The sequence below is a fragment of the Variovorax robiniae genome (assembly GCF_037889955.1).
GTDB classification, from domain to species: Bacteria; Pseudomonadota; Gammaproteobacteria; order Burkholderiales; family Burkholderiaceae_C; genus Variovorax; species Variovorax robiniae.
In genome coordinates, this window is the sequence record NZ_JBBKZS010000015.1 from 1 (window position 1) to 57671 (window position 57671).

Here is a 57671-nt window from a genome sequence, read left to right on the forward strand (position 1 = left end):
GCCGTTCATGGTCATGGAGACGCTCACCTTGTCCAGCGGGATCTGGTCGAACAGGATCTTCATGTCCTCCACGCTGTCGATGGCCACGCCGGCCTTGCCGACGTCGCCGGTGACGCGTGGATGGTCGCTGTCGTAGCCGCGGTGGGTGGCCAGGTCGAAGGCGACGCTCACGCCCTGCCCGCCTGCTGCGAGCGCCTTGCGATAGAAGGCGTTCGATTCCTCGGCGGTCGAGAACCCGGCGTACTGGCGGATGGTCCAGGGGCGCACGGCGTACATGGTGGCCTGCGGGCCGCGCAGGTAGGGCTCGAAGCCGGGCAGCGTGTCGGTGTACTTCAGGCCCTGCAGGTCGGCCGCGGTGTAGAGCGGCTTGACGGTGATGCCGTCGGGGGTCAGCCAGTTGAGCGCGTTCAGGTCGCCACCGGGTGCGGACTTGGCCGCGGCCTGGGTCCAGGCGTCGAGGGTGGAGGACTTGAAAGTGGGTTCTGAAGGTGTGCTCATGTACGCCGCCTGGCTGGAATTCAAGAAGGTGGCCGCGAGTATACCCGAGCCGTAATTATTAATTCATAACCCAGTTTTGCGGTACATTTCGCGCATGTCTGCCGCAACCCTCACTCCCCGCGCCCTTTATGAAGAGGTGGCAGAACTGCTGCGCCAGCGCATCTTTCGCCGTGAACTGGAGCCCGGCAGCTGGATCGACGAACTCAAGCTGGCCGAGGAATACGGTATCAGCCGCACCCCACTACGGGAAGCCCTGAAGGTGCTGGCCGCGGAGGGCCTGGTGACGATGAAGGTGCGCCGCGGCGCCTACGTGACCGAGGTGTCGGAGAAGGACCTGGCGGACGTCTACCACCTGTTGAGCCTGCTGGAGAGCGATGCCGCCGGCGTCGTGGCACAACGCGCAACCGACGCGCAGGTCGAGGAGCTGAAGGCGCTTCATGCCGAACTCGAAGCCGCGGCCCGACCGGGCCACGTCGACCGCGAGCGCTTCTTCGCCATCAACGAGCGCTTTCACATGCGCCTGCTCGCCATGGCCGACAACCGCTGGCGCGACCAGATGGTGGCCGACCTGCGCAAGGTGATGAAGCTGAATCGCCACAACTCACTGCTGAAGTCGGGGCGCATCGGCGAGTCGCTGAGCGAGCACCGCGCGATCATGGCGGCGCTGGTCGACCGTGACGCGGAGGCAGCCATGGCCCGCATGCGGGAGCACTTCAACAGCGGGCTTGAAGCTGCAGCCTGATACCGCTTTGCATCCAAGCGCAGAACAGGGCGGAGCGCCGCAGACAGTGCCGTGGCACGGCAAGCCGATCCAACGCAGTGATGCGGTTGAAGGCGAAGTCGTATGCAGAATTGCGCGTTCCGCAGGGGACATGCTCGTGGCCTCCCCGAGGCGAAGCCCTGACTTTTGCTTGCACAATAGTCGCTTCGTTTGATCCTGCGGCGGCGCGATGCCGTGCGCATATTGAAAGCAATCTGAATGAGTAGCGTGGTCGTGACCGGAGCGGGCTCCGGCATAGGGGCGGCGACCTGCAGGCGCTTGGCGGCGCAAGGCATCGACCTTGTGATCCACACCGGAAGCCAGCGCGAGGGCGCGGAGGCCGTCGCGGCGCAGTGCCAGGGCGTGCGCAGCCGTATCGTGGTCGGCGACATGGCGGCGCCCGACACGGTCGTCGCCTTGCTTGACGCGGCCAAGGAACTGGGCGGACTGCGCGGCGTGGTTGCCAATGCCGGTTTTGCCGATCGCCGCACGCTGGCGGAACTCGACGACGACATCGTCAGCCGCTCGCTGCAGACCATGGTCGTATCGCTCGCGCACCTCTTGCGCAGAAGCCTGCCGATGTTGCAGGAAGCCGGCGGGCTCGGGCGCTTCGTAGCGGTGAGTTCATTCGTCGCCCACCGCTTCACGCTCGCTGCATCCACCTTCCCCGCGACCGCAGCGGCCAAGGCGGGCATCGAAGCGCTGGTCAAGGCCGCCGCCGCGGAATCCGCAGGCATGGGCGTGACGGTCAACGCGGTCGCACCCGGCTACGTCCGCAAGGACCGCCCCAAGTCCGGCGCCCTGAGCGACGCCCAGTGGCAGCAGGCCCTGCAGCGCGTGCCCGCGGGCCGGCTGGCCACGCCGGACGACATCGCCGCACCCATCGCCTTCCTGCTGAGCCCCGAGGCCGGCTACATCACCGGGCAGGTGATCCATGTCGATGGCGGCATGACGCTCTGAATTTTTTGACCCCAACCTCGATGGAGAACTACGCATGACAAACCGTCGCCAATTCATGACCCACGTTGCCATGGCCAGCGCCGCCACGGCCTGGAGCCACAACGTGTTCGCGCAGCAGCCCGACGCCACTGAGAGCGCCTGGGCGCGCATCAACCGCACCAAGGTGATCCGCATGGGCGCGGTCGCGGGCGCGGCGCCCTACTATCACAAGGACCTGGCTTCGGGCGAGTGGAAGGGCTTCATGATCGACTTCGGCAAGGGCCTGGCCGACAGCATGAAGGCCAAGCTGGAGATCAACGAGACAACCTGGGGCAACTCGGTGCTCGACCTGCAGTCGAACAAGATCGACGTGTTCTTCGGCCTGAACCCGACGCCGGCGCGCGCCCTGGTGGTCGACTTCTCCGACCCGCTGTTCAACAACGCCTTCGTGCTGTTGGCACGCAAGGACTTCAACCCGAAGACCTGGGAAGAGATCAACAAGCCCGAGGTCAAGATCGCGGTGGACATCGGCTCCTCGCACGACCAGATGATCTCCAAGGTCTGCCCAAACGCTTCGATCATCCGCCTGGAAAAGGCCGCCGATGCCACGCTGGCCGTGCAGACCGGCCGCGCCGATTGCCAGGTGCTGGCCGTGGTGCTCGCGCTCACCGTCATCAGCAAGAACCCGACGATCGGCCACCTCGTGCTGCCGACGCCGACGCAGGCCACCACCACCAACCTCGGCTTCCGCAAGGAGGCCGATCACCAGTGGAAGGACTACGTCAACAAGTGGATCGCACAGACGCGCGCGAGCGGCAAGGTCAAGGACGTGGTGCTGTCGAACATGCAGGCGCTGTCCGGCGTGAAGCCGGATCAGATTCCGCCGACCATCAGCTTCTGACGCCGAGAGACCGCCGTGTACCAATGGGACTTTGGATTTCTCTGGGGCTTTCGTGACCTGCTCCTGACAGGCCTGCTCTACACGGCGGGCTACACCGTGATCTGCACGGCGCTGGGCCTGTTGATCGGGCTGGTGGTGGCGATGGGGCGGCTGGCCAAGCCGGTCTGGGTGCGCGGCCCGTTGCGCGCCTATGTGGAAGTGTTCCGCTGCACGCCGGTGCTGGTGCAGTTGGTGTGGTTCTACTACGCGCTGCCGGTGCTGACCGGCATCCAGATCTCGCCGGCGCTGGCGGCCATCCTGGCGCTGTCGCTCTACGGCGGCTCCTTCTATTCAGAGATCATCCGCGGCGGCATCATCTCGATCGACCCGGGCCAGAGCGAAGCCGCGCGCGCCATCGGCATGCGCCGTGCGCAGGTGATGCGGCGCGTGGTGTTGCCACAGGCCTTCCGGCGCATGGTGCCGCCGCTGCTGAACCAATCGATCATGCAGTTGAAGAACACCTCGCTGCTGTCGGTGCTCGCGCTGCCGGACCTGCTGTACCAGGGCCAGAGCATCGCCCACGAGACGTATCGCCCGCTCGAGACCTACACCATCGTCGCCCTCGCCTACTTCCTGGTGCTGCTGCCGGCCACGATCCTGGTCAAGCGCGCCGAGACGCGACTCTCCTCCACGGCCCACGCATGATGACGACTTCGACCACATCCATGATCGAGGTGAGCCACCTCGGCAAGCGCTTCGGCAGCAACCAGGTGCTGCGCGACGTGTCCCTGTCCGTCGAGAAGGGCCAGGCCGTGGCGCTGATCGGCCCCTCGGGCTCCGGCAAGTCGACGCTGCTGCGCTGCCTCAACCTGCTGACCGTGCCGGACGAAGGCACGGTGCGCATCGGGGAACAGTCGCTGACCTTTACCGGGGCGGCCACCAGGCTGCCGAAGGACGCGGTGCTGGCGGGCTTCCGCGCGCGTACCGGCATGGTGTTCCAGCACTTCAACTTGTTTCCGCACATGACGGTGCTTGGCAACGTCATGGAGGGGCCGGTGACCGTGTTGCAGCAGCCCAAGGCGCAGGCGGCCGAGAAGGCGCGTGCGCTGCTGGCCAAGGTGGGCATGGAACACAAGGCCGATGCCTGGCCGGATCAGTTGTCCGGCGGCCAGAAGCAGCGCGTGGCGATTGCGCGTGCGCTGGCGATGGAGCCGAAGGTGATGCTGTTCGACGAAGTCACCTCCGCGCTCGACCCCGAACTGGTCGGCGAAGTGCTGCGCGTGATCCAGTCGCTGGCCGAGGAAGGCATGACGATGCTGCTGGTGACGCACGAGATGGCCTTTGCGCGTGACGTCGCGCACCGTGTGGCCTTCATGCGGGACGGCGTGATCGTCGAGTACGGGCCGGCAAGGCAGGTGATCGAGGCGCCGCGGGAGGCGGCGACGCAGGCCTTTTTAGCGCGCTTCCACGAAGGCCGGCCGGCGCGCTGAAGGTCAGGCTCCCGCCTTCAATTCACCGCCTCGCGCACAGCCTCACCGGCGTGCGCCAGCGCCATGACCTCGTGCGGCGATGTGCCCTTGAGCTTGTGGTCGCTCCAGACCTGGCGCCAGCGGCGGGCGCCGGGGAGGCCATTGCGCAGGCCCAGCATGTGACGGGCGATGTTGGACCAGGGGGTGCCGTATTCGGCGGACTCTCGGGCCATGTAGTCGCACATCTGCCGCTCGACTTCTTCGCGCGTGAGCTCGCGTTCCGTTTCGCCGAAGAAGCCTGCGTCCCATTCGGCCAGCCACCAGGGGTTGTGATAGGCCTCACGACCGATCATCACACCGTCCAGCAGGCGCAGTTGCGAATGGACTTCGGCGTTGTCGGCGATGCCGCCATTGATGGAAATGCGCAGGTCGGGGAAATCGTGCTTGAGGCGGTGCACCAGGGCGTAGCGCAGGGGCGGCACCTCGCGGTTCTGCTTGGGTGACAGGCCCTTGAGCCAGGCATTGCGGGCGTGGACGATGAAGGTGTTGCAGCCGGCTTCGCGCACCGTGCCGACGAAGTCGCGCACGAAGGCGTAGCTCTCGGTCTTGTCGATGCCGATGCGGTGCTTGACCGTGACCGGCACGTCGACCACGTCGACCATGGCTTTCACGCAATCGGCCACCAGTTGCGGCTCCTGCATCAGGCAGGCACCGAAGGCGCCGCGCTGCACGCGCTCGCTGGGGCAACCGCAGTTGAGGTTGATCTCGTCGTAGCCCCACTCCTCGCCCAGCTTGGCGCAATGGGCCAGGTCGGCGGGTTCGCTGCCGCCCAGTTGCAGGGCGACCGGGTGCTCCTCGGCGTTGAAGCGCAGGTGGCGCGGCACGTCGCCATGCACCAGGGCGCCGGTGGTCACCATCTCGGTGTAGAGCAAGGTGCGGCGGCTCAGCAGGCGGTGGAGGAAGCGGCAGTGACGGTCGGTCCAATCCATCATCGGGGCGACACTGACCCTCATCGAATCAAGCTGTTGATTGGATTGGCTTTTTTCAGGCATTGGCGGTCACGGGATCGATGGTGTGCGAAGACGGGTGCACACGAGGTGCACACGCAGGCCTCCATTCTCCCAGCTACCCGGCAGGACGGCGCCGCGCCGGGCCGAACGTCAGCGTCGGCGGTTGCTGCGGATCAGCAGGGCGCCCTGCACCGGATCGAGCAGGTCGATGGCGCCGACGACACAGAGCACGCCGTTGCGGCCGAGCAGGTTGACGTCATGGCGCTTCGGCGTGTCGAGGATGAAAACGAAGGCGTTGAGCGAGGCCATCATGGCCTTCTGGTCGGTGGGCAATAGCACCTCGTGCGCGCCAAGCGCGAGTGCGTCCTCGGCCTTCGACGGCGATGTGGTGATGACGGTGACCTGTGCGCCCAGTGCGACGGCGAGCTTCACGCCCATGTGGCCGAGGCCGCCGAGGTCCGACCTCGATGCCGGCCCGGTGACCGTGACCCTGCCCGATGCGGGCCAACGCTTCATGTCGATGCAGTCCTTCAACGAGGACCATGACCCGCCCGCCGTGGTCTATCGCACGGGGGACTACACCCTGAGCCGCCAATCGGTCGGTACACGCTATGTGCTGGTCGGCATCCGCACGCTGGTGGATCCGACCGATCCTGAAGACATGCGCCAGGCCCATGCGTTGCAGGATGCCATTGTGGTACGCCAGGCCGCGGCAGGAAGCTTCGACATCCCGCGCTGGGACCCGGTGAGCCAGAAGAAGGTGCGCGACGCGCTGCTCGTGCTCGGCTCGACCGTGCCGGACCTCAAGCGTTCCTTCGGCCTGCCCGGCCAATTCGACCCGGTGCGCCACCTGATTGCCTCGGCCACGGCATGGGCGGCAACCCGGAGCGGGATGCCACCTACCTCTCCGTCACGCCGGCGCGCAACGATGGCCGCACGGTCCATAGCGCTTGTCGATGCGTTTCGTGTCAGGGCGAGGCGCGGACCACAGCAATACCGCTCACCCGGGATGGCCCGAATCTGTCATGTTCCAAACAGACACACGCACGCCTCGCTTCCAGACTACTGGCCATGCGCTTACGCCCCACTTGAACCTGGCCCCGATGCGCCTTGCCCCAGAAAGTCCTCATGCCCACTCCTGCCGCCCTGCGCAAGCTGTCCCTGCCCGTCATCGGCTCGCCGCTCTTCATCATCAGCAACCCGGAGCTTGTCATCGAGCAATGCAAGGCCGGCATCATCGGATCCATGCCGGCTCTCAATGCGCGGCCGGCGTCCCAGCTCGACGAATGGCTGGCCCAGATCACCGAGGCCCTGACCGCCCACAACCGGGCTCATCCGGAAGGGCCCGCCGCGCCGTTTGCCATCAACCAGATCGTGCACAAGAGCAACGACCGGCTCGAACACGACATGGCGCTGTGCGCGAAGTACAAGGTCCCCGTGGTGATCACCTCGCTTGGCGCCCGCAGCGACGTCAACGATGCGGTGCACGGGTGGGGCGGCATCGTGCTGCACGACGTCGTCAGCGACAGGTTTGCCCGCAAGGCGATCGAGAAGGGGGCTGACGGCCTGATCGCCGTGGCGGCCGGTGCGGGAGGACACGCCGGCACCACCAGTCCCTTCGCGCTGGTACAGGAGATCCGCGAATGGTTCGATGGACCCCTCGCCTTGAGCGGCTCCATCGCAAGCGGTCGCGCGATCCTCGCGGCGCAGGCGCTCGGCGCGGACTTCGCCTACATCGGCTCGGCCTTCATCGCCACGGAAGAAGCGCGTGCAGACAACAGCTACAAGCGGATGATCGTCGAGAGCAGCAGCCAGGAGATCGTCTACTCCAACCTCTTCACCGGCGTGCATGGCAACTACCTGCGCGGCTCCATCGTGAATGCTGGCATGGACCCGGACAAGTTGGCCGGGAGCGACCCCAGTGCCATGGACTTCGGCAGTGGCAGCAAGGCATGGAAGGACATCTGGGGCTCGGGGCAAGGCATCGGCACGGTCAAGGAAGTGCTGCCGGCGCGCGCATTGGTGAAGCGCCTGCGCAGGGAGTACATCGAGGCCCGGCAGCAGATCGTGGCCGAATGCGCGACGGCGGACCGGAGCGCCGCGACGCTCTGACGCGGCTGCGTTAACGAGGGCGCCGTGCGGCGTCAGCTGTCGTCGGCCAGCCTGCGCAAGGCGGCAGGCTCCACGATCACGAAGTGCGAGTAGGTCATGCGGATGAGCCCCTGGGCCTCGAGCTGCTTGAGTTCGCGATTGATCACCGGCCGCGAGCAACCGACCATGTCCGCGAATTCATCCTGTGACAGCTTCAGTGAAATCTCCAGCCCGCCGTCGCGCGGCAGGCCATAGGGCGCGGCCAGGTGCAGCAGGGCACTGGCGCAACGCTGCGTGAGCGGCTTCAGCGTGTTCTGCGACAACTCGAGGAAGGTGAGCCGCGCGCGCAAGCACAGCAGGCGCATCAGCGCCATGGCCAGGCCGGGCTCGGTCTGCAGGGCTTCGTGGATCTGCGCCCGTCGCATCATCAGCAACAAGGTCGGCACGTGCGCGGCGGCGTCGTGCAGGGCCAACTGCTCATCCAGCACGGGAACTAGGTGCATCAGTTGACCCGGCTCCAGGTAGCGCACGATGTGCCGCTTGCCAGTGCTCGTCGTGGTGCTGACGGTCAGCGTTCCATCGACAACCAATGACAAGTGCTCGACCGGGTCGCCGGCAAGATTCAGCACTTCACCCTTCTGCAGCAGGCGCAGCTGGCCATGCGCCAGCAGGGACTCGCGCGTCTCGGGCCGGCAGCCGCCGAACCAGGCATTGCGCTCCAGCATCGCCGCAGCCAATGCACGTTGTCCCTCGCTCGGGATGCTCGCATCTAGTGCGTTCTTCGCTGATTTGCCCATGTGGACTCCGGGACCGAGACACGTACTTATACATGGACCAACCGTTGCGTTCGGAATCTGTTGCCTCCCTGACAGATTTGTTCGCGATGGATTTCTAGACTCCCCTGCAGCGCTTCGAACCAAGGCTCCCGCGAAGCAAGCGGGCACCGCCACGTGCGCCGAGCGCCCCCTCTACCGACTACGAGACAACGCCCATGAACATGCCCTCCGCTCCCTCGCCCTTGATGGTCCCCAACCCGCCCGGCGGACCCAGCGCCAGCGCTTTGCTGAAGTCGCTGCAGGACGCCGGCGTCACCCACGCCGTCACCGTGCCGGACTTCGTGCAGTTCGCCCTGCACGACAAGATCTTCGCCGCCGACTCGGGCATCGCCAGCGTGCTGGCCTGCGCCGAGGACCAGGCCCTGACGACGGCCACCGGCCTGCACATCGGCGGCGCCGTGCCGGTGGTGATGGTGCAGAACCAGGGGATGTTCAAGGTGGCCAACACGCTGCGCGCCACCTGCATCGACGCCGGCATCCCCATGGTCTTCTTCGTGGGTCAGTTCGGCCGCGAGGCCGGCAACGTCGGCAAGCCGATGAGCGAATCGGGCCGCAGCATGGTCCGCCTGCTCGAACCCACGATGCAGGCCATGGGCGTTCGCTGCTTCGTGGTCGACGACGACGCCGACATCCCGCAAGTGGCCGAGGCCTTCGCCCACGCGAAGAGTGCCGAGACCGCCGCCGTCGTGGTGATCGGCCGCCACGTCACCTGGAACTGATGCACGAAGCGAGACGCACGATGAACACCTCCACCCTCCCGTTCACCCTTGGCAGCGCCAGCGCGGCCCTCATCAACGCCCGCCACGCCTGCGCGCCCGATGCGGTGCTGGTCTCCACCATGTCCGCCATGTTCGCCCTCGACATGCTCGGCGAAACACGTCGCCGCATCGACTCGGTGCCGCTCATGGGCGGTGCTGGCGGCATCGGCCTGGGCCTGTCGCTGGCCCGCCCCGACGTGCCCGTCGTCGTCATGGACGGCGACGCCAGCCTGCTGATGGAACTGGGCACCCTGGCCACCGTGGCCCACAACGGCCCGCGCCGCTACCTGCATGTGGTGGTGAACAACGGCGTGCAGTTCAACGGCGCCACCAACTTCCCGTCCGTCAATGCGCAGCCCGGCGTGGACTTCGCCGCCATGGCGCTGGCCGCCGGCTATGCACGCGCCCGCCGCATCGACAACCATGCGGATTGGGTCGCGGCGCTGCCGGAGTTGCTGGCCGCCGAGGGTCCGAGCTTCGTCGACCTCGTCGTCGCGGCCGAGCGCCCGATGGTGGGCGCGCAACGTCCGCAACCCATCCTGCCCGATGTGCAGTTCGTGCGCATGCGCATGGGATCGCGCCGCCTGGCCGCCGAACTCGCCGCTTGAGGAGGACACCATGAACACCGATACCTACGACTACATCGTGGTGGGCGCCGGCTCCGGCGGTGCCGCGGCCGCGGCCCGCCTGTCCGAATCCGGCAAGCACAGCGTGCTGCTGCTCGAAGCCGGTCCGCCCGACAAGAACATCTGGACGCGCATCCCGCTCGGCGTGGCCAAGGTGCTGGAACAGGCCAAGGTGACGCGCAGCTTCTTCACCGAGCCCGATCCCAACATGGACAACCGCAAGATCTACTGGCCGCGCGGCTGGGTGGTCGGCGGCTCGTCCACGGTGAACGGCATGATCTGGGTGCACGGCACGCCGCGCGAATACGACCTCTGGGCCGAGGACGGCTGCCCCGGCTGGGCCTACAAGGACCTGCAGCCCTGGTTCAAGAAGATCGAGAGCTTCCAGGGCGGCGACGACGCGACGCGCGGCCGCAAGGGCCCTGTGACGATCACCGAGTACAAGCCCGTCGACGGCATGCCCGATGCCTTCCTCGATTCGATCCAGCAGGCCGGCATCGCGCCACGCGTGAAGGACTACAACGCGCGTGGCTTCGGCGGCAGCTACTTGCAGTTCAACACCCGCAACGGCGTGCGCTGCAACACGCGCATGGCCTACCTGGACGAGGCCACCCAACGCCCTAACCTGACGCTGCTGACCGGCGCCATGGTGGGCCGCGTAGTGATCGAGAACAAGCGCGCCGTCGGCGTGGCGGCCAAGGTCGACGGCAAGGACGTGCAGTTCAAGGCGCGCAGGGAAGTGATCCTGAGCGGCGGCGCGTTCAACTCGCCGCAATTGCTTGAGTTGTCGGGGATCGGCCGCCGCGACGTGCTCGCCGCTGCCGGCGTGCCCTTGCTGCACGAGTTGCAAATGGTCGGCGAGAACCTGAGCGAGCACGTCTACAGCCCGCTCATGTACCGCTCCAGGGCAGAGGTCAGCTGGAACTCCGGCCTCGGCTCGCCAATGGGCCAGGCCAAGCTGGGCCTGCAGTGGCTGACCACCCGCAAGGGGCCGATGGCCACCTCGTCCATCACCGCCCAGGCCTTCGTGCCGCTGACGCCCGATCGCAAGGACGCCGAGATCAAGCTGCAGGTGCAGCAGCTCTCCATCTCCAACAACCGCGGCGCCGGCAAGCTCAAGCCGGACACCTTCCCCGGCGTCACGCTGGCCTCGTTCCAGATCCGCCCGCGCTCGCGTGGCTCCTGCCACATTGCCAGCAGCAATCCGACGGCGGACCCGATCCTGTTCTCGCGCCACTTCACGCACGACGACGACATCCACCACTGCCTGACCGCGTTGCGCATGTCGCGGCGCATCGCCGAGACCGGCCCGATGGCCCGCCTGCTCGAAGAAGAAGTGCGCCCCGGCGGCAAGGCCGCGAGCGACGAGGACCTCATCGCCTACCTGCGCGCCACCGGCGCCACCGCCTGGCACCCGCTGGGCACCTGCCGCATCGGCAGCGACGCGAGCCAGTCGGTCGTCGACCCGCAACTGCGCGTGCACGGCATCCAGGGCCTGCGCATCGCCGACGCCTCGGTGATGCCCACCATCGCCTCGACCAACACCAACGCCATCTCGATCGCCATCGGCGAGCGCGTTGCGGACTTCATCCAGCGTGGCGCCTGAGCGGCACCCCTCACAACCCAAGACTTACGGAGACACATCGATGACCCAACCCTGGCACAAGAGCTACCCCGAAGGCGTTGCCCACACGGTGGACGTAGCACCCTTCCCCTCACTGGTGCACCTGCTGGACGACGCACTCCAGCGCCACGCCGCGCGCCCGGCCATCATGAGCATGGGCCGCAGCACCAGCTTCGCCGAACTGGACCTGATGAGCCGGCGCTTTGCCGCCTGGTTGCAAAGCCAGGGCGTGGCCAAGGGCGACCGCGTGGCGCTGATGATGCCCAACCTCATGCCCTTCGCCGTCGTGGCGCTGGGCACCTTGCGCGCCGGTGCGGTGCTGGTCACGGTCAATCCGCTGTACACGCCGCGCGAACTGGCCCACCAGATCAAGGACAGCGGCGCCAGGACGCTGGTGGTGTTCGAAGCCTTTGCCGCCACCGTGGCCCAGGCCATTGAAAGCGCGCCGGTCGATCGGCTGGTGGTGGTCGGCACCGGCCTCGCGGGCATGCAGCCGGTTGCATTGCCTGGGCAGATCGGCTTCATGCAGACGCTGCAAGCCGGCGCGCTCGTGCCCTTCAAGCCGGTGGAACTCAACCCGCAGGACCTCGCCTTGCTGCAATACACCGGCGGCACCACCGGCGTGAGCAAGGGCGCGATGCTGCTGCACGCGAACCTGATGGCCAACGTGGAGCAGATCGCCGAGTGGGTGAGCCCCTCGCTGCCCGCCGACTGGGTGGCTGGCAAGAACATCGCGTCCTTCCTGCCGCTGTATCACATCTTCGCGCTGACCTTCTGCCTGTTCTACGGCCTGCGCAGCGGCATGCAGAACATCATGGTGGCCAACCCGCGCGACCTGCCAAGTGCAGTGCGCGAACTGGGCGGGCAACCGATCCATGTGCTGCCGGGCGTCAACACGCTGTTCGGTGGCCTGGCGCACCACAAGGCCGTGCTCGACGGCATCCACCTGAAGGAACTTCGCCTGTGCGTGGGCGGCGGCACCGCCGTGCAGCAAGGCGTGGCCGACCGCTGGCTGGCCGCCACCGGCGTGCCGATCTGCGAGGGCTACGGACTCTCCGAAACCTCGCCCACGGTCAGCGTGAATATCACGACTGCCAAGCAATGGACCGGCACCATCGGCCTGCCGGTGCCCAACACCGAACTGTCGATCCGGGACGACGAGGGCCACGAGGTGCCCACCGGCGAACGCGGCGAGATCTGCGTGCGCGGCCCGCAGGTGATGGCCGGCTATTGGCAGCGCCCCGAAGACACGGCCCGCGCCATGACCGACGACGGCTTCTTCAAGACCGGCGACGTGGGCGTGATGGACGCGGGCGGCTTCGTGAAGATCGTGGACCGCAAGAAGGACATGATCCTGGTGAGCGGCTTCAACGTCTATCCCAACGAGATCGAGGACGTGGTCTCGACGCTGGCCGGCGTGGCCGAGAGCGCGGCCATCGGCGTGCCCGACGAGAAGAGCGGCGAGGCCGTGAAGCTCTTCCTCGTGAAGTCCGACCCGACCTTGACCGAGCAGCAGGTGGCCGAGCACTGCCGCAAGAACCTTACGGGCTACAAGAACCCGAAGCACATCGCGTTCATCGCAGAACTGCCCAAGTCGACCGTGGGCAAGGTGCTGCGTCGCGAGCTGCGCGCCTGACGACGCAACAGATCCTCAACCCCAAGAACAGAGATGGAGACTCTCATGCACAACCACACATTCAACATGGCGGCGCAAGGCCGGTCCACCCGATGAACGCGCAATTCCAACCACGGCGTGCCTGGGGCATTGCCTCGCTGCTGTTCATCTTCATGGCCGTCAACTTCGTCGACAAGACGGTCGTCGGCCTGCTGGCCGTGCCGATGATGGACGAGCTCAAGCTCACGCCCCAGGAGTTCGGCCTGGTGGGCAGCAGCTTCTTCTGGCTGTTCTCGATCGCGGGCGTGATCGGCGGCTTCATCTCCAACCGGGTCGCCACCACCGTCATGCTGCTGGTGATGGCCGTGGCCTGGTCGGTGTTCCAGTTGCCGATGGCGCTGTCGTCGAGCCTGGCGGTGCTGATCATCTCGCGCGTGCTGCTGGGCATTGCCGAGGGGCCGGCCTTTCCGGTGGCCGTGCATGCCTGCTACAAGTGGTTCCCGAGCGATCGGCGCAACGTGCCAGTGACGGTGTTTTCTCAAGGCGCCGGCGTGGGCCTGCTGCTGGCCGGCATCGGCATCCCGCTGATCACCGCGCATTGGGGCTGGCGCGCGAACTTCTACCTGCTGGGCGTCGTCGGCATCGTGTGGGCGGTGCTCTGGAAAGTCTTTGGCGGGGAAGGACAGATCGATACGGAGCACGCTGCCGCAAGCGCCGGCGTGCAGCAGGCGCGCCTGCCCTATCGCCGGCTGCTGCTGGACCGGACGGTGCTGGGCTGCTTCCTGCTGCACTTCGTCGCCTTCCTGTGCCTGGCCCTCAGCCTGACCTGGCTCCCGGCCTATCTGCAACGCGGCCTGGGCTTCAGCAACATCGAGTCGGGTCGCATCTATGCCGCCATCGTCGCGGTCGGTGTGCCGGCGGCGATTGGGGTGTCGTGGATCTCGCAGCGCATGCTGGCGCGCGGCGCGAGCTCGCGTGTGGCACGGGGCGTGTTCTCGGCGGTGCTGCTCATCGTCTCGGGCCTGGCCTTCGTGTGCCTGCTGTCGGACGCGTTGCCGGTGGTCTGGCGCATCGTCGCCATTGCCATGGCCATGAGCCTTTCGCCTGTCATCTATTCGCTGGGCCCGGCCATGCTGGCCGACGTGACGCCCGGTTCGCAGCGCGGCGCGGTGCTGGCCATCGACAACTCGATCGCCTCCCTTGCCGGCGTGGGCGCGCCGCTGCTGATGGGCTACTGGGTGCAGCACCTCGGCGGCGCCGCCGGCTATCACATGGGCTTTGCCGTGTGCGGTGTGCTGATGGTGGCGGGCGGCATCATCAGCGTGTGGATGATCAACCCCGAGCGCTCGGCGCGCAGCGTAGGACAAATGCGCCAGTTCGCGTAGGCGCAGCGCCCGCGACTTAGGGGCAAATGAGTTGGCACCTCGGTACATTGACCAGGGGCCGGAGAGCCATCATTGTTGGCGGCTTTCATCGAAAGGAAGATTCGGATGAAAGACTTGTCGAGACGTTCGGCGCTGGCCGCAGGATCGCTGCTTTTCGCAGGGGCGAGCACCGGACCGGCGCTGGCGGCCGATGGCACTGCAGCGCCAGGCACCAGCACCTACCAGCCGCCGGGCAACCCGCCCGTCCAACCCGTGGGCGGCCAGCCACCCAAGGGCGCGCCGCTCCCCTCCGGCGACCTGCAGTTCCAGATCAAGCGCCAGCGCGCCATGGAACTTGTTTGGTGGGCGGCGCCGGCCGTGGCGATCTACCGCTTCCGGGCCGCGGCCTTCGAAGACCTGGGCATGAAGGACAACGACATCATTGCCTACTCGCACACGGCCACGCCCAAGCTCGAAGCCATCACGGCCAATTCGAGCACGCCCTACCTCGGGGCCTACAGCGACTTGCAAAAGGGGCCGGTCGTGCTGGAAGTTCCCGCGACGGGGCCGGATGGCAGCCTCTACGGTCAGGTCGTCGACGCATGGCAGTTCACCATCGCGGACGTGGGTCCATCGGGCATGGACAAGGGCAAGGCCGCCAAGTACCTGTTCACGCCGCCCGGCTACAAAGGCAAGGTGCCGGCCGGGTACTTGCACGTTCCATCGCCCAGCTACCGCATCGCACTCGCGTTCCGGTCGGTGATTGGCAAGGGCAAGACGCAGGAGGATGCGTTCAACTACGCGCACCGCCTGCGCATGTACTACCTGTCGGAAGCCGGCAATCCGCCGAAGCAGAAGTTCGTCGACCCCTCGAACGAGCGCTACGCCACCATCCCCATCTACGACGAGCGCCACTTCAGCGACCTGCACGCCATCTTCAGCGTGGAGCCGGTCAAGGTGCAGGACAAGGTGATGATGGACATGCTCGCCTCGCTGGGCATCGAAAGGGGCAAGCCCTTCAAGCCCGACGACACCACCGTTCGTGCCATGCGCGAAGGCGCCGTCGCCGCGTGGGCCCACATCCAGTGGTGGTTCGATCACATCCCGGCCGATCGCCTGTACTGGCCCGACCGGCATTACGCGTCGCTCTTGATGGCGGACAGGAACCGCACCTTCACCTACGAATACGACGACCGCATCGATGTCATCTCACGTGCGGCGCAGTTCACCTGGTGCACCTATGTGCCCAAGGTCCTCAGCGACTCGCCGGCCACGCAATATTTGATGGGCATGGCCGACAAGGACGGCAAGCTGCTGGAAGCCGGCAAGACCTACAAGCTGACCATTCCCGCGAAGATGCCGGTGCGGCAGTTCTGGGCCCTGTCCGTCTACGACCGCGCCACCTTCGGCTTCATCTACACCGACTCCAGCCGTACCACCTTGTCGTCCTACGACATGGACAAGCTGAAGAAGAACGCGGACGGATCGATCACGCTGTACGTCGGACCCAAGGCGCCCGATGGTTGGGAGTCCAATCTGCTTCCCACCGCCGGCGTGCGCCCGCTGCCCGCGATGCGCCTCTATGGCCCCACGGACGAGATCAACAAGAAGATTTTCAAGATGAATGACTTCGAACTGGTCGGCTGAAGCCGCCGAGAAAGGAACCCATGAAAGTTGTGCTGCCAAAGATCGGCGCACCCGCGTGCGCTGCCTTGATCGCATTGACCTTGGCCGGCATGAATGCCTCGGCCGCTCCCAAATACGATGACCCGGTGCTGACGACAGCGTCCACGCCCGACATCGCCCAGAAAGGCATCGAGGCAGACGCCTACTCGCTCACCGTGATGGCCTACGCCTGGGGCTATCCGCTGGTGCGGATGGAGCGCACCATGCGCGAGTACGTCGAAGTGGAATCGCCCCGCCCGCCCACGAGCTATCGCGCCCCGCTGAACCAGATGGGCTGGGCCACACAGTTGGCCACGCCCGCCGCCAGGGACATGCCCACGGCCAACAACGACACGCTCTACACAAGCACGGTGCTCGACCTCGATCAACCGTACGTGGTCAGCGTCCCCGACACGCATGACCGCTACTACGTCATCGACGTGTTCAACATGTGGCAGGAACTGGAGCACTACATCGGCCGCCGCACGACCGGCACCAAGGCCGGCAAGTTCGTGCTGGTCCCGCCGGGTTGGAAAGGCACCTTGCCCAAGGATGCCAAGCGCCTCGACGTGACGACCCGCAAGGTCTGGCTGTGGGGACGCATCCAGGTCAAGGAAGGCGAGGATTCCAAGCCAGTGATTGCCCTGACGCAGCAGTTCTCGATCAAGCCGCTCGATGGCAAGGCGTCGGCCCGCAAGACGCTGGCGCCGCTCCCCGACATCCAGGGCAACGAGTTCGGCCTGTTCACCCAGCTGGCCGCCGCACTCAAGGACAACCCGGTGCGAACCACGGACAAGGCCCTGTACGGGCAGTTCGCCCGCATCGGCCTGACGGACAAGGGCTTCGATCCGGGCAAGCTCAACGAAGCTGCGTTGCGCGGCATGCGCCGTGCCATGCAGGACGCGCCCGCGGTGATCGCGTCCTCCGTCGTCGGTTCCTCCGAGGTGCGCAACGGCTGGAACTGGGTGAAGGGCCTGGACAACTTCGGCTTCAACTATCCCTTGCGGGCCGTGGTGGCCGGCCCGTACCTGGGCGGCCAGGGCGAGCGCGAAGCCATGTACCCGATCCGCTACACGGACAGCAAGGGGCAGGCGCTCAGCGGCGAGAAGAAGTACAGCGTGCGCTTCCCGTCCGACCCGCCGGTCAACGCCTTCTGGTCGCTCACCGTCTACAACGCGGACGACAAGATGCTGGTCGAGAACCCGATCAACCGCTTCAAGTACGGCTCGACCACGCAGGGCCTGGTGCGCGAGAAGGACGGCTCGTTCACGCTGACGATGCAGCGCGACAAGCCCGACAACACCGCCAACTGGGTGCCGACGCCGGCCGGCAACTTCTACCTGATCCTGCGCCTGTACCAGCCGAAGGAGGCACTGCTTCAAGGCCAGTGGCCGTTGCCGCAGGTGGACCCCGCGCCCTGAAGAACCCGCTTCATTTGCCTCACATCCGGAAAGGACGACGCCCATGCCCTCCACGCCCAACATCGTCGCCATCATGATCGACGACATGCCGCCGATGGACCTGTCCGCCTATCACCGGGGACTCGGCGCGGTGCACACGCCGAACATCGACAGCCTGGCGCGCGACGGCATGATGATCAGCGACTACTACGCACAGCCCAGCTGCACGGCGGGCCGGGCAGCCTTCATCACCGGCCAGTACCCGATACGCACCGGCCTGACATCGGTGGGGCAGCCTGGCGCCAACGTGGGGCTGCAGGACGGCGACGTGACGCTGGCCCAACTGCTCAAGGGGCGCGGCTATGCGACCGGCCACTTCGGCAAGCATCATTTGGGTGACCGCAACGAATACCTGCCGACGGTGCACGGCTTCGATGAGTTCTACGGCTTCCTCTACCACCTGAACATGATGGAGATGCCGGAGCAACCCACCTTCCCGAAGGATCCGGATTTCGTCGGGCGGCCCCGCAACGTGATCCATGCACTCGCTTCCGACAAGGACGATGCGACGGTCGATCCGCGCTGGGGCCGCGTCGGCAAGCAGGTCATCACCGACGACGGCGCATTGGGCACGGAGCGCATGAAGACCTTCGATGACCAGGTCACGACCCGGTCGATCGACTGGATGAAGAAGCAGGCAGCCGGCGGCACACCCTTCTTCCTGCTGTACACGCCTTCGCGCATGCACCAGCAGATCCACGTGAGCAAGGAGTGGGAGGGCAAGAGCGGCCACACCGCGTACTCCGACGCGGTACTGCATCTCGACAAGCTGGTCGGCGACCTGCTCCAGTCCATCGACGATGCCGGCGTGCGCGACAACACCATCGTGCTCTTCACCTCCGACAACGGCGTCAACCTGGCGCACTGGCCGATGGCCGGCACCGCGTCTTTCCGCGGCGAGAAGGGACTGACCTGGGATGGCGGCTTCCGCGTGCCGATGCTCGTGCGCTGGCCCGGGAAGATTGCCCCCGGTTCGTGGACCGGCGAGTTCATGACGAGCGAGGATTGGGTGCCGACACTGATGGCCGCCGTCGGGGACACTGCCTGCAAGGAGGACCTGCTCAAGGGCAAGACCATTGGCGGCAAGACCTTCAAGAATCACCTGGACGGCTACAACCAGCTGGAGATGCTGACGGTCCCTGGCGGCAAGTCGCGCCGGCGAGAGTTCTTCTACTTCGCGGAGACCAGCCTCAACGCCGTGCGTGTCGACGAATGGAAGATCCATCTTGCCGTCAAGAACGCCTGGCTGGGCGCAGCGGAGAAGATTCCTGGCGGGCTCATCGTCGACATCAAGCTCGATCCTTTCGAGCGCACGCCCGACACCGGCGGCCACCTGCTTTGGATGAAGGAGAAGAGCTGGCTGCTGCCCTTGCTGGCGCCGCCGATGAAGGCCTTCGCGCAGAGCATGAAGGACTTTCCGCCGTCGCAGGAAGGAACAGGCATCGGCGCCGCCGCCCTAATGCACGCGCTGTCGGAAAGCCCGAGCGCGGATTGACGGGCAAGGGCGCGCGCCACGAGGCGCAACGCCGAACATGAGATCGCTTCCTCCCGCACCAGCGAGGCTCGCTGGCGCCGGCCAGGTCGACGCCAGACCACCACCCTCCACCCGCCAGGGGTGGTGCCCATTTCCCCCCTCCGCGCGACCATACCTGCACGCATCCTCGCCCGGCTGGAGACAACGGCACGAGACGTGGTTGCGCCCCCGCGCCACCCGTCGCAAGCCGGGCTCGTGCCCTACGAGTCCCTGATCGCCGACAACGCGCCACTGCCCGATCGTTCCAGCGAAGGCAATGCGATGGCCGCCATCATCTACACCGGCGGCACCACGGGCTTTCCCAAGGGCGTGATGCTGTCGCATGACAACCTGGTGCTGGCCACCGTCACCTTCGCGATGGAATGCCCCTACGAGCAGGACACGATCTTCCTGCACGTCGCGCCGATGTTCCACCTGGCCGCGTTGAGCTCGATGTTCAGCTACACCTCGGCCGGCGCCACGCACGTGGTCGCGCCGAGCTTCGACCCCGCTCATCTGCAACATGATCGCGTCGGAGAAGGTCAACATGACGCTGATGGTGAAGACGATGATCGACTTCATCGACCGCTACTGCAGGCCGTGCCGACCGACGTGAGCTCGCTGCGCAAGATGATCTACGGCGCCGCGCCGATCTCCGAGGCGCTGCTGCGCCGCGTGATGAAGTCGCTGCCCAACGTGCAGCTCTTCCAGGGCTATGGCCAGACCGAGATGTCGGGTGGCGTGGTGGTGCTGCGCCCCGAGTTCCATGCGGTCGAAGGCCCCAACGCGCGCCTGCTGCGCGCGGCCGGACGCGCCAGCATGGCCGCGGAGATCCGCATCGTCGATGACGAGATGAACGAAGTGCCGCGCGGCACCGTCGGCGAGATCGTGGCCCGCGGTGCGACCGTGATGCTGGGCTACTGGAACAAGCCGGAGCAGACCCGCTCCGCCATCGTCGACGGCTGGCTGCGCAGTGGCGACGCGGGCTACATGGACGAGGAAGGCTTCGTCTTCATCGTCGATCGCCTGAAGGACATGATCGTCTCGGGTGGCGAGAACGTGTTCTCGGCCGAGGTGGAGAACGCCCTCGCCCGCCACCCCGCGGTGCTGGAATGCGCGGTGATCGGCATTCCTCACGCCCAGTGGGGCGAGTCGGTGCATGCGGAACTGCGCCTGCGCGACGGCTTCGAGGTGGACGAGGAGGCGCTGGGCATCCATTGCGCCGAGCTGATCGCGGGCTACAAGCGGCCGCGCTCGTTCAACTTCCGCACGGAACCGCTGCCGCTGTCGGCGGCGGGCAAGATCATCAAGAACGAGTTGCGCAAGCCGTATTGGGACGGCCAGGCACGCAGTATTGCCTGAGTCGCTGAAACCGCCCCAAGGGCAGCGGGGAAGAACGGGAACTGAGCGGGCGTTGCGAGCGCAACGGCTCACGCGAGCAGCGTCATGCCCGCCGCCCGGACGGCAGCGCGATCAAAACTGACGACGCTTCCGCAGGCATGCCGAAACGCAACTTTGGCGATCAGGATATCGGGCAGGCCGGGCCTCGCGCCCGACAGTCCGCGGAAGTGATCGATGGCGTCTCGAACCGCCTCGCGTTCCTGAAACTCGAAATGCGCAGCGGTCAACATGTCGGCCACGGTATCGACGATTTCCCGTGGCGTCGCCGCATACAGGCGCTCAAGGACCCAGCACAACTCGACCAGTACCACGAGGCTCACAAAGCCCGGGCGGCGCTCATTCAGTTCATCTTCGATCAGGCGCGTGGCAATCGCGGACTGCCTGGCGTCATCCTGCGCCAGGTAGCGGACGAGCACATTGGTGTCGAGGCCGATCATCTGTACTAAGACTTCCTCGGGCCGCGATGCAGGCGAGCAGAGGCGCCTTGGGCGATGGCAGCGTCCATTTCCTTCAGAGTGACGGTCTTCTTCACACGACCTGCAAAGCGCCCCTTCAAGGTCTTTCCGTCGCCGTTCACCGGGACCACCTTGAAGCCGTCGTCCGTCGGGACGAAGTCGACCTTCGATCCCGCGCGCAATCCCAGTGCCGTACGCACTGCCAGAGGCATCGTGATCTGCCCCTTGGTTGTCATGGTTGCGATGGCCATCAATTCTCCTTACTTGGCGTAAGGAAAGTGTAGCTCACGCAAGCGTATCGAACCACCAGGAAACAGACGGCCAGTCGTCGCGGCAATCAGGGCCAACCCATCCCCCCGTTTCGGGGAGGGCGTCGCGCCGCCCGAAGCGCCATCCTGCGTCGATCCAGAACGAGGAGACGCATGAAACGCAAGATCGCCGCCTTTTCCATCGCAGCATTCGGCCTCTGCGCCGCTGCATTTGCCCAGACCCAGGGCGTCAGCAAGTCCGAGATCGTGGTCGGCACGATCCAGGACATCTCGGGCCCGGCCGCAGGCTTCGGCAAGCAGGCGCGCGCCGGCATGCAGTTGCGCATCGACGAGCTCAACGAGCAAGGCGGCGTGCACGGCCGCAAGGTGCGGCTCGTGGTCGAGGATTCGGCCTACGACCCGCGCAAGGCCATCCTGGCCGCGCAGAAGCTCATCAACCAGGACCGCATCTTCGTCATGGCGGCCCACATCGGCACCGCCCACAACCTGGCCGTGCTGCCGCTGCAGCAGGAGAAGAACATCGTCAACTTCCTGCCGTTGACGGGCGCACGCGAGATGTACGAGCCGCTCAACCGCCTGCGCTACGCGCTGAGCGTTCCCTACTTCGACCAGCTGCAGGTGACAGTGCCCAAGCTCGTCAAGGACAAGGGCCTGAAGCAGCCCTGCGCGCTCTACCAGGATGACGAGGCGGGCCTGGAGATGCTGCGCGGCGCAGAAGCGGGCTTGAAGACCATCGGCATGCAGATGACCGAGAAGACCTCGTACAAGCGCGGCGCGACGGACTTCAGCTCGCAGGTGGCACGACTCAAGGCCGCCAACTGCGACCTGGTCGTGCTCGGCACCATCATCCGCGAGACCGTGGGCACCATCGCCGAGGCACGCAAGACCGGCTTCAACCCGACCTTCATCGCGACCACCGCCGCCTACACCGACCTGGTGCCCAAGCTGGGCGGCAAGTCGATGGACGGCCTCTACGCCGCAATGGCGTCGCAGCATCCTTACCTCGACGACGCCACGCCGGCGCTGCGCTTCTGGGCCAACAAGTACAAGACGCGCTTCAGCGAAGACCCGACCGTGGTCTCGGTCTACGGCTACACGGTGATGGACCTGTTCGTGAAGGCCGCCGAGAAGGCCGGCCCCGACCTGACCACCGACAGCTTCATCAAGGCCATGGACACGCTCAGCGTGCCGGCCGACATGTTCGGCACCGACGCGCTGAGCTTCTCCCCCACCAAGCGCCTGGGCAGCGACGCCACGCGGCTGTCGCAGTTGGAGGATGGGCGCTGGAAGGTGGTGTCGGGCTACGCGCGCGCGGCGCGCTGAGCGGCGGCGGGGCGGGCCGACACCGGGCCCTTCGCGCAGCACGACGTCAGCGGGTGGCAACAGCGGCTGATGCGTAGAACAAAAGCTTGACCTGGACTGACCGGCAATCGACCTTGGTGCAAGGTCACATGCACCAGTGGGCATGTGAAAGGAATGTCAACGTGTATAACCGAGGCCTTCCATTGAATCGCCCCGGGGAGGCCCGATGCAATCGAATCAAGATGTCCTCGCGCCGCTGCGCGAAGCCACCGGCGAGATGCACGCATCGCTCGACGCCGGCCTTCCGCTCGCGCGTCCCGGTGCCAGCCTGGCGGACTATGCGGACCACTTGCTCGCCCTGCGCCCCTGGCTCGCGGAAGTCGGCTTCGCGCTGGCGCACACTGGCGAGGCCGGACTGGCGCCTTTCGCCGCGCGCATCGACGACAAGCTGAGAGCGCTGAACGCCGATCTGGCTGATCTGGCCATTGCAGGGAGGCCATTGCCGCCATCCGCCAACCCTGCCGCGCGCGACACCGACGAGACGCTGCTGGCCGAGGCGTCGGCGAGCATCCCGGGCTATGGCTGGGGACTGGTCTACGTCGTCGAAGGTTCGCACCTGGGCGGCGCGGTGCTGCACAAGCGCCTGCGTGAGCGCCTGGCGCCGCACCCCCTGCGCTACCTGTCGGGCACCGGCGCGCGCGGCGTTGGGGCCGGATGGTCGAGCACTGTGGCGCAGCTCGGCGAGGCCCTGGGCGATGCCGACGCGCTGTCGGGAGCCCGGCAAGGCGCAGTCGCTGCCTTCCAGCGCCTCATGTTGCGTTTCGAATGGCCCGCGCCGGCGGGCGCGGCAGCCCCATGAGCCAGCCGCCCGTCACCCTGTCCACCGTCAACCTCGACAACTGCGACAAGGAACCGATCCACATCCCCGGCTTCATCCAGCCGCACGGCGTGCTGCTGGCACTCGACCGCAACGGCATCCTGACGCATGCCAGCCGCAACGCCCGCGCACTGCTGCCGGCGCTAGCGCCCCTGGGCGAACGCCTGCTGCCGACCCAGCTGGCCGACGACGCCGCGCTGCAGGACGCGTTGGCACAGGTGGCGCAACAGGCCGCCACGGAGGACGGGGTACCGGTGCAAGCCGTCGAAGCGGTCTTCGACGGCATCGTGCATGACGTGGTGATCCACGGCTTTGCCGGGCGCGTGCTCATCGAGTTCGAGAAGCGTCTGCCCGGCCAGGGCGCATTGGCCTCCTTTGCGCTCCTGGCCCATCGCAGCATGAACCGCATGCGCGGGCGCCGGGATATCGTCGCGATGATGGAAGAAGCGGTCGCCGCCGTGCGCGAGCTCACCGGCTTCGACCGTGTGATGGCCTATCGCTTCGCGCACGACGACAGCGGCGAGGTGATCGCCGAGTCCTGCGACGCCAGCCTGGAACCCTACCTCGGCCGGCGCTTTCCCGCATCCGACATTCCCGCGCAGGCACGGCGGCTCTACACCATCAACACGCTGCGGCTGATCGCCGATGTCAGCGACATGCAGGTGCCCATTGATGCCCTGCCGGGCGACCCGGCGCCGCTCGACCTGAGCCATTCGGTGCTGCGCAGCGTCTCGCCGATCCACATCGAGTACCTGAAGAACATCGGCGTGGCGGCTTCGATGAGCGTGTCCATCGTGGTCGGCGGCCGCCTGTGGGGCCTGATCGCCTGCCATCATGCGAGCGCCCACCTGGTGCCCTATGCGATCCGGATGGCCTGCGACGTGTTGTCGCAGATCCTGGCCTCGTCGGTGCAGGCGGCACTGGAGAAAGCGGGTGCGGCGCGGCAATCCGCGGCCGCCGTCGTGCGCTCGCGACTGGTGGACATCGTGTCGCAAGGCGCCGAGGCTGGCGAAGGCGTTCAGGCGCTGGAGGCCGCCGCGCGACAGACGATCGCATCGGACGCGCTGCTGCTGTCGCACGCGGGCAAGCGCCTGCGGAGCGACGCCCTCCCCGACGAGGCCGCATCCCGGCTCCTGCGCTGGCTGGACACGCACAAGGACGACTTCATCGCATTGAGCGAGGGCACCGCTTTCCCGTCGCTGCACGCCGAGGGCGCAAGGCCGATCTGCGGACTGCTGGCGATGCGCTTCGACCGACTGCACCACGGCTGGCTGGTGCTGCTGCGCCATGAACAGGTCGAGACCATCACCTGGAGCGGACCGGCGGACAAGGTGGCGCGCGTGGGCCCGCTCGGCGCACGGCTGACGCCCAACGGTTCCCTCGCGGAGTGGCGCCAGATGGTGGCGGGCACGGCGGTGCCGTGGGATGCCACGGACCTCCAGATCGCGCGCCAGTTGCTCGACGAACTGGGCCGCGCCACGGCCGCGCGCAGTGCCGAGATGGAACGCGCGCGCTCGCAGTTGCTGGCCGTGCTGGGCCACGACCTGCGCGATCCGCTGCAGTCGATCAGCATGGCCGCCCGCATCCTGGAACACGGCCAGTCGAGCGCCGACATGGGCCAGCGAATCGCTGCCTCCACCGGGCGCATGGAACGCCTGATCTCGCAGGTGATGGACATGAGCCGGCTGCACGGCGGGCTGGGCCTGGGGCTGGTTTTGCGTCCGGCCGATTTTTCGGGCATCGTGCGCGGGCTGATCGACGAAGCCTCGCTGGCCTACCCCAGCGTGCGCATCCAGGCGCAGTTGCCGCCGACGCTGGCCGTGCAGATGGACGCGGATCGCATCGCGCAAGCCGTCAACAACCTCATCAGCAATGCGCGTCATCACGGCGTGCCCGGCAAGCCCGTGGACGTGCACCTGCGAGCCATCGACGGCACCGTCGTGCTGACGGTGTCGAACGCGGCCGACCCCATTCCACCCGAGACGGAGAGCGTGCTGTTCGAGGCGCTCAAGGAGCGATCGCGCGGCAACGTGCGCAACCCGAACGGGCTGGGGCTGGGCCTCTACATCGCGAGCGAGATCGTGAAGGGGCACCGCGGCAGGATCAGCTACCGCTACGAAGATGGCCGGGTCGTGTTCAGCGTCGAATTGCCCGTCGCCGGGACATAGCGGGCTCCTTCAGCCCCTTGCCACGTGCTGACCGCCACCCGCGGCACCGGGGGCGCGGACCATGCCGGGCCTCGCCATGGCGGCAGCAGGTGCCTTGGCACCCATGCCTTGTGTCCCTTGTGCCGCACGCGCCGCAGCCGCAGCGCGAACTTCCATCAGGCATTGCCGAAGGAGTGCCATCGCCCGCTCCTCCTGCCTTACAGCGCGCCCGCGAACTCGGGCACGGCGGCGAACAGATCCGCCTCCAACCCATAGTCCGCCACGCTGAAGATCGGCGCTTCCGGGTCCTTGTTGATCGCGACGATCACCTTCGAATCCTTCATGCTGGCGAGGTGCTGGATCGCGCCGCTGATGCCGGCGGCGATGTAGAGCGAGGGTGCGACGACCTTGCCGGTCTGGCCGACCTGCAGGTCGTTGGGCGCATAGCCCGCATCCACCGCGGCGCGGCTCGCGCCCATGGCGGCACCCAGCTTGTCGGCCAGGGGCGTGAGCACTTCGTTGAACTTCTCGCTGGAGCCCAGCGCACGGCCGCCGGAGACCACGATCTTCGCGGCCGTGAGTTCGGGGCGGTCGTTCTTCGTGACTTCGCGGCCGACCAGTGTCGAGGCGCCTGTGTCGGCAACGGGCGCGATGCTTTCAATAGTTGCGCTGCCGCCGGTCGCGACGGCCGCATCGAAGCCGGTGCCGCGCACCGTGATGACCTTCACCGCATCCACGCTTTGCACGGTCGCGACAGCATTGCCCGCGTAGATCGGACGCTCGAAGGTGTCCGGCGACACCACGCGCGATATCTCCGAGACCTGCGCCACATCCAGCTTCGCGGCCACGCGCGGCGCGACGTTCTTGCCGTGCGCCGTCGCGGGGAAGACCAGATGGCTGTAGTCCCCAGCGACCGCAATCACCTGCGCCGCAACGTTCTCCACCAGCTGTTCTGCGAACTGCGGGCCGTCGGCATGCAGCACCTTCGCGACGCCGGTGATCTGCGCGGCCGCCTGCGCAGCGCCCGCGGCGTTGTGCCCGGCCACCAGCACATGGACCTGGCCGCCGCAGCTGCCCGCGGCCGTGACGGTGTTGAGGGTGGCGCTCTTCAACGCGCCATGGTCGTGTTCGGCAATGACAAGGACGGTCATGATCAGATCACCTTCGCTTCGTTCTTCAGCTTCTCGATGAGGGTGGCGACATCGGGCACCTTGATGCCGGCGCCGCGCTTGGCGGGCTCGGCCACCTTCAGGGTCTTCAGGCGCGGCGACACGTCGACGCCGAGGTCTTCCGGCTTGACGGTCACCAGCGGCTTCTTCTTCGCCTTCATGATGTTGGGCAGCGTGACGTAGCGCGGCTCGTTCAGGCGCAGGTCGGTCGTGATGACCAGCGGCAGCGCGGACTTCACCGTCTCCAGGCCGCCATCGACCTCGCGCGTCACCGTGGCAAAGCCATCGGCAATCTCGACCTTCGAGGCGAAGGTGGCCTGCGGCACGTTCAGCAGCGCGGCCAACATCTGGCCGGTCTGGTTGCAGTCGTCGTCGATGGCCTGCTTGCCGAGGATCACGACATCCGGCTTCTCCTGGTCGACCAGTGCCTTCAAGAGCTTGGCCACGGCCAGCGGTTGCAGGTCTTCCGCGGTCTCGACCAGCACGCCGCGGTCGGCGCCGATCGCCATCGCGGTGCGCAGCGTTTCCTGGCATTGCGCCACGCCGCAGGACACTGCCACCACTTCGCTCAGCACGCCCTTCTCCTTCAACCGCACCGCCTCCTCGACGGCGATCTCGTCGAAGGGGTTCATGCTCATCTTCACGTTGGCGATGTTCACGCCCGTGCCGTCGGCCTTCACTTGCGCCTTGACGTTCGCGTCGAGGACGCGCTTGACTGCTACCAATGCCTTCACGCTGCTTGATCCTGTTGGATGGTCGAGTAATCGGGATTCGGCTTCACGCCGTCGGAACGAAGGCCCAGGCCCTGGCGCTGCAGGCGGGCGATGGCGTCTGCGTCGAAGCCCCAGTCGCCCAGCGCCTCGCGACCGAATTCGCCGCGGTCCGGTGCGTTCTTCGGATGGGCCGAGGGCGTGGCCGAGAAGCGCGGCGCCGGGCCGGGCTGCACCACACCGCCCACTTCGATGAAGCTGCCGCGTGCGAGATGCTGCGCATGGTTCGGCGCTTCGCCGAAGCCCAGCACCGGCGCGACGCAGGCATCGCTGCCTTCGAACACGTCGCACCACTGGGCACGCGTGCGGCTCGCGAAGACCATCTCGAAGGCGGCGCGCAATTGCGGCCAGCCCTTGCGGTCGTGCTGCGCGGGCAGGCCCGCGTCGGCCAGGCCCAGCTTCTCGATCAGTTCGGCATAGAAGCGGCCTTCGACCGCGCCCACCGTCATGTAGTGGCCGTCGCTGGTCGCGTAGGTGTCGTACCAGGGCGCGCCGCTGTCGAGCCAGTTGGTGCCGCGCTCTTCCTTCCAGTGGCCGGTGGCGAGCATTCCCCAGAACACCGCGCCCAGTTGCGCCGCGCCTTCGATCATGGCCGCGTCGACCACCTGGCCGACGCCGCCGCGCTGCACGTTGAGCAGTGCCGCGAGCACGCCCATGGCCAGCAGCATGCCGCCACCGCCGTAGTCGCCGACCAGGTTGAGCGGCACAGTCGGCTTGCCACCAACAGGGCCGATGCCCGAGAGCACGCCCGAGAGTGCGATGTAGTTCAGGTCATGCCCGGCACGCTCGGCCAGCGGGCCGGTCTGGCCCCAGCCGGTCATGCGGCCGTAGACCAGCTTCGGGTTGCGCTTCAATGCCACGTCCGGGCCAAGCCCCAGGCGCTCCATCGCACCGGGGCGGAAGCCTTCGATGACCACGTCGGCGCGCTCGATGAGGTCCAGAGCGGCGGCCACCGCTTCAGGCTTCTTCAGGTCCAGCGTGACCGAGCGGCGCCCACGGCCGGTGATGTCGACGCGAGGCCCGCTGGCCTTGGGGCCGAGGTCCGAATGCGCCACCGAACGATCGATGCGGATCACGTCCGCGCCCATGTCGGCCAGCAGCATGGTGCCGAACGGGCCGGGGCCGATGGCCTCGAACTCCAGGACGCGAATGCCGGACAAAACACCCATTTGGAAATCTCCACGTTGGTTCAGGATGGACCCGGCGCATGCTTCCAGGAGGCTCGTCGGGTCGTTGCAAACGAGTAGACCAGCACGCGCGGCAAACGTGCCTACCCTTATCGGGGGGGCCTGCAGCGCATACCCACAGCGGCCCGATGCTGCTGCACAATGCCCCGCTGCGCCGACCCAGGGTCGGTGAAGCCCGCCCCTCATGCCGCCCCGCCCACCCTCTTCTCGCACCTCGAAAGCGCCACCGGATGCAGCGGCAAAGCCCGTTGTCGCGACCGGGACAGAGCAGCGTTCGGGCGTCGGCATCGTCGGGCGAGAGCGGCTGCTGTCGCGGCTGGTGGAGGCGCGGCGCCTGCGTTGCATCGTCATCACCGGCCCGGCCGGATCGGGCAAGTCGACCCTGGTCGCGGCCTGGCGCCAGTCCATCGTGCCGCTGGGCTTCGACCTGGCCTGGTTCAGCGCGACGGCGAAGGACGACACCCCCGCACGCTTCATCCAGGGCCTGCTGGCAAGCGTCGCGCGCATCGACCCTGTGCTGGTGCAGGAGGCCGCGCGACTGGCAGACACCGACGCCGATCCGAATGAAGACGCCGATGCCACCGAGCGACTCGCGATCTCTCTAGTCCGCGGCATTGCAGCCCATCCGCGCGACCTGGCACTGGTCATCGACGACCTTCATCACCTGCGGCATCCGGCGATCCACGAGGCGCTGCAATGGCTGCTGGATTACGCCCCGCCCAACCTGCACCTGGTGTTCGCCTCGCGCGGCAGCCCGTCGCTTTCCTTCGACCGCCTGCGCAGCCAGTCGCAGACGCTGGAGTTCAACGGACGCGACCTGCGCTTCACGCTGGCGGAGACCGGCCAGTTCCTGAAGGCGCAGCTTGAAGACATCGACACGCGCACCATCCGGACGCTGCACGAACTGAGCGACGGCTGGGTGGCGGGCCTGCGGATCTTCACCACGGACTGGAAGAAGAAGCAGCCCGACGCCGGCCGCCCCGCGCAGGGCGAGCCCTTTGCGCGCGTGTCGACGCGTGACGCGCAAGCCTTCACGCAGTTCTTCGAGGACGAGGTGCTCTCGCTGCTGTCGCCCGAGGAGGTCCACACGCTGGTTCGGGTGGCACCCTGCCGCCGTTGTTGCGCCTCGCTGTGCGCGGCGCTCGTGGACGCGCCCGAAGCCACCACCAGCATGACCGCCCTGCTCGCAAGGCTGCACCGCGACGACCTCTTCGTCGGCCCCGTCGAAGGCCAGCCACCCGAGACTTGGTACCGCCTCCATCCGCTGCTGCGCGAGACGCTGCTGGCACGCTTCGCCGCGCTCAACGAGGCCACGCGGCAGGCCGTACATGGGCGCGCCTTCGCCTGGTTTCGCGAAGCGGGCCTGTTCGAGGATGCGGTGCGCCATGCGGTGCGCTCGGGCCAGCCGGACCAGGCCGCGGCACTGGTCGAGCAGTGCGCGCACTCGCTCATCGTGCGCGGCGAGCGACGGGAACTGGTCGGACTGCTGCGCCAGTTGCCACCGAAGCAACTCGACGGGAGCCTGAAGCTGCGCTTGCTCGCGGCGCGCATGCAACTCTTCGAGCGCGACCTTGTCGCCTGTGCCAGCACGCTCGACAGCGTGGCTCCCGATGTGCCCACCGTAGATTCCGCCAACCGGTTCATGCTGGCCACGCTACGCGCCGCACTGGCCGTTCAGGGCGACGATCTCGACGCCGCGCTGGCCACGCTGCCGCAACTGCTCGACATTCCGCCGGATGCCGATGCCCTGACCATCGGCGGCCGCAACAACATCCTTTCGTGGCTCTACACGCAGCAAGGCGACTACGAGAAGGCCCGGCGCGTGCTGCTCGACGCGCCGCCGCTGATGGTCGATGGCGCTCCCCTGCTCGCCACGGCCGCAGGCAGCCTGCATGGCCGCAACCTGGTCGGCATGAGCTACGCGATGGAAGGCAAGATGACGCAGGCCGAGCGCATCTTCCGCGCCGTGGCCGCGGAGGCCGAGCAAGGCGGCAAGGCCTGCGCCGACGCGTACTACCTGGCGATCGCCCTGCTCGGCGACGTGCTGTACGAACTCAATGACGCCCGGCAGGCCCGTGCCCTGCTGGAGGGCAAGCTCGACATGCTGGAGCGCATCGCCATCCCCGACGCCCTGCTGCGGATCTACCGCGTGCTCGCCGCGGCAAACTGGCAGGCCGGCAGCCAGGCGGAAGCCTTCGCGCAACTGGAACGGCTGGAAGCCTATGCCATGCAGCACAAGCTCGACCGCGTGCTGGCCCACAGCCTCGGCGACCAGGTGCACCTGCGGCTGTTGACCGGCGAATTGATGGCCGCCGAAGCGCTGCTCGCGCGACTCGACGCCCTCCATGCAAGGCATGCCGCATCGACCTTGCAGATGCCCTGGGAGATCAGCGAAGTCACGCAGCGCGCCCACATCCGGCTGGCCGCGACGCTCGGCGACATCGAGAGCGCGGCCACGCAACTGGCCAGCCTCATCGCGCAATGCGAGGCCCGCGGACGCCAGCGCACCGTCGCCCACCTGCTGATGAAAAGCGCGGCCATCGACGTGCAACGTGGGCGCGATGCTTCGGCGCGGGAGAAGCTGATCGATGCGCTGCGCCGCGGCCATCGGCTGGGCCTGCTGCGCAGCCTGGTCGACGCCGATCCGAAGGCGCGCCAGATGATGGCCGAACTGGCACAGGCCGAGGCGCTCGACCCGGTGCTGGCCTTCTACGTGGAGCGCCTGGTGGCCGCGCGCGCGCCGCGCGACGCGCCAACGACTGCGCCCGAGGCCGGTGCACAGGGTGCGATGCCGGCCGAATTGAAGGCCTTCAGCGAGCGCGAGATCGAGATGCTGCGCCTGCTCGCGCAGGCCATGCCCAACAAGAAGATCGCGCGTGCGCTGGGCCTCTCGCCGGAGACGGTGAAGTGGTACCTGAGCCGCATCTACGGCAAGTTGCGCGTGTCGGGGCGGGACGAGGCGGTGGCACGGGTGCGGGACTTTGGCTGGGACATGGACGCGTCACGGGGCGGCGAAGCCTGAGCGCGTGGCGCGGTCAAGCCGCGCCGCCGGATCGGCTCCATCGCGCTACCGCCCACATGATCGCGGCGGCGACCAGGTTGCCGCCGATGCTCGCGACGATCACCAGCGAATAGCTGCGCGTCGCATCGAAGATGTAGCCCGCCGCGGTCGGCCCCACCAGCGTGCCGATCGCCACGCCGGTGTACAGCACGCCGATGATGGCGCCGATGTTCTTGCCGCCGAAGTAGTCCGCCACCAGCGCGGGCAGCAGCGCGACGCAACCGCCGTAGAAGACACCGAAGACCAGCGCGAACACCGCCAGCCCCCAGAGGCCGATGGACAACAGCCAGACGAGCAACGACGCGGCCATGCCGGCATACATGAGGATCAGCGCCGGCTCGCGCCCCATGCGGTCGGCCACGTTGCCCAGGAAGAAGCGCCCCGCCGTGCTGCCGACACCGATGGCGCCGAGCAGCAGCACCGCCGATGTCTGCGCGATGCCTTGGTCGAGCGCATAGGGCACCAGATGCACGAAGGGCACGAACAGGCCGAACGAGCAGAGCATGCATGCGACGTACAGCGCAGCGAAGCGCCGCGTCTTCAACGCCTCCATCAAGCCAAAGCCCGCAGGTGACGCTGCCGTCGTGCCGGCGACCGGCGCGGGCGGCGCGAGATCGCCATCGGGCCACAAGCCGCGATCGCGCGGGTCATCCGCGACCAGCATCGCCATGCCCACGCCCACCACCACCGCGCCAACACCGAGGACCAGATAGGCCGTGCGCCATCCCCAGTGGTCGATGAGGAAAGCGGCCAGCGGCGGCATCACCAGCGTGCCAACACCGATGCCGCTCACCGCCAGCCCGGAGGCGAACCCGCGCCGCCGCACGAACCAGCGCTGGATCGTCCCCAGCGCGGGCACATAGGCCAGGCCGACCCCTACGCCGATGCCGATCGCATACGCCGCATAGACCTCGCCCAGCGTGCGCGCCATGCCCGCCAGCGCCATGCCGGCTCCGGTCAGCACCATGCCGGCCACCAGCAACCGACGCGCGCCCCAACGGTCCGCCAGCGGCCCGCTCAGCACGCCCAGCGCAAAGTAGAGAAAGCCCGCCAGCGAAAAGACCAGCGACACCGAGCCGCGCGAAGCCGCGAACTCGGCCTGCAACGCGTTGAGGAACGCGCTGAAGGTATAGGCGCTGCCGAAGCCGACGAAGGTGGTCGCGAAGGCCGACGCGACGACGATCCAGCCGTAGAAAAGCGCGGGGCGCCCGGGCTGGTCCGCGAATGTCGCGTTCTTGCTCATGTGTCTCCTGTGGGTCGACGCCGATTGTGCTCAGCAAATCCGCGCAGGCGCATAGGGGTCCGCCCCGCCCCCCATCCGGGGTGGGGCCACCCACCCGGCCTCGGAATAACTTAGACCCCCGAGACAAGCTGCCAAGGAGACAACCCAGTGAACGTGACCCGCAACGTCTTCAGAGACGACCATGAGATGTACCGCGAGACGGTGCGCCGCTTCATCGAACGCGAATGCAAGCCGCGCCAGAGCGCCTGGGACGAGGCTGGCAAGGTCGACCGCGAGACCTGGCTGAAGGCCGGCAAGGAAGGCCTGCTGTGCGCCTCGCTGCCCGAGGAATATGGCGGTGGCGGCGGCGACTTCGGCCATGCGGCCGTGGCCAGCGAGGAGTTCGCCCGCTCCGGCGTCAGCGGTCCTTCGTTCGGCATGCACTCGGACATCATCGCGCCCTACATCCTGCGCGCCGGCACCGAGGAACAGAAGCACGCGTGGCTGCCCAAGGCCGCCTCCGGCGAGATCATCCTGGCCATCGCCATGACCGAACCCGGCACCGGCAGCGACCTCAAGGCCGTGAAGACCACCGCCGTGCGCGACGGCGACGAGTACGTCATCAACGGCAGCAAGACCTTCATCAGCAACGGCCTCACGGCGGACCTGATCATCGTGGTCTGCAAGACCGACCCGAAGGCCGGCGCCAAGGGCATCAGCCTGATCGCAGTCGAGGCAAACCGCGAAGGCTTCCGCCGCGGCCGCAAGTTGGAGAAGGTCGGCCAGTACGCACAGGACACCGCCGAACTCTTCTTCGACAACGTGCGCGTGCCGGTGGCCAACCGCCTGGGCGAGGAAGGCAAGGGCTTCGCCTACCTGATGGGCGAGCTGCCGCAGGAGCGCTTCACCATTGCCGTCGGTGCGGCCGCCCGCCTGGAGCGCGCGCTGGAGAACACGATCGCCTACGTCAAGGAGCGCAAGGCCTTTGACGGCACGGTGTGGGACTTCCAGAACACCAAGTTCAAGCTGGCTGACATCAAGGCGCAGGCCGTGGCCGTGCGCACGCTGATCGACCACTACATCGGCGAGCACACGCGCCGCCGCCTCACGCTGGAAGAAGCAGCCATCGCCAAGCTCTTCGCGACCGAGGCGCTGGGCAAGGCGCTCGACGAGATGGTGCAACTGCATGGGGGCTACGGCTACATGCTGGAGTACCCGATCGCCCGCGACTTCGTGGACTCGCGCGTGACGCGGATCTATGGCGGCACCAGTGAAGTGATGCGCGAGCTGATCTCTCGCAAGCTCTGATTCAACTCCTAGGAACTACATGACAAACAAGGTTTTCGTTGCCGGCGTCGGCATGATCCAGTTCAAGAAGCCGGGCGCCAGCGAGCCCTATGACGTGATGGGCGAGCAGGCCATCCGTGCGGCGTTGGCCGATGCGGGCCTGGACTTCTCCGACATCCAGCAGGCCTATGCAGGCTACGTCTACGGTGACTCGACCTGCGGGCAGAAGGCGGTCTACCGCGTGGGTATGACGGGCATCCCGGTGCTCAACGTGAACAACAACTGCGCCACCGGTTCGTCGGCGCTGTACCTCGCGCGCCAGGCCGTGCAAAGCGGTGCAGTCGATTGCGCCCTTGCCTTCGGCTTCGAGCAGATGAACCCGGGCGCGCTGAAGTCGCGCTGGGATGACCGCGCACCGGCGCTGGAGCGTGCCGCCAAGGTCGTCGACGAGTTGGTCGGCCACCCCGAGATTCCCTCGGCCATCCGCCAGTTCGCCGGCGCCGGCCGTGCCCACATGCAGAAGTACGGCACGAAGCTCGAGACCTTCGCCAAAGTGCGCGCCAAGGCCAGCCGCCACGCCGCCAACAACCCGCTCGCGGTGTTCCGCAATGTCGTGACCACCGAAGACGTGATGAACGCGCCCATGCTGTGGGACGGCGTCATCACGCGCCTCATGGCCTGCCCGCCGACTTGCGGCGGCGCTGCGGCCATCGTCGTGTCCGAAGAATTCGCACGCAAGCGCGGCTTGCGCACCGATGTGTTCATCGCCGGCCAGTCGCTCGCGACCGATCTGCCGAGCACTTACGACGCCAAGGACATGATCCGCGTCGTCGGCTTCGACATGACGGCACTCGCCGCCAAGCAAGCCTACGAACAAGCGGGCGTCGGCCCCAAGGACGTCGACGTGATCGAACTGCACGACTGCTTCGCGCAGAACGAACTCATCACCTACGAAGGCTTGGGCCTGTGCGGTGAAGGCGAAGGCGAGAAGCTGGTCAACGACGGCGACAACACCTATGGCGGCCGCTGGGTCACCAACCCCTCGGGAGGCCTGCTGTCCAAGGGCCATCCGCTGGGCGCCACCGGTTTGGCGCAGTGCTACGAGCTCACGCATCAGTTGCGCGGTACAGCAGACCAACGCCAGGTCGCGAACGCGAAGGTCGCGCTGCAACACAACCTCGGCCTCGGCGGCGCCGGTGTCGTGACCATCTACAAGAGGGCCTGATCCATGATCGAAAAGAAGCACATCGGCATGAAGCTGCCGGTCTACAAGGCCACGGCAGAAGCGGGCCAGCTTCGCTTCTTCGCCAAGTCCATCGGCGAGACCAACCCGATCTACATCGATGAAGCTGCCGCACGCGACGCGGGCCATCCCGGCCTGCCGCTGCCGCCGACCTTTCTCTTCTCGCTGGAGTTCCAGATCCCTTCGAGCGCCTGGCGCGACGAGCTGGGCATCGTCACCTCGCGCATCCTGCACGGCGAGGAGAACTTCCAGTACCACCGCATGGCCTATGCCGGCGACACGCTGCAGTTCGAAACGCACATCGCCGACATCTACGACAAGAAGGGCGGCGCCCTGAGCTTCGTGGTGCGCGAGTCGAAGGTCAGCAATCAGCGCGGCGAACACGTCGCGGACCTGCGCAGCGTGCTGGTCCACAAGAACGCATGAGCGAAGGAGTACGCACCATGAGCCAGAGACAAGCCCCCTTCAACGTCGCCGTTGGCGACACCCTGCCCGTGCTGGAACTGCCGGCCATCAACCGCACCACGCTGGCCCTGTTCGCAGGCGCCTCCGGCGACCACAACCAGATCCACATCGATACCGACTACGCCCGCAAGGCCGGCATGCCCGACGTGTTCGCGCACGGCATGTTGTCGATGGCCTACCTCGGCCGCCTGCTGACGCAGTGGGTCGACCAGCGCCAGATCCGAAGCTTTGGCGTGCGCTTCACCGGCATCACGCACCTGGGCCACAAGATCACCTGCAGCGGCCGCGTGGTGGAGCGCTTCGAAGCCGACGGCGAGCAGCGCGTGAAGCTGGAAATCGAAACGCGCAACCAGTACGGCGATACCAAGATCGTCGGCGATGCCGTCATCGCCCTCTAACCCCATTCACTTTTTCACTCGGAGAGATACACCATGGGAACACTCGACGGCAAAGTCGCCCTCGTCACCGGTTCGGGCCGCGGCATCGGCCAGGCCATCGCACTGAAGCTCGCCAGCCATGGCGCGCGCATCGTCATCAATGACCTCGACGCCGACCCGGCGAACGAGACGGTCGAACTGCTTCGCAAGCAGGGCACGGACGCCGTGGCCTGCGTCGGCAACGTCAGCGCACCGGACTTCGCCGAGCGCTTCATCAAGACCGCGGTCGACAACTACAAGGGCATCGACATCATCGTCAACAACGCCGGCTTCACCTGGGACGACGTGGTGCAGCGCATGACCGACGAGCAGTGGTACGGCATCCTCGACTGCCACCTGACCGCACCCTTCCGCATCCTGCGCGCGGCCTATCCGGTCATCAAGGCGCAGGCCATGGCCGACCAGGAAAAGGGCATCGAGAACTACCGCAAGGTGGTCAACATCTCGTCGACCTCGGCACTGAACGGCAACGCCGGCCAGATGAACTACTCGTCGGCCAAGGCCGGCGTGATCGGCATGACGCGCGCGCTGAGCCGCGAGTGGGGCCGCTTCAAGGTCAACGTCAATGCGGTGGCCTTCGGCCTGATCCACACCCGCATGACCAATGCCGATGCCAAGGCCGGCGCGACCATCAACATCGAAGGCAAGGACATCCGCGTCGGCCTGAACCCCGAGCTGCTGAAGTCGCATGCGGCACGCAACCCGCTGGGCCGTGGCGGCACGCCGGAAGAAGCGGCCGGCGCGGTGTACCTGTTCTGCACGCCCGAGTCGAACTACATCACCGGCCAGGTCGTGGCGGTGGCGGGCTCGCCGCAGTAATTGCGGAAGGACATCTGGACGGGTCCTCCAAATCAAGGACTTGTCCAGCGTCTCCCACAAAGTCCCGGATCCAGCGCGCCGCGAGAGCGCGTGACCCAAGGCACACATAACGGCATTGGCAGCGGGGACATGGATTGACCCCGCCGCCGCAGTCGATCAAAACGATTCTGGAGACAAGACATACATGACCACCCTCGCCGCCGAGGCCCTCGTACCCGCGCCCGTGCGTTACCGGCCGGTGCCCTACGAGATCCGCAAGGCCGTCTGTGAACGGCGCGCGGACGGCACGCTGATCCTGCGTTCACCGCTCACGCCCAAGCCCACGGGGCGCACCGGCTTCGCCGGCTTCATCCCGCACTGGGCCAGTAAGCGCGGCGACCTGCCGTCCTTCTGCGAGCGCGATGCCCAAAGCGGCGAATGGAAGCGCCTCAGCTGGCGCCAGATGTGGCAACAGGTCCAGACCGTGGGCGCGGCCTTGCTCGACATGGGCCTGGGCCAGGGCAAGCCACTGGTCATCCTGTCGGCGAACTCGCTCGAACAGCTCGTGTTGCTGATGGCCGCGGAATATGTCGGCGTGCCGGTGGCCCCGGTGTCGCCGGCCTATTCGCTGCTGAGCAAGGATTTCGCGCGCCTCAAGGGCGTTTGCGAACTGGTTCCGCCGGCGGCCCTCTTCGTGCAGGACGTGGCGACCTACCAGCCTGCGATCAACGCGCTCGGTTGCGCCGACGTGCCGGTGATCGCGGTGAACGGCGCTGCGGTGGGCCAGCATGCGTGGAAGGCCTTGGCGCACGGCGAGCTGACGCCACAGCGGCGCGACAAGGTCGCCGCGGCACACGCCGCAATCCAGCCCGAGCACGTTTCCAAGATCCTCTTCACCTCCGGATCCACCGGCGTCCCCAAGGGCGTGCCGGTGAGCTACAGCAACCTGCAAGCCTGCGCAGCCAACCTCGCGAACATGTTCGAGAAGCTGGCCGACATCGACGGGCCGCCGGTCTTCCTCGACTGGCTGCCGTGGCATCACGCGCTGGGCGGTGTGCTCAACCTCGGCCGCTCGGTGCTGCTGGGCGCCACGCACTACATCGACGACGGCAAGCCGCTGCCGGGCCTGTTCGATCGCACGGTGCGCAACCTGCGCGAGATCTCGCCGACCTTGCTGACCTCCGTGCCCTCCGCCTGGTCCATGCTGGCCACGGAATTGGAGCGCGACCCGCAACTGGCCCGCAGGCTGTTCGCCCGCGTCATCAACTTCGGCTATGGCGGCGCGAGCCTGCCCCGGGATGTCTGCGAACGCATCCAGCGCGTGGCCGAGCGCACCGTTGGCGAGCGCATCGTCTTCGGCACAGGGCTGGCATCGACCGAGACCACCGGCGTCGGCACCAACCGCAACTGGAGCAGCGACGACCTGGCCAACATCGGCGCACCGCCGCCCGGCACCGAGATCAAGCTGGTGCCGCTGGACGGCGACCGCTACGAGATCCGCGTGCGCGGCGCGCACAACTTCAGCGGCTACATCGGGCGGCCCGACCTCACCGCGGCCGCCTTCGATGAGGAAGGCTTCTTCAAGCTCGGCGACGCCGTGCGCCTCGTCGACATGGACGACCCGGCCAAGGGCATGCGCTTCGACGGCCGCGTGGCGGAAGACTTCAAGCTGGTCAACGGTACCTGGGTGCGCACCGGCTCGATCCGCCTCGGCCTCATCGAACGCTGCGCGCCGCTCATCACCGACGCCGTGATCTGCGGGCATGACCAGAACTATGTGGCCGCGCTGGCCTGGCCCAATGTGGCCGCCTGCCAGCGCCTGCTGCCGGAACTCGCCGGACTCAGTGCCGCCGAACTGTCGACCCATCCGGCTCTCGTCGCCGCGCTGGGCGAGCGCCTGCGCAAGGACAGCGGCAGTGCCAGCCTGCGCGTCGAGCGTCTGCTGCTGATGGCCGAGCCGCCCTCGATGGACGCCAACGAGATCGCCGACAAGGGCTACGTCAACCAGGCCACCACCCGCTCGCGCCGCGCCCATCTGGTGGACGAACTGTTCCCCGACAAGCCCGGCCCGCACGTCGCCACCACGCGCTGAACGAATCATCAATAAGACGGAGACAAGCAACCATGCGCAATTTCATCGCCAAGGCCTTCATAGCCATCGCCGCACTCGCTTGCGGCTCGCACGCCCTGGCCCAGGACTACCCGACCCGCCCCATCACCATCGTCGTGCCCGCACCGCCCGCGGGCGCCACCGACGTGCTGGCCCGTGTGCTGGCCGACGAACTGGGCAAGAGCATGAAGCAGGCCGTCATCGTGGACAACAAGCCGGGCGCTTCCGGCATGCTCGGCGCATCGGTCGTGGCCCGGGCCCAGCCGGACGGCTACACGATCCTCCTGACGCACGCCGCGCCGATCTACTACGCGCAGCACATGTTCAACAAGGTGCCCTACGACGTGCGCCGCGACTTCGCCTTCATCACCGAGATCTGCTCGGCCAGCCTGGTCTTCGCGGTCAACAAGGACGTGCCTGCGCGCAACATGAAGGAGTTCATCGCCTGGGCGCAGACGAACAAGGGCAAGGTCAACTACGGCTCCTATGGCGTCGGCTCGGCCAGCCATCTGCTCAGCGCACACCTGAGTGAATCGCGCAAGCTCGACATGACCCACGTGGCCTACAAGGGCGAGGCGCCGATGGTCCAGGACATGATCGCCGGCCAGATCCCCGTGAGCATCGGCACGATGGGCACCATGGCGCCGCACATCGCCAGCGGCAGCCTCAAGCCGCTGGCCATCATCGGCGACCGGCGCCTGCCGGAACTGCCCAACGTGCCGACCATGGCCGAGGCGGGCTTCCCCGATGAGGAGTTCAAGCTGGTGGGTGGCGTGATGGTGATGGCACCGGCGAAGACGCCACCGGCGATCCTGGCCAGGCTCGAGAAGGAGACGCGCGCGGCCGTGCAGAGCGTGGCGATGAAGGCGCGTTTCCAGGCCTTCGGCTTGCTCGGCATGGGCAACAGCTCGGCGGAGTTCCGCAAGAACTTCGAGGCAAGCGGGCCGATGATCGAGCGGCTCGTTCAGGTGTCCGGCGCGAAGGTGGACTGAGCGGAATTCACGACTCGGTGGCAATGCGCATCAGCGCCGCGCGATCGCACACCACCAGTCCGCCCGATTCCAGCCGGAGGATCTGCTCGCGCTCCATCGTCTTGAGCTCCTGGTTCACGCGCTGGCGCGAGGCACCCAACAGTTGCGCCAGTTCCTCCTGTGCGAGGTGCAGGCCGATGCGCATCTGGGCGGCGTCCTCGAGGCTCGGCACGCCGTAGATGCGCGCCAGGTGGACCAGCTGCTTGGCCAGGCGCGCGCGCAGGGGCAGCGTGTTGAGGTCTTCCACCAGGCCGAAGAGCGCGCGGGTGCGCCGCGCCTGCAGGCGCATCAAGGCTTCGTAGAGTTCCACATGCGTCGACAGGATCTTCTGGAAGTCCGCCCGCGCGACACAGAGGACGGTCGTGTCGTCATGCGCGAAGGTGTCGTGCGGTCGGCGCTCGCCGTCGAACATCTCCACGTCGCCGAACCAGCTGCCGGGCTCCAGGTAGGTCAGCGTGATCTGCTTGCCCGACACCGTCGTCGAACTCGCGCGCACCGCGCCCTTGGCGCAGCCGAACCATTGCTCGGCCGGGTCGCCGCGCGCGGCGATGAGTTCGCCGTCCTGGAAGCGCTTGACCACCGCGCAGCGCAGGATGTCATGCCGCAGCGTCGGCGAGAGCATGCTGAACCAGCGGCCCTTGTTGATGGCCGTGCGTTCTTCCATGGTGAGGATCGGATCGTCGTCCATGGTCTCTCCTGTCGACGAAAAAAGTGCGGAAGGGGATTGTCGGCCAAGCACCGTCCGGCGGCTGTGCACCAAGGTGCAATTGCGTTCATCCACCGGCGGGCTGAGGCTCAAGGGCGCTCGCAGCCGCAGCACGGCAACGCCTCGTCCGCCGGCCCGGCCTGCGCAGTCCCAACAGGAGCGATGCGATGGCGACGAAGAAGTCAGACAAGCCGGTGCCGACGAAGAAAGCCGCGGGCACACCCGCAACGGGCACGCCCGACGTGCTGCCGCGCCCGGACTTCCACTTCCAGGGCGAGGTCGGCCGCACCTACCTGGAGTCCGACCCGGGCCGCTTCCCGCAGCCGGTGAAGGCCCCGGCCGGCGCGCCGAACATCGTGCTGATCCTCATCGACGACTGCGGCTTCGGCCAGTACGGCACCTTCGGCGGCGGCATCCCCTCGCCCACCATGGACAAGCTGGCGTCCGAGGGCCTGCGCTTCAACCGCTTCCACACCACGGCCCTGTGCAGCCCCACGCGCGCGGCGCTCATCACCGGCCGCAACCACCACTCCGCGGGCTTTGCCGGCATCACCGAACTCGCCACCGGCTACGACGGCTACACCTGCATCCTGCCCAAGAGCTGCGGCACCATCGGCGAGGTGCTGCGGCAGAACGGCTACATGACGGCCTGGATCGGCAAGAACCACAACACGCCCGCCTGGGAGACCAGCGCCGCCGGCCCTTTCGACCGCTGGGCCAACGGCCTGGGCTTCGACTACTTCTACGGCTTCAATGCCGGCGACATGAACCACTGGAACCCGATCCTGTTCCAGAACCGCGACCTGGTACCGGCCTCGACCGACCCCAACTACCACCTCACCACCGACCTCGCCGACAAGTCGATCGCCTGGGTGCGCCAGGCCAAGAGCATCGCGCCGGACCGGCCCTACTTCCTCTACGTCGCCACCGGCGCCACGCATGCGCCGCACCACACGCCCGAGGACTGGATCGCCAAGTTCAAGGGCCAGTTCGATGGCGGCTGGGACAAGTACCGCGAGCAGACCCATGCGCGCCAGCTCAAGCTCGGCGTGATCCCCGAAGGCACGAAGCTCACGACGCGTTCCAAGGGCCTGCCGGCCTGGAGCTCGCTCAACGCGGACCAGAAGCGCCTCTACGCAAGGATGATGGAAGTCTTCGCCGGCTATGCCGCGCATTGCGACTTCGAACTGGGCCGCGTGGTGGAGGCCTGCAAGCAACTGCCCGACGCCGACAACACGATCTTCATCTACATCGCCGGCGACAACGGCGCGAGCGCCGAAGGCGGCATCGAGGGGTCGCTCTGCGAGAACATGTTCTTCAACGGCTTCTCGGAGAAGTGGCAGGACAACATCAAGGCCATCGACGAGCTCGGCGGCCCGAAGCACTTCAACCACTTCCCCTCGGCCTGGGCGCATGCGATGAACACGCCCTTCCAGTGGACCAAGCAGGTGGCCAGCCACTTCGGCGGCACGCGCAACCCGATGATCATCTCGTGGCCGGATCGCATCAAGGACAAGGGCGGCCTGCGCGACCAGTTCATCCACACCATCGACCTGGTGCCGACGCTCTACGAAGTCTGCGGCATCACCGCGCCGACCGACCTGAACGGCGTGCGGCAGAAGCCGATCGAGGGCGTGAGCTTTGCCGCGGCGTTGACGGATGCGGAGGCGACGAGCCTGCGCAAGACGCAGTACTTCGAGTTGGGCTGCAACCGCGGCCTGTACCACGACGGCTGGATGGCCTCCTCGCCCTCCTTCGTGCCCTGGGATCCGAACCGCCAGGAGTGGGACCCGGACAAGGCGCCCTGGGAGCTCTACAACATCGAGGAAGACTTCTCGCAGGCCAACGACCTCGCGAAGAAGAACCCCGAGCTGTTGCGCAAGCTCCAGGACATGTGGTGGGTGGAGGCGGCCAAGTACAACGTGCTGCCGCTCGACTGGCGCGCCACCATCCGCATGAATGCCGAGTTGATGGGGCGGCCCAGCCTCATCCGTGGCCGCACGAAGATGACCTACTACCCCGGCACCATCGGCCTGCCCGACGCGGCCTCGCCGGCGATGTGCAACAAGTCCTGGACCATCACCGCGGACTTCGATGTGCCCGATGGCAAGGCCGAAGGGATGCTGGTCACGCACGGCGGACTGGAAGGCGGCTACGGGCTTTACCTGCGCGATGGCGTGCCGAGCTTCGTCTACAACTTCCTCAGCGTCGAACGGACGACCTTCACCGCGAAGGGCCCCTTGTCGAAGGGCAAGAACAAACTTGTCGTGGCCTTCAAGTACGACGGCGGCGGCATGGGCAAGGGCGGCACCGTGACCATGAGCGCGAACGGCAGGAAGGTGGCCGAGGGGCGGCTGGAGCGCACCATCCCGATCCAGTTCTCCCTGGGCGAAGGACTCGACGTGGGCATGGACATCGGCTCGCCCATCGACTTCACCTACAAGCTGCCCTTTGCGTACACCGGCTCGATCGAGAAGATCACGGTGGAGCTGGGGCAGATGGACACGGCGCCCGCCGCGAAGGCAGCGAAGAAGGCCAAGGCAAAGGCGTGACCGTCCTTCGGTGCTGATGGGTCAGGAAGCGTCCGCGACGCGCTTCACACCCGGCGGCACCCAGCCACCGTTGAAGGCTTCGGCGCGCGGCAGGTAGATCCGCATCGTCAGCGTGAAGTTGCCGTTCTGCGGCGCCGGCAGCCAGTTGGCGTCCTGCTCGCCGCCGGGTGCGGTCTTCTGGATGCAGAGGTCCAGCGATCCGTCCGCATTGAGCTTCAACGCATCGCGGTCGCCGATGGCAAAGCGGTTGATCGCGTTGGCCACCTGGAATCCTTGCGGGTCGTACATCGTCACCGACCAGAAGGCGTCGGCCGGCGGCAGCTTGTCCTTGTCGAAGTGCAGCACGTAGGCCTTGTCGGAGGCGAGCGGCTTGCCTTCCGCATCGACGGAGGTGGTGGGATAGATCGAGTCTTCCGGCAGATTGGCGCCGAGGCCTGCCAGCGCGATGACGGCACGGCGCTCGTAGTTGCTGCCGTAGCTGCCGATGCTTTCCGTACTGGCCGACCAGCCGTTCACGCGCGGGCCGAAGTTGCGCAGGCGCTTCATCATGCGCTCCTTCGCGTCCTGCGCACCGGCGTTGATCGCGGCGACGGTCTCCGGGTCCAGCTTTGACGCGTCGAAGCTCTTGCCAGGGTCCAGGCCGATGGCCGCGGCGCGCATCAGCGTGGGGTAGTCGCTGGCGTGCGGCGGGTTCTTCTTCATCAGCTCGGCCAGGCGGGTCAGCAGGGTCACGCCATCGAGCTTGCCGACCTGCACCAGCGGCGGCGTCTTCGGGTCGATCGATGCATCGACGGGCGTCGGCGCGGGCTTGACCTCGGGCTTGCCCCAGCGGCTGAGCGGCGTGAGTTTGAAGCCATCCTGGATCTTGTGCACGTTGGCGAAATCGGCCACGCCGTTCGTCTGCGTGCGGCCCATGATCCAGGTCATCGAGGTGGGCGCCTCGACGCGCGTCACGCCCGCCGGCAGTTTGCCGTGCCAGCCGCGCGGCACCATCGCGAAGTTCCCGCCGTCGTTGCCGGTGGTGCGCGTGCCGGGCACCATGAACACGTCGGTCCACATGTCCAGCGCGGGCACCAGGTAGTAGCGGCCACCGCTCGGCGGCACGGTCAGCACGATCGGCTCCTTGCTCACGTCGACCCAGGCGAAGGAATACAGCGTGTCGAAGTTGTAGCGCACCACGTCGCGCGACTCGGCCGTGGGGTAGGTGCGGAAGTGTGCGAACTGGTTGACCGGCGCGCGCATGGGCACCGAGGTGGCGTCGGGCACGTTGGTCTGCTGCTGCATGGTCGTTTCCATGAGCACCATCGGGTAGCCGTAGATGTAGAGGTCGTTGGCCAGCGCGCGGACCTTCGCAGGCGCGAGGGGCTCGGCCGCCTGGGCGCCAGCAAGGGGAAGCGCCAGTGTTATTGCAGCCAGGAGGGACGCCAAGGGTCGTCTGAAGTTCATAGGGATGTCTCCGTGTTTAATGTCTTCCATTACTTTAATGGGATGCATTAGACTCGGGATATCACGTCGGCGACATACCTCGCCGCCGGGCAGTACTTTCGCGATGACCTTGCCGCTCAAAATCCAGCCCATGCCACGCGCTCCTCGCCAAGCCTCCGCGCCCGAATCGACGCCTCCTGCCGAGACCGGTGACAGCGCGCGCCGCCTGCTGGAAACGGCCGAACGGCTTTTCGCACAGGAGGGCGTCGACGGCGTCGCGCTGTCGCGCATCGTGTCGGCGGCCGGGCATCGCAATGCTTCCGCCCTGCACTACCACTTCGGATCGCGCGCGGCCATCGTGGCGCACGTGCTCAACATGCGGCTGGAGCCCATCAACACCCTGCGCAACGAGATGCTCGACACGATCGAGCGCGAAGGCCGCGGCGGGTCCGTGCGCGATGTATTCGAAGCGGTCGTGCTGCCGCTCCAGCAAACCATCGCCTCCACGCCGTGGGGTGGCGACTACGTCCAGGTGCTCGCGCAGTCGGTGCTCAACCCACGCATCCTCCGCACCGATCTCATCGACCGCAGCAAGCTCACCGGCTTCCTGCGCGTCTTCAAGCTGCTGCACGCCGCACTGCCGGAGATGCCGGCTGGCGTGATGGACGATCGCTTCTCCTGGGCCAACGACAACGTGATCCTCGGCCTGGCGCGATGGAGCCGTGCGGACGAGGCCAGCCGCGCGCTGAGCAACGTGGCACAGGACCTGGTGGACTACGCGGTCGGCGGCTTCAGCGCGCCGGTCTCGCGCAAGGTGCCTGTGCGCGGGCGCAGCAAGTCGCTTGCGGGCGTCGACTACTTCCTGCGCTGATTGCCGGGCCGGCGGTCCGCTACCACGTGTACTTCGCCCCGAGCCTGATGCTGGTCGACTTGTAGCCCTGGCTGCCCCACTGGTAGCCCAGGTTGCCCCATGCGCTCCAGCCGCGTGCCAGGTCGGCGTTGAGGCCGAGCTTGGCTTCGTAGCGGTTGTTCGGGTACATGGAGCGGAAGGCGAGCTGGTTGAAGACCTCCGTACTGTCCACGCCGTCGTGCCACCAGTTGAGCGTGAAGTACGGTTGCAGCTTGCGCCCGTCCTCGCGCACCCAGGTGCGGTAGCTGCGCACGCCGAGTCGAGAGATCCATCCGCTACCGTCCTTGCCGCGGATCTGGGTGCCGTTCGGCTCGGTGATGTTGTCTTCCTCGTACTTCACGAAGATGAGCTGGCCTTGCGGCTCCAGCACCCAGCCCGTGTCCGCCATCCTGAACGCGTACCCCGTCTCGCCGGAGAGTGTGAGGGCCTTGGCGTGGTACTTCACATCGGGCAGCGTGTCGCCTTCCACCTTGTTGTGGAACCATCCGTAGGTGCCCCACGCATCGACATACCAGCCGAGCTTGCTGGCATCGTTCTGGTACCAGGTGGCATAGGCGCCCAGGCTCCAGCCCTCGACCTTGCCACGGGCTTGCGCGGGGTTGCCGTCCGCGCGCGCCTCGCTGCTGGCGGAACCATAGCCAAGCATGGCGCCGAGGTGCAGCCGTCCGGACTCGCCACCCACGGCCCAGCGCGCGACGTCGCCACCGCCCTGGATCAAGTTGCTGTCGCCATCCGTCGAAAAATTGCCATCGGCCGACGTGGCCTTGGTCTGCCTGTTGACGACGCGCAGCCAGCCGGAACGAGGCTGGTCGGCTTGCGTGTTGAAGCCCTGCGATTCGACCCACTGCGGCTCGCCCAGGCGGTCATGCAGGCTGTGGAAAAACATGCTGCCGGCCTGGCGCTGGTTGGACAGGTAGGCGCCGACCTCGGGACGGTACAGGGGGCGGTCGGGCAAGGGTAGCGGCGATGGTGCTGGAGTGGGTGTCGGCGCGGGCGCGGGCGCCGGAGTTGGTGCCGGTGCCGGCGTGGGTGAAGGCGCGGGCGATGGCGATGGCGTCGGCGCGGGGGCTGGCGTAGGAGCTGGCGCTGGCGCTGGCGCGGGACTGGGAGCTGGAGCCGGTGCTGGAGCCGGTGCTGGCGATGGCGATGGCGCTGGTGCCGGCGAAGGTGCTGGAGGCGTGGGCGCAGGCGCAGGCGATGGTGAAGGCGAAGGCGAAGGCGGCGGCGTCGGGCTGCTTTGCGACGACCGCAGATACCAGCTCAAGTCGGCCGTCGACTGCTGTCCGCCCCGAAACAAGCGGTACTCGATCGCCCCTGCCACCACGCGGTTCGACAGCGCGAACGAAGACGCATCGCTCGTGCCGCCGTTCGCCATCTGCACTACCCGAATGCCATCGCTCATGGTGAAGGCGCCCTGCCCGCCCGCATTGACGATGCGCAACAGGCTCTGCCCCGACGCCGTGCCGCCATCGATGACCAGGTAGTCCGATGGCGCGCCGTCACTGGCCAGCACCGTGTGCAGCGCGATCGTCCCGCCCTGCCCCACCAGGTTGCCCACGATGCGCAGCGAGTCGCCCGCGCCGGAGCTGCCGTTGGTCATGTCGATCAAGCCGGCATTGATCACCGTCGCGCGCTGCCCTGCCACAAAGGGCGCGATCACATGCATTCCGTTGCCCGCGAACACGGTGCTGGTCGGGTCGATGGTCAGCGTGCCCGTGCCGGTGCCGCTGTCGCCCAGTGTCAGCGTGCTGTTGAAGGTCAGCGACGAGCGGTTCGTCAGGTCGATGCGCTCCCAGCGGATGAAGCGCTGCACGTTGTCGGCCGCGGTGTTGTCGAGGATGAGCTGGTCGTTGCCCTGCCCGCCGTCGATCTGGATCTGCCGCAGGTTGCTCGACGTGAGGTTGCGGAAGGTCGCAACATCGTCGCCATCCTCCATGGCGAGGCTGCCGATCTGCCCGCCATTCCAGAGCAGCCGGTCGTTACCGCTGCCGGTGTTGACGACCTGCGTGATCGTGCCGCCCGAAATCGTTGCAGTGTCGTTGCCCGCGCCCTGCAGCACCTGGTTGTTGACCGTGCCGCCCAACATCGTGAAGGTGTCGTTGCCATCCCCTTCGTCGATCACGCCGTTGATCGTGTTGCCGAAGGCATCGGCCTCCAGGCTGATCACGCGGCCACCCACGCGGTTGATCACCGTATCGTCGCCCGAGTTCAGCCGGATCGAGTTGTTGACCAGGCCGGCGTTGTCGATGAAGTCGCTGGCAGCGCCGTTGCTGACGATGTCGCCATTGATCGTCGCGGCGCTTGCGTTGGTCAGCCGATTCTGCCCGTCGCCGGTGAAGGTGACGCCGTTCTGGATGGTGTTGGCGTTGTCGACCCGATTCACGCCGCTGCCATTGATCCTCAGGCCGTTGTTGATGGTGGCGTTGGCCTGGTTGTCGACCGTGTTGCTGGTGAAGCCGATGAGCGACAGGCCCTGGTTGAACGCGCCGCCATTGACGACGCTGTTGACGGCCCCGCCCAGCGTCACCGGGCCGTTGACACCCTTGCCGCCCGGTACGGTGAGCGTGTTGCTGCCCGTGCCGGTGATCGTGATCCCGCCGTTGAGGCTGGCGCCTTGCGTGATCGCGATCGCGCCGTCGCCCGTGCCCATGATGTCGCCGTTGATGGATCCGTTGCCGGTGTTGTTCACCGTCAGCGTGCCGTTCGCGACGCTGTTGAGCTGCACCGCCGTGCCGCTGCCGTTGATCCGGCCGCTGTTGTTCAGCACCGAATCCCCCGGGCCGGACATCGTCACGCCCGCTCCCTGGAAGCCGTCCACCGACCCCGATCCCGTGATGCCGATCGTCGTCGGCCCCGTGGTCACGAGGCCGCGCGCACCTTGCACCTGGCCGCTGTCGTTGATGGCTCCGCCCGCGCCCAGCGTGATGGCATCAGCATTGCCGGTGCTCAACTGCGCGCCAGACAGCACATTGACGATGACGCCGGCCGCACCCGGCTGCGCGACCACCGGCGACGTGACCGGACTCGGCGCGCTGCTGTCGCAGGTCACCGTCTGTCCCGGCCCCGGCGTCAGCGTGGGCGTGCAAGCGGCGCGCGCGGCATTGCCGCCGCACAGGAGCAGGCCCACGGCCGACCACACTGCGCTGTACGTCAGGTTGATCGCGGGGGCTTTCATTTCTCCATCCTCTGCGCGGGGTTTCCAGGAGAGAAGGTAGACAAATGCCCGCGAGCAGCCAATTGCACCTTGGTGCCAATTTGCCCATCGAATCGATCCGCGGTCTTGCAGGCCAAGGCCCCTGCACCGCAAACTCCATCGATGTCTGTCAGGAGGTCCACATGCCACTTCGAACCACGCGACTGACGCTGAACCTGGCATCAGGCCTGGTCATCGGGCTGTACGCTTCCGGCGTCCATGCAACAGAAGGCGGCCTCGGCCGCCCGATCTCTGGCACCACCGTGCAGTCCAATGCGGGCATCGTCTCGCCAGAGCCCATCTGGGCCGTCAACTTCAGCCAGATCTATGCGGACGGCTCGATCGGCGGCAGCCGGCTGGTGCCCGTGCTGCGCCAGGCCTCCATCGGCATCGACGCGAAGATCTCCTTCACGCTCGCGACCGTCATGAAGGTGTGGGACACCGGCCCCGGCAAATGGAACTTCGCATCCAGCATCACCCTCCCCTACCTCTATGAAAAGGTCAACGCCAACCTCACGATTGGCACGCGCCAGGGGAATGCGCAGGACGTGGCCTCCAACATGTTCGACATCTACGTCTCGCCGATCATCGCGGGCTATCACTTCTCGCAGACCGAGCACATGTCGCTCAGCTTCAACTTCTGGGCGCCCACCGGCAAGTACAGCCCGGACAACCTGGCCAACCCCAGCCTCAACAACTGGACCTTCATTCCGCAGATCGCCTACACGCGTATCTTTCCGGAGAGCGGCTGGCAACTCGACGCCGTCGCCAACCTGCAGTTCTACACGCGCAACAAGGACACCGACTACCAGAACGCGCCGCTGTTCGCGATGGACGTGATGGGCACGAAGAAGTTCGGCAACGGTGTCGGCGCCGGGCTCATCCTGGGCACCGTCCAGCAGATCGGCAAGGACAGCGGCCCCACCGCAGACCGGCTCAACGGCTTCCAGGGCCACGACTGGGCGCTCGGCCCCGTGGTGAGCTACGACACCAAGATCAATGGCAAGACCCCGCTGTCGATGAGCCTGCGCTGGGTGCCGACCATCAGCAGCAAGAACCGCATCGACAGCCGCAAGACGGTGATGGCGAGTGCGACGCTGATTTTCTGACGCTCTACCCCGGAGGGATCGCGGCAGCCTCGCAACGGCCGATCGCGCCGGCGCATCCCGTGGCCGATGCGCGGCACCCTGCCCTTGGCTTCAGTCATGTGCCCCCTGTGCACGCAGCCACCATCCTCTGAACGGAGGATGCCTGAGGCAAGCCGGCGCAAGGACAATGACTGCACTCGCAGCGGACCAACCTTGCCGACCTGCGTTGAACAAGGAAGGGGGATCCCATGAGCGCACCTCTCTTCGCAGGTGATGTCCTGTTCTTCCAGCGACTCCTGCGTGCCGACGGCTTCTACCATGACGACCTGGATGGAGAATGGGGCCCGAAAACCGAAAAGGCTGCGAAGGCTTACGACGCTGCCGCCCAGCAGATCCGTTCGCAGACGCGCACCTTTGACACGCGCAGCGAGGGCTGCATCCTGACGCTCTCGATCGCCGCACAGCGAAGAGCCCGCGAGTACCTCGGAAAAGTGCTCGATGGCGGCGTCATCGCTCGCATCATTTCCGGCACGCGCACCTATGCCGAGCAGGATGCACTGTTCCGCAAGGGCCGCTTCGGCAATCCGCAGCCCAGGGTGACCAATGCCCGCGGCGGGCAGAGCAATCACAACTTCGGCGTGGCCTGGGACATCGGCATCTTCACGAAGGCGGGCGGTTATCTGGGCGAGGGACCCGGATACGACAAGGCCGCTGCACTTGGCTTGCCGGTCGCGGGAGGCGTCATCGAATGGGGCGGAAACTGGACCGGCTTCGTGGACCGTCCGCACTACCAACTGGCGCTGGGTCTTTCCGTGAGCGAGTTGCGCCAGCGCTTCGAGGCCGGGACGCTGGACCTCGGCACCTTCTGAGCCCCCGCGGCCGGACCGCTCTCCCCGCAGGGGATCAAGTCGAGATGGCAAAGCCACATTGACGGGAGTGCCCTCGCCATTCGTCCGGGGACGCACCTTCCATGCCTTCAGGCCGACTGCTCTTTCGCGTGGCCGTCCTGCAGGCCTGCACGCCGCTCCTGCCTGCGCCCCAGCGCCAGCGACAGCAAGGTCCACCCCAGCGCCACCGGCACCGCACACAAGGCGATCGCGCCGATCTTCAGCCCCAGCGCCTGCACGCTGTCATAGACCCAGCTGTAGAGCGCATCGGAGCCGCGATACACCACCACGTCGATCATGTTCTTCGCCTTGTATTTCTCCTCGCGCCCCACCACCGTGAAGAACACCTGCCGCGCCGGATTGGCGATCGCGAAATTCATCCACCGCTGCACCACCTGGAACACCAGCACCACCATCAGCCCCGGACTCCACCACAGCACCACGAAGCCGACCACATACACCGCGGGCAGCGCCGCCGCCGCGATGCCGGTGCCAAAGCGCTTGAGAAAGTGCCCCGTCGCGAACACCTGCGTGGCCAGCGTCAGCAGCCCCACGATCAGGTCGACGCTCGCGAAGATCCGCGTCTGCGCACCGGCCCCCTGCACATTGGCGGACACCAGGTTCGCCTGCATGAGATAGAGCATCGTCGCGCCGAAGGACAGCAGGCTCACCCACGCCGCGACGCCCAGCAGGTAGGGCGAGCGCACCAGCCCCGACAGGCCCGCGAAGACACTCCCACCCACGCGCTGCTCGCTGTGTCGTTGCCCTTGCGGCGACCCCACGCTGCGCTCCAGCCGCGCCGCGCAGAACACCGCGATCTCCAGGAACACGATGGCCGCGATCAGCAGGTTGTGCGGCCCCAGCGGCACCGACAGCGCGATGGTGATCACCGGCCCCAGCAGCGCCCCGGCCGTGCCGCCCGCCCCGATGAAACCGAACAGCCGCTTGCCCTGCTCGCTCGTGAACAGGTCCGCCATGAAGGACCAGAACACCGCCACCGCGAACAGGTTGAACACGCTCACCCACACGAAGAACACGCGCGCCACGATCACCGGCGCGACGTCCAGCGCCAGCAGCAGCCAGAAGATCGCCAGGTTGAGCACGAAGAAGTGATAGACGATGGGGATGAAGCGCGCCCGCGGCAGCCGCGCCACCAGCGCGCCATACACCGGCTGCGCCGCCAGCAGCGTCACGAAGGTCGCAGTGAACAGCCACGGCAGCGCACGCGTGCCGCCGGCAATGCCCATCTGGTCGCGCAACGGCCGCAGCACGTAGTAGCCCGCCAGCAGCGCGAAGAAGTAGCCGAAGGACCAGAGGGCGGCAGCCAGTTCCGCCGGCGTCGCCGGCACCGCCTTCCGCAACCAGCGTTGCAACACCCCCGGCAGCCCGCCCTGGACCGCCGCCGTCATGGCGCCAGCGACAGCTTCTGCTTCAGTTCCGCCGCACTCACCGACTGCCCATAGCCCGGCCCGCCGCGCTGGAAGCGCCTGGCATCGGCCAGCTTGCCAACCACCACCGGATCGAAGCCGGCATCGCGCACCAGTTGCGCCGCCACCTTCACTGCATCCGGGTCGTCACCCGCGATCGGGATCGCCAGCTTGGGATCAGGCCGGTTGGCCTCGCGCGCGAAGATCGTGTACGACATCGTGTTGAAGGCTCGCACCAGCCGCGCGCCGGACAGGTACTTCTGCGAGACGACACCGATGCCCTCCTGCTCCACCTCGTCGGCCACGGACCCGTCACGCGAGGCCACCGCGTTGCAGGCATCGAGCATGACCTTGCGATTGAGGGACGCGCCATAGTCCTTGCCGATCTGCGGCAGCGCGCCGTAGGGCACGGCGATGAAGAGGGCTTCGCCGAAGGCGATGGCTTCTGCGACCGTGCCCGCCTTGGCCAGCGGGCCGAGGCCGGTGACGAGGTCCTTGAGTTCTTCGGGGTGGCGGGAGGAGAAGAGGACCGGATGGCCCGCCTTGACCCAGAGGCCGCCGATGGTGCCGCCGATGCGGCCGGAGCCGATGATGCCGATGGGGATCCCCTTGGCGGCCGGCTGTGCCAGGGCGGCACCGGGCTTCAGGGCAGTGAGGACGGCAATGGCGCCAGCCGCGGCCAGCAGGCCCCGGCGGGCGGGATCGACGGATGGATGTGGGCGCACCATATACCTCTCGCGGTGGTCTGACCGTGAAACACGTGCAGCAAACATCATGTTCCGAGCAGCCCGGGCTTGCAAGCATGCGACTTGGCGGCTCACACCATCCTCAGAAATTCCGACACGCGCCGTCGCTTGAACAGCTATGCACCAGCCTTGGGCTCGGCCCGCATCCAGGCAACCGCCTCGTCGCGACCGGCGACACCCAGCTTGCCGTAGATGTTTTTCAGGTGCCATTTCACGGTATCGATGGAAAGGCCCAAGGCGAGCGCAATCTTCTTGTTGGGCATCGCCTGCACGAGAAGACCCAACACGTCCCGTTCGCGCTCGCTCAATGGCTCGACCGAGCCCTTCCCCGCATGGCCTTGTGCGACCGCGGGCTCGCTCGCGACCAGCGCTCCGCTCTTTGCGGCGCCCAGCCGCTCCGCATAAAACCCCAGCACCGGATCCAACTGCCCATCCTTGGCCGCCTCCGCCAGCAGCCCCAGCACGCCGGGGTCCGCATCCAGCAGACTCCTCACCAACCCCAGCCGATGCCCGCGCCGCAGCGCAGCCACCGTGCACTCCCTCGCCGCCTCCACCCGTCCGCGCCGCCGCTCGATCGTCGCCTGCATCAGGTTCAACTGCGCAATCAGGCGCTGCCTTCCGCGCAGCTCGATGTTCGCGATCAGCGGCTCGATGCGACGTGACGCGTCATCCAGGTCCCCGCGCGCCATCGCCCACTTGATGCGCGCCCGCTCGGTGATGACGGCGATCTCGCCGAGCGCGCTTTGCGCCGCATTCGCGTGCCGCGCATCGATCTCGCCGGCACGCGTCAGCGCGATCTCGGCCTCGGCCACGTCGCCCATCTGCAGGCGGTATTGCATCTGCAAGGCCAGGCTGTACGCCAGCAGGCGGTCCAGGCCCAGCGTGGTGCTGTAGTCCTCCAGCCGCTCCAGCCAGGCCATGCATTCCATCCTTCGCCCCGCCGCCCAGTGCGACGCGGCCAGCGTGCGGTGCACGCGCAGCACGGAGTCGGGGATCGACACGCGCTCCAGCGCGTCGGCGCGGACTTCCAACAGTTGCAAGGCTTCGTCGATCTCGTCGTGCTCGTAGAGCACTTCGCCCAGCAGCGCGGTGCTGAGGTAAGTCGGATCGACACAGGTGCTGCCGCCTTCGTTGGCCTCGCGCAACACATCGCGGTAGATGCGCTCAGCCTGCGTCATGCGGCCTTCCATGGCGTAGCTCAGGCCGATCAGGGCGCGGCCCTGCAAGGTGCCCGAAGGCGTGCCGCGCAAGGGTACGCCGTTGACCAGACGAATGGGGTTGTCGTGCTGGATGCGCCGGGCACGCTCGTACTCGCCGCGGTGCATGCAGAACCATGACAGCAGGTTGTCTCGCCCGCCGATGGCCATGGCATCCGCACCTTCCGGCACGGCGAGCAGGCGCGGCAGCAGGGCCGCGGCGGCATCGGTGTCGTCGCGCTGCAAGGCAAGGCTCGCCTCCATCAAGGTGAGCGAGAAGTGGCTGATGGCATCGTCCGACGGAATGTCCTTGCGAAGCGTCGCGATGTGCGCGGAAACCGCGGCGAAATCACGTGCGAACAAGTCGATCCGCGCCAGCCACAGCCGCAGCCCGACGCGCGCTTGCACCTGCGCGGGCGGCAACTGGCGCACCAGGCCGAGGAGCTTGCGCAGTTCGCCGCGCACGGCCAGGCCGTTGGCGGACTTTTCAACGAGTGCCGCGGCGGCAGCGCCCTCGCCCGCCGCCACGGCCTGCCGCACGGCTTCATCGATGTGGCCGTGGTCGCGAAACCATTGCCAGGCGATGCGGTGCACGCGCTGCTGCGCTTCCTCGCTGCGCGCTGCAAGGCGCTCGCGCAAGGTCTCGCGCAGCAACGGATGCAGGCGGTACCAAGTCTCGCGCCCGGTGCCGTCGATGGGGACGATGAACAGGTTCTCGGCCTCCAGCCGCGCAAGCAGCGGCGCCATGGTGGGATCGTTTTCGGCACGGCCGAACAGCACGGCGCACAGCGGCGCGCAGAAGCGGCTGCATGCCGACGCGCTGATGAGCAGGTCCAGCTCCAGCGGCGAGAGGCGCGACAGCACTTCCTTTTCGAAGTAGGCGGCGAAGGCCTGCGGGTCCTGCACGTGCGAGCGCACGAAGTCGCCGGGCGCCTGGGCATCTGCCGGCGAAGTGCCTGCCGCAGCCAGCTCCTGCCGGCGCTTCTTCCAGTTGATGGCCAACAGTTGCAAGCCTGCCGCCCAACCGTCGGAGAGTTCGTGCAGCAGCATCGCATCGCGGTGGTCGATGCTGCCGAGTTGCGATTGCAGGAAGCGCTCCGATTCCGCGGGTGAAAAGCGCAGGTCGCGCACGTCGAGTTCCAGCACCTGGCCCTCGGCGCGCAGGCGCTCCAGCGACACGGGCGCTGCGCTGCGAGAGGCCAGCATCAGGTGCAGGTTGACGGGCGCGTAGTCGAGCAACCATTGCAAGGCCTCGTGGATGCGCGGGTCGGTGAGGTTGTGCACGTCATCGAGCACCAGCACCAGGTCGCGCGGGTGGGCGGCGATGGAGCGCACCAGCGCGATCAGCGTGCGCTCGACGGCCTCGCTGTCGACGCCCCGGCCGGCGAAGTCCGCGGCCTCCTGCGTGACGCCGGGCGCGATCTGCGCAAGGCTGGCCAGCAGGTAGTCGAGCAGTCGGGTGAGCTCGTTGTCCTCGCGGGTCAGGGTCAGCCAGGCGACGTCGAAGCCCAGTGGCAGCAGCGCCTGGCGCCATGCGACCAGCGTGGTGGTCTTCCCGGCACCGGCCGGGCCTTGCAGCACGAGGCAGCGGCGGCGACGGGCTTCCATCAGGCGAGTCAACAGCGCCTCGCGCGCGACGATACGACCGGCGCTGCGCGGCGGGATCATCTTGGTGGTGACCAGCGGCTTCAGCGTGGAGGCCTCGGGCGGGCGCTCGGTTTTGCGGGGCTGGGGCTTGGTGGGCATGGGACGGGGGATTTTGACCCTGTGTGCCAGGGTCTGGCCACTCGCTAACCCTCTCGCGCGTAGCGGCTGGGTGGCAGCCCAACGTGCCGGCTGAATGCGGTGCTGAACGTGCTCGCCGAGCCGTAGCCGACGTGCTCTGCCACCTCCGCGATGCTGGCATCCTGGCTGCGCAACAGCTTCTTCGCGAGGGCCATCCGCCAGGCGAGCAGGTATTCCATCGGCGGCAGGCCCACCGCGCGGGTGAATCGATCGAAGAACGCCGAGCGTGAGAGGGCGGCCTTCCTTGCAAGTTGCGCCATGGTCCACGCGCGGGCCGGGTCGCCATGCATCTGCCGCATCGCCTGGGCCAGTCGCGCATCGGCCAGACCGCGCAGCAGGCCCGGCGGCGCGCTGTCGCCTGGGGTCGAGCGCAGCGCCTCGATGAGCAGCACCTCCACGAGTCGCGTGAGCACGAGTTCGCGACCCGACCTTCGCTCCATCGACTCCTCGCCAACGAGGCGCACCAGCACGGAAAGCCGCTCTGCGCCACGCACATGCACGAGCGTCGGCAGCAGCGACACGAGCAGCGCCGCATCCGGCGAATCGAAGACGAAGTAGCCGCCGAGCAAACGCACGTCCGGCTGCCCGCCGCGTGTGCCGTGGCGCACTTCGCCAGCGGACGCGGCGCCTTGCTTCGGATCGATGTCCAAAGGCGTCACCGGCTCGAACCCCGAGAGGACGAAACCCGGCGTCGAAGGCAGCAACACGAAATCGCCTGCCTCCAGCGTGACACCTTCCTCGCCATCGACAGCAAGACGGCAACTGCCCGAGAGCACGACACAGAAACTGGGCTGGCCAAAGTCGGCGTAGCGCACGCCCCAGCGACCGGCACCGCTGATGCGCTTGGAATACACGGCACGCGGCTGGAGCAGCGCGATGACTTCTGAATGCGGGTCGCTCATCTGTCGGACGATTGCAAATGAAATCCGGACTCTTCATTGTAGAGAGTCCTGCCTTTCAACACTATCGTTGCAGGCATGAACACAACCTCCACTGAAATCACCATGAAGTCCGTACTCATCACCGGTTGCTCCTCCGGCTATGGCCTGGAGATCGCACGCCACTTCCACGCGCAGGGCTGGAACGTCATCGCCACCATGCGAACCCCGAACGAAGATGTCCTCCCGACTTCTGAAAGGCTGCGCGTGCTGGCACTCGACGTGACCAAGCCCGAGAGCATCGGCGCCACTATGGAAGCGTGCGGCGACATCGACGTGCTGGTCAACAACGCGGGCATCGGGCTGCTTGGCGCGTTCGAAGCCACGCCGACGGCCACGACGCGCGAGCTGTTCGAAACCAACACCTTCGGCGTGATGGCGATGACGCAGGCCGTACTGCCGCGGTTCCGCGCGCGACGCTCGGGCGTGGTGGTGAACGTGACCTCCAGCGCGACGCTTGCACCGATGCCGATGGTGGC

The 57671-nt window shown here is 67.0% G+C and carries 48 protein-coding genes (1 of these 48 running past the window's edge); 31 read left to right on the plus strand and 17 right to left on the minus strand.

What is annotated here, in order from left to right; genetic code table 11:
* The coding region (locus WKW79_RS26610; RefSeq protein ID WP_340338234.1) for a methylmalonyl-CoA mutase family protein at positions 1 to 498 on the minus strand (498 nt) is incomplete at its 3' end.
* Between the two features lie 94 nt (positions 499 to 592).
* On the opposite strand from WKW79_RS26610, the gene WKW79_RS26615 reads away from it, so the two are divergent.
* The 5 genes from WKW79_RS26615 (at position 593) to WKW79_RS26635 (ending at position 4567) form a co-directional block, all read left to right on the plus strand.
* On the plus strand, positions 593 to 1240 hold the full coding sequence (locus WKW79_RS26615) for a GntR family transcriptional regulator (protein WP_340338235.1): 648 nt from the start codon (positions 593 to 595) through the stop codon (positions 1238 to 1240).
* Between the two features lie 237 nt (positions 1241 to 1477).
* Complete coding sequence (locus tag WKW79_RS26620; protein ID WP_340338236.1) at positions 1478 to 2218, plus strand: SDR family NAD(P)-dependent oxidoreductase; 741 nt, start codon at positions 1478 to 1480, stop codon at positions 2216 to 2218.
* A gap of 34 nt (positions 2219 to 2252) precedes the next feature.
* A complete protein-coding gene (locus WKW79_RS26625) occupies positions 2253 to 3098 on the plus strand; it encodes a transporter substrate-binding domain-containing protein (protein ID WP_340338237.1) in 846 nt (281 codons plus the stop codon).
* 15 nt (positions 3099 to 3113) lie between these two features.
* Entirely contained in the window at positions 3114 to 3782 is a 669-nt protein-coding gene (locus WKW79_RS26630; protein ID WP_340338238.1) for an amino acid ABC transporter permease, read from the plus strand.
* Positions 3779 to 4567, plus strand: a complete 789-nt coding sequence (locus WKW79_RS26635; RefSeq protein WP_422823972.1) for an amino acid ABC transporter ATP-binding protein — start codon at positions 3779 to 3781, stop codon at positions 4565 to 4567. Before WKW79_RS26630 ends, WKW79_RS26635 begins: the two co-directional genes overlap by 4 nt.
* Positions 4568 to 4584: 17 nt before the next feature.
* Here the strand turns inward: WKW79_RS26635 and dusA are convergent, their stop codons facing one another.
* On the minus strand, positions 4585 to 5598 hold the full coding sequence (gene dusA, locus WKW79_RS26640; RefSeq protein WP_340338239.1) for a tRNA dihydrouridine(20/20a) synthase DusA: 1014 nt from the start codon (positions 5596 to 5598) through the stop codon (positions 4585 to 4587).
* Between the two features lie 108 nt (positions 5599 to 5706).
* On the minus strand, positions 5707 to 6072 hold the full coding sequence (locus WKW79_RS26645; RefSeq protein WP_422823973.1) for a zinc-binding dehydrogenase: 366 nt from the start codon (positions 6070 to 6072) through the stop codon (positions 5707 to 5709).
* Positions 6073 to 6684: 612 nt separating this feature from the next.
* Here WKW79_RS26645 and WKW79_RS26650 point away from each other — a divergent pair.
* Complete coding sequence (locus WKW79_RS26650) at positions 6685 to 7668, plus strand: NAD(P)H-dependent flavin oxidoreductase (RefSeq protein ID WP_340338240.1); 984 nt, start codon at positions 6685 to 6687, stop codon at positions 7666 to 7668.
* A gap of 32 nt (positions 7669 to 7700) precedes the next feature.
* Here the strand turns inward: WKW79_RS26650 and WKW79_RS26655 are convergent, their stop codons facing one another.
* Positions 7701 to 8444: a Crp/Fnr family transcriptional regulator gene (locus WKW79_RS26655; RefSeq protein ID WP_340338241.1), complete on the minus strand. Its 744-nt coding sequence runs from the start codon at positions 8442 to 8444 to the stop codon at positions 7701 to 7703.
* Between the two features lie 194 nt (positions 8445 to 8638).
* Here WKW79_RS26655 and WKW79_RS26660 point away from each other — a divergent pair, with 194 nt between their 5' ends.
* The 9 genes from WKW79_RS26660 to WKW79_RS26700 all read left to right on the plus strand — a co-directional run bounded on the left by WKW79_RS26660 (position 8639) and on the right by WKW79_RS26700 (position 20470).
* On the plus strand, positions 8639 to 9202 hold the full coding sequence (locus WKW79_RS26660; protein ID WP_340338242.1) for a thiamine pyrophosphate-binding protein: 564 nt from the start codon (positions 8639 to 8641) through the stop codon (positions 9200 to 9202).
* Positions 9203 to 9222: 20 nt separating this feature from the next.
* Positions 9223 to 9849, plus strand: coding sequence for a thiamine pyrophosphate-dependent enzyme (locus WKW79_RS26665; protein WP_340338243.1), 627 nt, complete (start codon positions 9223 to 9225; stop codon positions 9847 to 9849).
* Between the two features lie 10 nt (positions 9850 to 9859).
* Positions 9860 to 11473: a GMC family oxidoreductase gene (locus WKW79_RS26670; protein WP_340338244.1), complete on the plus strand. Its 1614-nt coding sequence runs from the start codon at positions 9860 to 9862 to the stop codon at positions 11471 to 11473.
* A 40-nt stretch (positions 11474 to 11513) separates the two neighbouring features.
* On the plus strand, positions 11514 to 13127 hold the full coding sequence (locus WKW79_RS26675; RefSeq protein WP_340338245.1) for an AMP-binding protein: 1614 nt from the start codon (positions 11514 to 11516) through the stop codon (positions 13125 to 13127).
* Between the two features lie 92 nt (positions 13128 to 13219).
* Positions 13220 to 14491 (plus strand): MFS transporter, encoded by a 1272-nt coding sequence (locus WKW79_RS26680; RefSeq protein WP_340338246.1) that lies wholly within the window; start codon positions 13220 to 13222, stop codon positions 14489 to 14491.
* A gap of 105 nt (positions 14492 to 14596) precedes the next feature.
* Positions 14597 to 16117 (plus strand): DUF1254 domain-containing protein, encoded by a 1521-nt coding sequence (locus WKW79_RS26685; protein WP_340338247.1) that lies wholly within the window; start codon positions 14597 to 14599, stop codon positions 16115 to 16117.
* A 20-nt stretch (positions 16118 to 16137) separates the two neighbouring features.
* Positions 16138 to 17556, plus strand: coding sequence for a DUF1254 domain-containing protein (locus WKW79_RS26690; protein WP_340338248.1), 1419 nt, complete (start codon positions 16138 to 16140; stop codon positions 17554 to 17556).
* Between the two features lie 43 nt (positions 17557 to 17599).
* The gene (locus WKW79_RS26695) at positions 17600 to 19090 is read left to right on the plus strand and encodes an arylsulfatase (protein ID WP_340338249.1); all 1491 of its coding nucleotides are present in this window, start codon (positions 17600 to 17602) and stop codon (positions 19088 to 19090) included.
* A gap of 195 nt (positions 19091 to 19285) precedes the next feature.
* Entirely contained in the window at positions 19286 to 20470 is a 1185-nt protein-coding gene (locus WKW79_RS26700) for an AMP-binding protein (protein ID WP_340338250.1), read from the plus strand.
* A 68-nt stretch (positions 20471 to 20538) separates the two neighbouring features.
* Here the strand turns inward: WKW79_RS26700 and WKW79_RS26705 are convergent, their stop codons facing one another.
* Positions 20539 to 20946: a PIN domain-containing protein gene (locus WKW79_RS26705; protein WP_340338251.1), complete on the minus strand. Its 408-nt coding sequence runs from the start codon at positions 20944 to 20946 to the stop codon at positions 20539 to 20541.
* Positions 20947 to 20951: 5 nt separating this feature from the next.
* Positions 20952 to 21215 carry an AbrB/MazE/SpoVT family DNA-binding domain-containing protein gene (locus WKW79_RS26710; protein WP_340338252.1) on the minus strand — a complete coding sequence of 88 codons (264 nt, stop codon included), beginning with the start codon at positions 21213 to 21215 and terminating at the stop codon, positions 20952 to 20954.
* 171 nt (positions 21216 to 21386) lie between these two features.
* Between WKW79_RS26710 and WKW79_RS26715 the strand changes: the two genes are divergently transcribed.
* From WKW79_RS26715 to WKW79_RS26725, 3 genes are all read left to right on the plus strand, one after another.
* Positions 21387 to 22556 (plus strand): ABC transporter substrate-binding protein, encoded by a 1170-nt coding sequence (locus WKW79_RS26715; RefSeq protein ID WP_340338253.1) that lies wholly within the window; start codon positions 21387 to 21389, stop codon positions 22554 to 22556.
* A 205-nt stretch (positions 22557 to 22761) separates the two neighbouring features.
* Positions 22762 to 23394, plus strand: a complete 633-nt coding sequence (locus WKW79_RS26720) for a biliverdin-producing heme oxygenase (RefSeq protein WP_340338254.1) — start codon at positions 22762 to 22764, stop codon at positions 23392 to 23394.
* Entirely contained in the window at positions 23391 to 25580 is a 2190-nt protein-coding gene (locus WKW79_RS26725) for an ATP-binding protein (RefSeq protein ID WP_340338255.1), read from the plus strand. Before WKW79_RS26720 ends, WKW79_RS26725 begins: the two co-directional genes overlap by 4 nt.
* 197 nt (positions 25581 to 25777) lie before the next feature.
* On the opposite strand, the gene WKW79_RS26730 is transcribed toward WKW79_RS26725, so the two are convergent.
* The 3 genes from WKW79_RS26730 to WKW79_RS26740 are packed head-to-tail and all read right to left on the minus strand — an operon-like array spanning position 25778 to position 28667.
* A complete protein-coding gene (locus WKW79_RS26730) occupies positions 25778 to 26710 on the minus strand; it encodes an electron transfer flavoprotein subunit alpha/FixB family protein (RefSeq protein ID WP_340338256.1) in 933 nt (310 codons plus the stop codon).
* Between the two features lie 2 nt (positions 26711 to 26712).
* The gene (locus WKW79_RS26735; protein ID WP_340338257.1) at positions 26713 to 27462 is read right to left on the minus strand and encodes an electron transfer flavoprotein subunit beta/FixA family protein; all 750 of its coding nucleotides are present in this window, start codon (positions 27460 to 27462) and stop codon (positions 26713 to 26715) included.
* Positions 27459 to 28667 carry a CaiB/BaiF CoA transferase family protein gene (locus WKW79_RS26740; protein ID WP_340338258.1) on the minus strand — a complete coding sequence of 403 codons (1209 nt, stop codon included), beginning with the start codon at positions 28665 to 28667 and terminating at the stop codon, positions 27459 to 27461. The genes WKW79_RS26735 and WKW79_RS26740 overlap by 4 nt, the downstream gene beginning before the upstream one ends.
* A 202-nt stretch (positions 28668 to 28869) precedes the next feature.
* On the opposite strand from WKW79_RS26740, the gene WKW79_RS26745 reads away from it, so the two are divergent.
* Positions 28870 to 31707 carry a winged helix-turn-helix domain-containing protein gene (locus WKW79_RS26745; RefSeq protein ID WP_340338259.1) on the plus strand — a complete coding sequence of 946 codons (2838 nt, stop codon included), beginning with the start codon at positions 28870 to 28872 and terminating at the stop codon, positions 31705 to 31707.
* Between the two features lie 13 nt (positions 31708 to 31720).
* On the opposite strand, the gene WKW79_RS26750 is transcribed toward WKW79_RS26745, so the two are convergent.
* Positions 31721 to 32989, minus strand: coding sequence for an MFS transporter (locus WKW79_RS26750; protein WP_340338260.1), 1269 nt, complete (start codon positions 32987 to 32989; stop codon positions 31721 to 31723).
* A gap of 147 nt (positions 32990 to 33136) precedes the next feature.
* Between WKW79_RS26750 and WKW79_RS26755 the strand changes: the two genes are divergently transcribed.
* The 7 genes from WKW79_RS26755 (at position 33137) to WKW79_RS26785 (ending at position 40300) form a co-directional block, all read left to right on the plus strand.
* Entirely contained in the window at positions 33137 to 34276 is a 1140-nt protein-coding gene (locus WKW79_RS26755; RefSeq protein ID WP_340338261.1) for an acyl-CoA dehydrogenase family protein, read from the plus strand.
* Positions 34277 to 34295: 19 nt separating this feature from the next.
* Positions 34296 to 35480 (plus strand): lipid-transfer protein, encoded by a 1185-nt coding sequence (locus WKW79_RS26760; RefSeq protein ID WP_340338262.1) that lies wholly within the window; start codon positions 34296 to 34298, stop codon positions 35478 to 35480.
* Positions 35481 to 35483: 3 nt separating this feature from the next.
* The gene (locus WKW79_RS26765) at positions 35484 to 35924 is read left to right on the plus strand and encodes a MaoC family dehydratase N-terminal domain-containing protein (protein WP_340338263.1); all 441 of its coding nucleotides are present in this window, start codon (positions 35484 to 35486) and stop codon (positions 35922 to 35924) included.
* A gap of 17 nt (positions 35925 to 35941) precedes the next feature.
* Positions 35942 to 36361, plus strand: a complete 420-nt coding sequence (locus tag WKW79_RS26770; RefSeq protein WP_340338264.1) for a MaoC family dehydratase — start codon at positions 35942 to 35944, stop codon at positions 36359 to 36361.
* Positions 36362 to 36394: 33 nt separating this feature from the next.
* Positions 36395 to 37219, plus strand: a complete 825-nt coding sequence (locus WKW79_RS26775) for an SDR family NAD(P)-dependent oxidoreductase (protein ID WP_340338265.1) — start codon at positions 36395 to 36397, stop codon at positions 37217 to 37219.
* 184 nt (positions 37220 to 37403) lie between these two features.
* Positions 37404 to 39290, plus strand: a complete 1887-nt coding sequence (locus WKW79_RS26780; RefSeq protein WP_340338266.1) for a feruloyl-CoA synthase — start codon at positions 37404 to 37406, stop codon at positions 39288 to 39290.
* 32 nt (positions 39291 to 39322) lie between these two features.
* Complete coding sequence (locus WKW79_RS26785) at positions 39323 to 40300, plus strand: Bug family tripartite tricarboxylate transporter substrate binding protein (protein ID WP_340338267.1); 978 nt, start codon at positions 39323 to 39325, stop codon at positions 40298 to 40300.
* 7 nt (positions 40301 to 40307) lie between these two features.
* Here WKW79_RS26785 and WKW79_RS26790 read toward each other — a convergent pair whose 3' ends face one another.
* Entirely contained in the window at positions 40308 to 41027 is a 720-nt protein-coding gene (locus WKW79_RS26790; RefSeq protein WP_340338268.1) for a Crp/Fnr family transcriptional regulator, read from the minus strand.
* Positions 41028 to 41212: 185 nt separating this feature from the next.
* On the opposite strand from WKW79_RS26790, the gene WKW79_RS26795 reads away from it, so the two are divergent.
* The gene (locus WKW79_RS26795) at positions 41213 to 43597 is read left to right on the plus strand and encodes an arylsulfatase (RefSeq protein WP_340338269.1); all 2385 of its coding nucleotides are present in this window, start codon (positions 41213 to 41215) and stop codon (positions 43595 to 43597) included.
* A gap of 21 nt (positions 43598 to 43618) precedes the next feature.
* Here the strand turns inward: WKW79_RS26795 and WKW79_RS26800 are convergent, their stop codons facing one another.
* Entirely contained in the window at positions 43619 to 45043 is a 1425-nt protein-coding gene (locus tag WKW79_RS26800; protein ID WP_340338270.1) for a DUF1254 domain-containing protein, read from the minus strand.
* A gap of 130 nt (positions 45044 to 45173) precedes the next feature.
* Between WKW79_RS26800 and WKW79_RS26805 the strand changes: the two genes are divergently transcribed.
* Positions 45174 to 45893 (plus strand): TetR/AcrR family transcriptional regulator, encoded by a 720-nt coding sequence (locus tag WKW79_RS26805; RefSeq protein ID WP_340338271.1) that lies wholly within the window; start codon positions 45174 to 45176, stop codon positions 45891 to 45893.
* A 19-nt stretch (positions 45894 to 45912) separates the two neighbouring features.
* Here WKW79_RS26805 and WKW79_RS26810 read toward each other — a convergent pair whose 3' ends face one another.
* Positions 45913 to 49107 (minus strand): autotransporter family protein, encoded by a 3195-nt coding sequence (locus WKW79_RS26810; protein ID WP_340338272.1) that lies wholly within the window; start codon positions 49105 to 49107, stop codon positions 45913 to 45915.
* A 161-nt stretch (positions 49108 to 49268) separates the two neighbouring features.
* Here WKW79_RS26810 and WKW79_RS26815 point away from each other — a divergent pair, with 161 nt between their 5' ends.
* Both WKW79_RS26815 and WKW79_RS26820 read left to right on the plus strand, forming a co-directional pair.
* On the plus strand, positions 49269 to 50234 hold the full coding sequence (locus WKW79_RS26815; protein WP_340338273.1) for a SphA family protein: 966 nt from the start codon (positions 49269 to 49271) through the stop codon (positions 50232 to 50234).
* Positions 50235 to 50461: 227 nt separating this feature from the next.
* A complete protein-coding gene (locus WKW79_RS26820; protein ID WP_340338274.1) occupies positions 50462 to 51082 on the plus strand; it encodes a M15 family metallopeptidase in 621 nt (206 codons plus the stop codon).
* A gap of 107 nt (positions 51083 to 51189) precedes the next feature.
* Here WKW79_RS26820 and WKW79_RS26825 read toward each other — a convergent pair whose 3' ends face one another.
* The 4 genes from WKW79_RS26825 to WKW79_RS26840 form a co-directional block, all read right to left on the minus strand.
* Positions 51190 to 52509 (minus strand): NTP/NDP exchange transporter, encoded by a 1320-nt coding sequence (locus WKW79_RS26825; RefSeq protein WP_340338275.1) that lies wholly within the window; start codon positions 52507 to 52509, stop codon positions 51190 to 51192.
* Positions 52506 to 53255: an NADPH-dependent F420 reductase gene (locus tag WKW79_RS26830; protein ID WP_340338276.1), complete on the minus strand. Its 750-nt coding sequence runs from the start codon at positions 53253 to 53255 to the stop codon at positions 52506 to 52508. Before WKW79_RS26830 ends, WKW79_RS26825 begins: the two co-directional genes overlap by 4 nt.
* Before the next feature lie 134 nt (positions 53256 to 53389).
* Entirely contained in the window at positions 53390 to 56215 is a 2826-nt protein-coding gene (locus tag WKW79_RS26835) for a winged helix-turn-helix domain-containing protein (RefSeq protein ID WP_340338277.1), read from the minus strand.
* A gap of 44 nt (positions 56216 to 56259) precedes the next feature.
* Positions 56260 to 57156 (minus strand): AraC family transcriptional regulator, encoded by an 897-nt coding sequence (locus WKW79_RS26840; protein WP_340338278.1) that lies wholly within the window; start codon positions 57154 to 57156, stop codon positions 56260 to 56262.
* Between the two features lie 102 nt (positions 57157 to 57258).
* Between WKW79_RS26840 and WKW79_RS26845 the strand changes: the two genes are divergently transcribed.
* A protein-coding gene (locus WKW79_RS26845) for an SDR family oxidoreductase (RefSeq protein ID WP_340338279.1) crosses the window boundary here: on the plus strand, positions 57259 to 57671 show its 5' portion. 331 nt of this gene lie beyond the right edge of the window; only the first 413 of its 744 coding nucleotides appear in the window; its start codon is at positions 57259 to 57261; its stop codon lies beyond the right edge, outside the window.

Excerpts from the sequence above, each read along its gene's own strand:
- WKW79_RS26810 (WP_340338272.1), bottom strand. The coding sequence starts at position 49,107 with ATGAAAGCCCCCGCGATCAACCTGACGTACAGCGCAGTGTGGTCGGCC.
- WKW79_RS26675 (WP_340338245.1), top strand. The coding sequence starts at position 11,514 with ATGACCCAACCCTGGCACAAGAGCTACCCCGAAGGCGTTGCCCACACG.
- WKW79_RS26765 (WP_340338263.1), top strand. The coding sequence starts at position 35,484 with ATGATCGAAAAGAAGCACATCGGCATGAAGCTGCCGGTCTACAAGGCC.
- WKW79_RS26730 (WP_340338256.1), bottom strand. The coding sequence starts at position 26,710 with ATGACCGTCCTTGTCATTGCCGAACACGACCATGGCGCGTTGAAGAGC.
- WKW79_RS26725 (WP_340338255.1), top strand. The coding sequence starts at position 23,391 with ATGAGCCAGCCGCCCGTCACCCTGTCCACCGTCAACCTCGACAACTGC.
- WKW79_RS26815 (WP_340338273.1), top strand. The coding sequence starts at position 49,269 with ATGCCACTTCGAACCACGCGACTGACGCTGAACCTGGCATCAGGCCTG.
- WKW79_RS26715 (WP_340338253.1), top strand. The coding sequence starts at position 21,387 with ATGAAACGCAAGATCGCCGCCTTTTCCATCGCAGCATTCGGCCTCTGC.
- WKW79_RS26710 (WP_340338252.1), bottom strand. The coding sequence starts at position 21,215 with ATGGCCATCGCAACCATGACAACCAAGGGGCAGATCACGATGCCTCTG.
- WKW79_RS26780 (WP_340338266.1), top strand. The coding sequence starts at position 37,404 with ATGACCACCCTCGCCGCCGAGGCCCTCGTACCCGCGCCCGTGCGTTAC.
- WKW79_RS26645 (WP_422823973.1), bottom strand. The coding sequence starts at position 6,072 with ATGAAGCGTTGGCCCGCATCGGGCAGGGTCACGGTCACCGGGCCGGCA.
- WKW79_RS26615 (WP_340338235.1), top strand. The coding sequence starts at position 593 with ATGTCTGCCGCAACCCTCACTCCCCGCGCCCTTTATGAAGAGGTGGCA.
- WKW79_RS26830 (WP_340338276.1), bottom strand. The coding sequence starts at position 53,255 with ATGGTGCGCCCACATCCATCCGTCGATCCCGCCCGCCGGGGCCTGCTG.
- WKW79_RS26785 (WP_340338267.1), top strand. The coding sequence starts at position 39,323 with ATGCGCAATTTCATCGCCAAGGCCTTCATAGCCATCGCCGCACTCGCT.
- WKW79_RS26695 (WP_340338249.1), top strand. The coding sequence starts at position 17,600 with ATGCCCTCCACGCCCAACATCGTCGCCATCATGATCGACGACATGCCG.
- WKW79_RS26820 (WP_340338274.1), top strand. The coding sequence starts at position 50,462 with ATGAGCGCACCTCTCTTCGCAGGTGATGTCCTGTTCTTCCAGCGACTC.
- WKW79_RS26805 (WP_340338271.1), top strand. The coding sequence starts at position 45,174 with ATGCCACGCGCTCCTCGCCAAGCCTCCGCGCCCGAATCGACGCCTCCT.
- WKW79_RS26635 (WP_422823972.1), top strand. The coding sequence starts at position 3,779 with ATGATGACGACTTCGACCACATCCATGATCGAGGTGAGCCACCTCGGC.
- WKW79_RS26690 (WP_340338248.1), top strand. The coding sequence starts at position 16,138 with ATGAAAGTTGTGCTGCCAAAGATCGGCGCACCCGCGTGCGCTGCCTTG.
- WKW79_RS26800 (WP_340338270.1), bottom strand. The coding sequence starts at position 45,043 with ATGAACTTCAGACGACCCTTGGCGTCCCTCCTGGCTGCAATAACACTG.
- WKW79_RS26795 (WP_340338269.1), top strand. The coding sequence starts at position 41,213 with ATGGCGACGAAGAAGTCAGACAAGCCGGTGCCGACGAAGAAAGCCGCG.
- WKW79_RS26650 (WP_340338240.1), top strand. The coding sequence starts at position 6,685 with ATGCCCACTCCTGCCGCCCTGCGCAAGCTGTCCCTGCCCGTCATCGGC.
- WKW79_RS26685 (WP_340338247.1), top strand. The coding sequence starts at position 14,597 with ATGAAAGACTTGTCGAGACGTTCGGCGCTGGCCGCAGGATCGCTGCTT.
- WKW79_RS26655 (WP_340338241.1), bottom strand. The coding sequence starts at position 8,444 with ATGGGCAAATCAGCGAAGAACGCACTAGATGCGAGCATCCCGAGCGAG.
- WKW79_RS26720 (WP_340338254.1), top strand. The coding sequence starts at position 22,762 with ATGCAATCGAATCAAGATGTCCTCGCGCCGCTGCGCGAAGCCACCGGC.
- WKW79_RS26705 (WP_340338251.1), bottom strand. The coding sequence starts at position 20,946 with ATGATCGGCCTCGACACCAATGTGCTCGTCCGCTACCTGGCGCAGGAT.
- WKW79_RS26660 (WP_340338242.1), top strand. The coding sequence starts at position 8,639 with ATGAACATGCCCTCCGCTCCCTCGCCCTTGATGGTCCCCAACCCGCCC.
- WKW79_RS26750 (WP_340338260.1), bottom strand. The coding sequence starts at position 32,989 with ATGAGCAAGAACGCGACATTCGCGGACCAGCCCGGGCGCCCCGCGCTT.
- dusA (WP_340338239.1), bottom strand. The coding sequence starts at position 5,598 with ATGCCTGAAAAAAGCCAATCCAATCAACAGCTTGATTCGATGAGGGTC.
- WKW79_RS26760 (WP_340338262.1), top strand. The coding sequence starts at position 34,296 with ATGACAAACAAGGTTTTCGTTGCCGGCGTCGGCATGATCCAGTTCAAG.
- WKW79_RS26770 (WP_340338264.1), top strand. The coding sequence starts at position 35,942 with ATGAGCCAGAGACAAGCCCCCTTCAACGTCGCCGTTGGCGACACCCTG.
- WKW79_RS26620 (WP_340338236.1), top strand. The coding sequence starts at position 1,478 with ATGAGTAGCGTGGTCGTGACCGGAGCGGGCTCCGGCATAGGGGCGGCG.
- WKW79_RS26625 (WP_340338237.1), top strand. The coding sequence starts at position 2,253 with ATGACAAACCGTCGCCAATTCATGACCCACGTTGCCATGGCCAGCGCC.
- WKW79_RS26835 (WP_340338277.1), bottom strand. The coding sequence starts at position 56,215 with ATGCCCACCAAGCCCCAGCCCCGCAAAACCGAGCGCCCGCCCGAGGCC.
- WKW79_RS26790 (WP_340338268.1), bottom strand. The coding sequence starts at position 41,027 with ATGGACGACGATCCGATCCTCACCATGGAAGAACGCACGGCCATCAAC.
- WKW79_RS26665 (WP_340338243.1), top strand. The coding sequence starts at position 9,223 with ATGAACACCTCCACCCTCCCGTTCACCCTTGGCAGCGCCAGCGCGGCC.
- WKW79_RS26740 (WP_340338258.1), bottom strand. The coding sequence starts at position 28,667 with ATGGGTGTTTTGTCCGGCATTCGCGTCCTGGAGTTCGAGGCCATCGGC.
- WKW79_RS26825 (WP_340338275.1), bottom strand. The coding sequence starts at position 52,509 with ATGACGGCGGCGGTCCAGGGCGGGCTGCCGGGGGTGTTGCAACGCTGG.
- WKW79_RS26745 (WP_340338259.1), top strand. The coding sequence starts at position 28,870 with ATGCCGCCCCGCCCACCCTCTTCTCGCACCTCGAAAGCGCCACCGGAT.
- WKW79_RS26670 (WP_340338244.1), top strand. The coding sequence starts at position 9,860 with ATGAACACCGATACCTACGACTACATCGTGGTGGGCGCCGGCTCCGGC.
- WKW79_RS26840 (WP_340338278.1), bottom strand. The coding sequence starts at position 57,156 with ATGAGCGACCCGCATTCAGAAGTCATCGCGCTGCTCCAGCCGCGTGCC.
- WKW79_RS26680 (WP_340338246.1), top strand. The coding sequence starts at position 13,220 with ATGAACGCGCAATTCCAACCACGGCGTGCCTGGGGCATTGCCTCGCTG.
- WKW79_RS26775 (WP_340338265.1), top strand. The coding sequence starts at position 36,395 with ATGGGAACACTCGACGGCAAAGTCGCCCTCGTCACCGGTTCGGGCCGC.